This window comes from Klebsiella sp. 4_1_44FAA, assembly GCF_000238715.1.
Classification (GTDB): Bacteria; Pseudomonadota; Gammaproteobacteria; order Enterobacterales; family Enterobacteriaceae; genus Klebsiella; species Klebsiella pneumoniae.
Genome location: NZ_JH414802.1, coordinates 429,809 through 475,085 on the forward strand (window position 1 = coordinate 429,809; position 45,277 = coordinate 475,085).

A 45,277-nucleotide genomic window follows, 5' to 3' on the forward strand; every position below is an offset into this window, starting at 1 on the left:
AGCGGCGGCTGGGGCGTCGGCAATGGCCACGATCCCCCACCCAGCAGCCGGGAGAGCGCCCGCTGGACGGCGGCAAACTGCGTCAGATCGTTTTCCCCCAACGGCAGCGCTTTGCCCAGCTCAAGGGTGCAGGCCAGCGCCGCGAACCGTTCGCAGCTGAAGTGGGTGAAGGTCCCGCCGGGCTGGCGATGAAACACCAGCGCCTCCAGCCCGGCGCCGCCCAGCCAGTGAAGAAAATCCTCCTCCCACGGAGTATCGCGGGCCGGGAGCACGCCGAAGCGCGGATGTAGCGACCCGCGGATCGCGGTATGCAGATCGAGGTGCCAGCGCGGGCCATCGTGGTCGCGATAAAAGCGGGCCACCGCCTGCTCCAGCCGCTGCGCCCGCTGCGTCTCCTCACTGAGCGGAAACTGCCGCCAGCGCTCGCCAAACATGCGGTTCATATCGCTGTGCAGATAGCGCTTATTCGCCCGCAGCGCTGGTGGGTTGCCGACGATCACCAGCAGCCGCCAGCGCAGCGGGAGCGCCTCCCGGACCAGTCGCTGCACCAGCTGGTCGACTATCTCCACCGGCGCCGTTTCGTTGCCATGAATGGCGCAGGAAAGTACCAGCCCGCGCTCGCAGCGCGCATGCGGCGTCAGCTCAAGGATCCCTTCCCCGAGCCAGTGCCAGCGGAAATGGGCCGTCTCGCCGTGAAAGTGATGGGGCAATCGCCCCGCCAGGGTTAATGCCAGAAAATGTTCCACCGCGCCCCCTTATTGCTGAAATGGATAAACCGAACCGAGCTGCAGGATCTGGGTCAACCGATCCAGCGCGTCGCGCCCTTCCCGCAGCAGCTGCGGGTCGGCGAGGTCGGCCTGGGTGAGACGATCGCGATAGTAGCGATCCACCCAGACATTGAGGGTAGCAAACAGCGTATCGTTCATCAGGACGTGCGGATTGACCGCCTGATACTCCTCGGCCGTCAACACCACCCGCAGGCGCAGGCACGCCGGACCGCCGCCGTTGGCCATGCTCTCGCGCAGATCGAACACCCGCAGGTCGGCGATAGGGTTATCCCCGGCCAGCAGCTCATTGAGGTATTCCCAGACGCCGGCATGCTCCTGCGCTTCCTGAGGCAGGATAAGCGCCATGCTGCCATCCGCCCGGCTCACCAGCTGGCTGTTGAACAGATAGGTGGCGACCGCCTCTGCCACCGAGACCCGGCTGGCGGGAACCACCAGCGGCGTAAAACCCGGCACCCGCTGCGCCAGCTGCTGGAGAAGCGCGGTCTGGTCGGCAAAGGCCTGCTCATGGCAGAACAGGACCTGACGGTTGCTCACCGCGATGACGTCGTTATGAAAAACCCCCGTGTCGATCGCCGCCGGATGCTGGCGGGCGAAGAGCAGCTGGCGGGGATTGACCTGATTGAGGCGCGCTACCGCCTGGCTGGCCTCAAGGGTTTGCCGTGCCGGATAGCGACGCGGCGCCTCCTCGCTCCCCCGGCGGCGGCCATAGACAAAGAGCTGGACGCCGGGAGCGCCATACTCGCCGCCGAGACGATTATGGTTCGCCGCCCCTTCGTCGCCAAACCAGGCCGAGGCGGGCAGCGCCGGGTGGATAGAAAATCGTGTGCGGTCGGGGAAAATCGCCTGCAGCAGCGCCTCTGTGGTCGGTGCTTCGCTGGCGCGGTGGAATTTATCCTGCAGATTCGCCACCGTCAGGTGCACCAGGCCATCCAGCGAATCGGCGGAGGGACACACCGTCGCCGCGTTCGCCACCCACATCGCCGAGGCCGAACTCACCGCCGACAGCAGATCCGGCTCCTGCTGCGCCACCCGGGCCACCACCTGCTCATCGCTGCCGCTAAAGCCCAGCTGGCGCAGAAGCGGCACGTTGGGACGCTCCTGCGGCGGGATCACCGCCTGCGGGTAGCCAGCGTCGGCGAGGGCTTTCATTTTTTTCTAGCCCCTGCTTTGCCGCCAGCTGCGGGTTAGACACCTGATAGCGATGCCGGGTGGAAGCCTCATTGCCAAAGGAGAGCCCGGCGTAGTGATGGGTCAGCCCGGGCAGACCGTCAAAGTTGACTTCGCGGGCGGTCATGACGCCTCCCTGGCCAGAAAGTCGAGCCCCGGGCTCAGGCTGGCGGGCAGCGTCAGGGTCGGCGATTCAAGGCTGGCCATCGGCCAGGCGCAATAATCGGCGGCATACCAGGCCCCCGGACGATGGTTACCGGACGCCCCGGTGCCGCCGAACGGCGCGGTACTCGCCGCCCCGGTCAGCGGTTTGTTCCAGTTAACTATCCCTGCCCGCGCCTCAAGCAGCAGTCGATCGAACTTCTCCCGTTCCGGGGAGATTAACCCACAGGAGAGGCCGAAGCGGGTAGCGTTGGCTAAGGCAATCGCCTCCTCGAACGTGTCGTAGCGCCAGACCCCAAGCAGCGGGCCAAACACCTCTTCATCCTCGACATTGGCCACGTCGCTCATGTCGACAATCCCCGGCGTTAGCAGCGACGTCCCGGCCTGCAATAACCGCGGCTCCAGCAGGGTGACCGCGCCAGCGGCGACCCGCTGCAGCCAGGCCTGATGCACTTTCTGCGCGGCTTGTTCAGAGATAAGCCCGCCGAGAAACGGCTGCGGCTCGGCGTCCCACGCCGCCGGGATCAGCCGTTGGCTCACCGTCACCAGCCGGGAGAGGAAGGCATCGCCCGCCTCTCCGCGTCGGACCAGCAGACGTCGGGCGCAGGTGCAGCGCTGGCCAGCGGTAATAAAGGCGGACTGGATGGTCAGATGCACCGCGGCATCCACGTCCCGCGGATCGTCGACGATCAGCGGGTTATTGCCGCCCATCTCCAGCGCGAGGATCTTCTGCGGCTGCCCGGCCAGCTGGCGATGCAGATGAAAACCGGTGGTTGAGCTGCCGGTAAACAGCAGTCCGTCGATATCCGCCTGGCCGCTGAGCGCCTCGCCGGTTTCCCGACCGCCCTGCACCAGGTTGAGCACCCCGGCGGGCAGGCCGGCCTGCTGCCATAGTTTCACCACCGCTTCGCCGCTGCGCGGGGTGAGTTCGCTGGGTTTAAAGACCACGGTATTGCCCGCCAGCAGCGCCGGCACGATGTGCCCGTTCGGCAGATGGCCGGGAAAGTTATAGGGGCCAAACACCGCCAGTACGCCGTGCGGCCGGTGACGCAGCGTGGCGGCGCCGTCGGGCAGGTCGCTGTGCTGTTCGCCGGTGCGGACGTGGTAGGCCTTCACCGAGATCGCCACCTTGTTGATCATCGCCGTCACTTCCCCGGCCGCCTCCCAGCGCGGCTTTCCGGTCTCGGCGCCGATAACCGCCGTCAGCTCCGCCTTACTGGCTTCCAGCAGAGCGGCAAACTTTTCAACGATCGCCTGACGGGCGGCAAACGGCAGCCGCGCCCAGGACGGGAACGCCTGGCGGGCAGCCGCCACCGCCTCGGCAACCTGCCCGGCATCCGCCGCCTCGCCCTGCCAGACAACCTTCAGGTTAACCGGATCCTGTTTACTGAAACCTGGCCCACGGCCGGGCCGCCACTCGCCGTTAATCCACAGACTCATGCAGTTTTCTCCTCAGGGATCAGGCGCACCATGCGCACCTGGTCGCCGGCATGACACTTCAGCATATCCAGTTCGCGGGCGCTGAGGGTCAGGGTGTCGCCATCCGGATCGGCATGCACCAGCAGAGCGCGGAACTGGTGATACTGTTCATTCGCCACCAGGCACAGCGGCCAGTCACCGGGCGAGGTTTCACCTGCCTCGGTGGTCACCAGACGGCTTTTGCGGATCGCCCGCACCCGGTCGATGTCGCACTCCAGAGTCGGGCCGCCGTCGAAAATATCGATGTAGTTCAGGTAGCGGAACCCCTCTTTCTCCAGCACCGTCCGGGCCGGGGCGGTCTGCGGATGAACCTTGCCGATCACCGCCTGTGCCTCAGGGGAAAGGAAATCGATATACAGCGGATGCTTGGGCATCAGGGCGGCAATGAAAGCCTTCTGTCCGGTGCCGCACAGGTAGTCGGCACGGGAAAACTCCATGGCGAAAAAGCGTTTGCCCAGGCTCTCCCAGAACGGCGAGTAGCCCTGCTCGTCAATCACCCCGCGCATCTCGGCGACCACTTTCTCATTGAAGCGCTCGCGAAAAGCGGCCATAAATAAGAAGCGTGATTTCGACAGCAGATAGCCATTGCCCTCTTTGCGCCACTGCGGGTCGAGGAACAGGGTACACAGCTCGCTGCTGCCGGTATGATCGTTGCTGAGAAACAGCGTCGGCAGCGCCTGATAGACGTTGAGCTCCTTCGAGGCATGGACCTGGGTGCCGACCCGGTAGTTATACCAGGGATCGTTGAGCCCCACCGCCACCTCGATCGCGCAGATGCCCACCACCGCGCCGCTTTCGCTCTCCTCCAGCACAAAGACATAGCCCTGCTCGCTTTTCGGTAGCTCGCCGCGCCAGGTCTGCTGCGAGCGGGCGATCCGCGCCGCGAGGGTCGCTTCATCCACCGGCAGCGAGGTCAGCCCGCCGCCGGTCTCCGCTGCCAGCTTCAGCAGCCCGGGCAAATCGCCCGGCTCCACTGGTCGAATAACCATCATGATGAGACTCCTGCCACGAAACGCGCGCAGGCCCGCTCGACGCGATCCAGCCCGCTGTTCACCTCTTCTTCACTAACGTTCAGCGCCGGCGCGAAACGCACCACGTTGGCGCCGGCGATCAGAATCATCACCCCCTCTTCCGCCGCCAGGTTACTGAGGGTTTTCGCCTTCCCGGCCCAGGCGTCGTTTAGCACGCAGCCGAGCAGCAGTCCCAGGCCGCGGATCTCCTTGAACAGGCCATAGCGGGCGTTAATTGCCTGCAGGCGTTCACAAAACCACTGATGGCGCTGTCTGACGCCGGAGAGCACTTCCGGGGTGTTGACGATCGACAGCAGTTCGCCGGCCACCGCCCCGGCCAGCGGGTTACCGCCGTAGGTGGTGCCGTGGGTGCCGACGGTCATCACGCTGGCGCAGGCCTCTGTCGCCAGCAGCGCGCCAATAGGGAAACCACCGCCCAGCGCTTTGGCGGTGGTCAGCACATCGGGCGTCACGCCGTAGTGCATATAGGCATACAGCTCGCCGGTGCGCCCGACCCCGGTCTGCACTTCATCGAAAATCAGCAGGGCGTTGTGCTGGTCGCAAAGCTGACGCAGGCCGCGTAAAAACTCGACGCTGGCCGGCACCACGCCCCCTTCGCCCTGCACCGGCTCGACGATCACCGCGCAGGTCTGCTCATTGATTAAGGCCTTTGCCGACTCGAGATCGTTAAATACGGCATGCTGGATCTGCGGCGGCAGCGGGGCGAAATCCCGGGAATAGGCCGGCTGACCGCCCGCCGAGACGGTGAACAGCGTCCGCCCGTGGAAAGCGTTCTGAAAGGCGACGATGCCACTTTTCTCGCTGCCAAAGCGATCGTGGGCATATTTACGCGCCAGCTTGAGCGCTGCCTCATTGGCCTCGGCGCCGGAATTACAGAAGAAGACCCGGTCGGCGAAGGTAGCATCGATAAGCATTTTGGCCAGACGCAGGATCGGCTCATTGGTGTAGCCGTTGCCGGTATGCCAGAACTTGCCGGCCTGGTCGGTCAGGGCTTGCACCAGACGCGGATGGGCATGCCCCAGCGCGTTCACGGCGATACCGCCGGCAAAATCGATATACTCTTTGCCCTGCTGATCCCACAGCCGTGACCCGGCGCCCCGCACCGGAATAAACGCCGCTGGCGCGTAGACCGGCATCATCCATTCATCAAAGTGGTTACGCGTAATTGACTGAGACATATCGACCTCTTCCGGTAAATTAAAAGTAGCAATAATGTTAATAAATATGAGTTATTACGCTGTAAATGTAGATTGCACGGTTCGTGCCAGCCAGCGATGAAAATGCATAAATCGGATGAGATAACGCAGAATCAATGAGTTACAGCCGAACGCTATTCACATAAAATGCATATTTAGTGAATAAGTATCCGACAAAGGGGGATAAACAGTGATTAAAGAAGATAAATTATGCAATGGTAAGATATAATTCTGTAATTGTGATCCTCTGCGAAATTTATCGTAGCTATTTGCCCTTTTTTGGCGCGGCATGCCCGCAAAAGGGGCACCCACGGCACGCTCATGCGCAGCGATTGGCAGAATGACGCATCCGGTGGCAGCCAGCCTGGCGAATTTCTGCTACCATCCCTGCACTATTCACCTTGCACAGTGGCAGCGACTATGAAATTCGTCTCTTTTAATATCAACGGCCTGCGTGCCCGCCCACACCAACTGGCCGCCATCGTCGAAAAACACCAGCCGGACGTGATTGGCCTGCAGGAAACCAAAGTTCACGACGACATGTTCCCTCTCGAAGAGGTCGCCAGGCTCGGCTATAACGTCTTTTATCACGGGCAGAAAGGCCACTATGGCGTCGCGCTGCTGACCAAAGAGACGCCGATTGCCGTCCGCCGCGGTTTCCCGGACGATGGCGAAGAGGCTCAGCGCCGCATCATTATGGCGGAGATCCCGTCGCCCTTCGGCAACGTCACAGTGATTAACGGCTATTTCCCGCAGGGTGAAAGCCGCGATCATGAAACCAAATTCCCGGCCAAAGCGGCGTTCTATCAGAATCTGCAGAACTATCTGGAGACCGAACTCAACAAAGAGAATCCGGTGCTGATCATGGGCGATATGAACATCAGTCCTACCGATCTGGACATCGGTATCGGTGAAGAGAACCGCAAACGCTGGCTGCGCACCGGCAAATGTTCCTTCCTGCCGGAAGAACGGGAATGGATGGACCGGCTGCTGGGCTGGGGCCTGGTGGATACCTGGCGCCAGGCTAACCCCGACAATCATGAGCATTTCTCGTGGTTTGATTACCGCTCCAAAGGCTTCGACGATAACCGTGGGCTGCGCATCGATCTGCTGCTGGCCAGCCAGCCTCTGGCGCAGCGCTGCGTGGAAACCGGGATCGATTACGAGATCCGCGGGATGGAAAAACCGTCCGACCACGCGCCGGTGTGGGCCACCTTCCGGCCATAATTCACACCCTTCTCTCGCCTCCCGCTGTGCGGGGGGCAGAATTTCCTGAGCAAAATCAACAAAGCGACGGTAAACCATTGTGACGGTCGTCGGAACAGGATACTGTCGCGCGCACTTTTTGATGTCCACTGCGTCCAGACTGTACAGGAGCACCTCTCATGCAAAAGAAGCCGTCATCCGGCCATTGGTAAAGGGCTGGGACTTCTCGCGCTGGTGGCCACGCTGGCCGTTATCAGCCACCGCGTCGGTCTCCACGATCTGCTGACTCATCTGCATCTGCTTCAGGACACCCTCCGCCATCAGGGCGCCTGGGGATACCTGGTCTATGCTGCGCTGTTTATCATTGCCACCCTGTGTCTGATCCCCGGCAGCCTGCTGGTGATCGCCGGCGGGATGCTCTTCGGCCCGCTAACAGGCTCCCTGCTCTCGTTTGCCGCCGCCACCCTCGCCTCTTCGCTGTCGTTTTTAATCGCCCGCTGGCTTGGGCGCGATCTGCTGCAGCGCTATGTGGGCCATACCACCGTCTTTCAGGCGATTGAGCGCGGTATCGCCCGCAGTGGCTGCGATTTCCTGATCCTCACCCGCCTGGTGCCGCTCTTTCCCTACAATATTCAGAATTACGCCTACGGCCTGACGGCGATCCGCTTCTGGCCCTTTACCCTGATCTCGGCCGTGACCACCCTGCCGGGTCTGGTCATCTATTCGGTGATGGCCAGCGAACTGGCCCGCGAGGGGGTGACCCTCGCCTTCGCGCTAAAACTGAGCCTCGCCGGCGGGCTGCTGTTTGCCCTGGTGCAGATAGGCAAACGGTTTGCCCGCGCCCGTCGCGTGGCGGCGTGCAGTGAGGAGGTGCGCCATGACCCAACCTGATCGCCGTCACCTGCGCCGCGCCCGGCTGGCCCTTGCCGTCGTGGTCGCCGCCGCTCTGGCCGCCTGGCTGTGGTTCCCTGGCGGGCGTACCTTTCTGCAGCAGAGTCTGACGGCGTTAGCCTCCCTGGATCCGCAGCAGGTCAGAGGGTTTATCGCCGCCTGGGGGCCGCAGGCCGCGCTGGTCTCATTTGCGCTGATGATCCTCCAGGCGATCGTCGCTCCGCTGCCGGCTTTCCTGATTACCCTGGCGAACGCCGCCCTGTTCGGCGCCTTCTGGGGCGGGGCGCTGTCGTGGTTCAGCGCTATGGTCGGGGCCGGGCTCTGCTTCTGCATCGCCAGAGCGCTGGGGCGCGAAGTGGTGGAGAAACTCACCGGCCGCGCGGTGCTGCGCAGTGCCGACGGCTATTTCACCCGCTTTGGCCCGCAGACGATCCTGGTCTGCCGCCTGCTGCCGTTTGTCCCGTTTGACCCGGTCAGCTATGCCGCCGGACTAACCTCGCTGCGCTTCTGGCCCTTTATGCTGGCCACCGGCGTGGGCCAGCTCCCGGCGACTATCGTTTATTCCTGGGCCGGGAGTCTGCTCACCGGGGGCACCTTCTGGCTGGCCACCGGGCTTTCGCTGCTTTTTGCCCTGGCGGTGGTCATCTCTATCGCCAAAAATATTTACCGTGAACGTCATAAGAGATCGTCGCCATGAGCTTACCCCCGCTGGATTCTGTCCCCCTGATCCTTCGTCCGCAGGCGTGGCTGCACCGCCGGCATTACGGCCAGGTGCTGAGCCCCATTCGCTGGTGGGGTCGGATCCCGTGGCTGTTTTACCTGGTTTCGCTGTTCGTGGGCTATATTGAACGCCGCCGCTCGCCGCTGGATCCGGTGCTGCGCTCGCTGGTCAGCGCCCGCATCGCCCAGCTGTGCCACTGCGAATTCTGTATCGATATCACCAGCATGATCCTCGCGGCGCGGAGCGGTAGCCAGGACAAGCTGCTGGCGGTCGCCGACTGGCGCAGCAGTACGCTGTTCAGCGAAAAAGAGCGCCTGGCGCTGGCCTATGCCGAAGCCGCCACCCAGACGCCGCCGGCGGTGGATGATGCCCTGCGTAGCGCGATGGCCGCGCATTTTGACGCCCGGGCGCTCACCGAGCTGACCGCCCTGATCGGCCTGCAAAATTTATCAGCGCGGTTCAATGCCGCGATGGCGATCCCGGCTCAGGGGTTGTGCCAGATACCCACCTCTTCCTCGCAGAATAAGGAGTAACGATGCGCCGTTTGCGTGATTACAGCCTCTGTCTGTGCCTGCTGCTGCTCTGGCCGCTGGCGGTTAATGCCGACGACAGCTGGCGGCAGATTCAGACGGAAGCCCGCGGACAGACCGTCTGGTTTAACGCCTGGGGCGGCGACCCGGCCGTCAATCGCTATCTGGCGTGGGTCAGCGAAGAGGTCAAACGCTATTACGCAATCGACCTGCGTATTGTGCCTGTCGCCGACGCCGCCGACGCAGTGAAACGCATCCAGACCGAGGCGCAGGCCGGTCGTCGCCAGGGCGGGTCAGTGGATCTGCTGTGGATCAACGGAGAAAACTTTCGCACGCTTAAGCAGGCCGATCTGCTGCTCACCGGCTGGGCCGAATCGCTGCCCAACTGGCGCTATGTCGATCTGCAAAAGCCGGTACGGGAAGATTTTTCTGTCGCCACCGAGGGCGCGGAGTCGCCGTGGGGCAGCGCCCAGCTGACGTTTATCGCCCGCCGCGGGCAAACGCCGCAGCCGCCCACCAGCCCGCAGGCCCTGCTGGCCTTCGCCAGAGCCCATCCGGGCAGCGTAACCTACCCGCGGCCGCCGGACTTCACCGGTACCGCCCTGCTGGAGCAACTGCTGATCGCGCTCACCGACCAGCCAGCCGCCCTGCGCCAGCCGCCGCAGCCAACGACCTTCGCGGCGGTCACCGCCCCGCTGTGGCGCTATCTCGATGCGCTGCACCCGGCCCTGTGGCGGGCGGGCAAGGATTTCCCGGCGTCGCCGGCGCGGATGGACGCCATGCTCAACCAGGGCACCCTCCGCCTGTCGCTGACGTTTAACCCGCTGCACGCCCGGCAGAAAGCCGCCAGCGGCGAATTACCGACGGACAGCTACAGCTTCGGCTTTACCGCGGGGACCCTCGGCAACGTCCATTTCGTTACCATCCCGGCTAACGCCCGCGCTGTCGCTGGCGCCAAAGTAGTGGCCAATTTCCTGCTCTCCCCTGAGGCGCAATTACGCAAGGCCGATGCCGCCGTCTGGGGCGATCCGAGCGTACTGGATCCGCAGCGTCTGCCTGACGGCCAGCGCCAGACGCTGGCGGCAGCCCTGCCGCAGGATCTGCCGCCGGTGCTTGCCGAGCCTCACGCGGCATGGGTTGACGCGCTGGAGCAGGAATGGCTGCGCCGCTACGGTACCCACTGATCCTGCTGGCCTGGGGGGCGATGGCGGCGATCTATCTGCCGCTGCTCCCCGCCGCCGGGGAACTGGTGGGCGCTGCGCGCTCCCCGGCCCACTGGCGGGCGCTGTTCGCCGACCCGCAGCTGGGCCAGGCGCTGGCCGCCACGCTCGTCTCCACGCTGTTGTCCGTCGGCGGCGCGCTGCTGATCGCCCTGACCATCGTCGCCGCCCTCTGGCCTTCGGCCCGCTGGCGGCGGCTGGCTTCCCGTCTGCCGCTGCTGCTGGCGGTGCCCCATCTCGCCCTGGCGACGGCGGCGCTGCTGCTGTTCGCCGAAGGGGGCTGGCTCTGGCAGCAGTTGCCGTTTCTGACGCCGCCGGTCGACCGGTACGGCATTGGGCTTGGCCTGACGATGGCCCTGAAAGAGAGCGCCTATGTGCTGTGGGTGATCTATGGCCTGCTGGGAGAGAAACGCCTCGCCGACCAGGCGACCGCCCTGAAGAGCCTCGGCTACGGCCGCTGGCAGTGCCTGCGCTGGCTGGTGCTGCCCGCCCTGCTGCCCGCCCTCGGCATGGTGCTGCTGGCCACCACCGCCTGGAGCCTGTCGGCGGTAGACGTCGCCCTGGTGCTGGGGCCCGGCAATCCGCCCACCCTCGCCGTGCTGGCGTGGCAATGGTTAAGCCAGGGCGATGAGCTGCAGCAGGCCAAAGGGGCGCTGGCCAGCCTGCTGCTGATGGCGATCCTCGGCGGGCTGGCGCTGGTCGCCTGGGGCGGATGGCGGCTACAGCGCCAGTACCAGCCCGATCTGCACGGTGTTCGTCACCCGCATCCTCATGCCCTGCCCGGCCGCCTGCTGGCGGCGCTGCTGCCGCTGAGCGGTCTGCTGGGCGCGCTATTGCTGGCGGGGCTGGCGCGCTCGGCGCCGCCGCAGATGGATGCTCTGGGCAACAGCCTTGGGCTGGCGCTGGCGGCCTGCGCCCTCGGCGCGGCTGTCTGCCTGCTGTGGCTGGCCTGCGGCCCGGCGCGAGGCGATGGCTGGGTCTGGCTACCGCTGGTCCTGCCGGCCCTGCCGCTGGCCGACGGCCAGTACCGGTTGGCGCTGTATGCCTGGCTTGACGGTGACTGGTGGACCGTCCTGTGGGGCCATCTGCTGTGGGTGGTGCCCTGGATGCTGTTTATTTTGCGCCCGGCCTGGCGCCAGCGCGATCCGCGGCTGACGGTTGTCGCCCGCACGCTCGGCTGGGGATCCACGCGTATTTTCTGGTTGCTGACCCTGCCTTCGCTAACTCGCCCGCTGCTGACCGCCCTGGCGGTGGGCTTCTCAGTGAGCATCGCGCAGTATCTGCCAACGCTATGGCTGGGGGCTGGCCGAATTCCGACGCTCACCAGCCAGGCGGTGGCGCTCAGCAGCGGCGGCGAGGCGCAGACGCTCGCCGCTCAGGCGCTGTGGCAATTACTGCTGCCGGCGGTATGCTTTACCCTAACGGCTCTGCTGGCCTGGCTGGCAGGCCGCTATCGACGAGGACTTCGCTAGTGCTAACCGTAAACCATCTGACTCTGAGCGTGAGACGCCAGCCGCTGCTGCGGGAGGTCGCCTTTTCGGTAGCCCCGGGGGAGGTGCTGACGCTGATGGGCCCCTCCGGTAGCGGGAAATCAACACTGTTTGCCTGGATGATTGGCGCCCTGTCCGGCGATTTTCGCGCCCGAGGCGAACTGTGGCTCAACGAACGGCGTTGCGATACGCTGCCGACAGAGCATCGGCGCATCGGCATTCTGTTTCAGGACCCGTTACTGTTCGACCATTTCAGCGTCGGGCAAAATTTACAGCTGGCGCTGCCGGAGAACGTGCGCGGCGAGGCGCGAAAAACCGCGGTGGAGGAAGCGCTTAGCCGCGCCGGGCTGGCGGGCTTCGCCCCGCGCGATCCGGCCACGCTCTCCGGCGGGCAGCGGGCGCGGGTGAGCCTGCTGCGCGCCCTGCTGGCGCGCCCCGAGGCGCTGCTGCTCGATGAACCCTTCAGCCGCCTGGATGCCAGCCTGCGCGCCGGGTTCCGCCGCTGGGTCTTTGAAGAACTGGCCCGCCAGGCCATTCCGGCGATCCTGGTGACCCACGATCGCGAGGACTGCCCGCCGACGGGGCGCTGCCTGGCGATGGAGCGCTGGCAATGAAGGACAATAGCGTGCAAACCTGCGTTACCGCAAAGAAATCGGCGCCTGGCGAGCGGAGAATACGCCCTCCACTTTTTACCGTCGGGCATTTCGATGAAACGTGTTTCTCAATTGACCGCACTCGCCCTGCTCATGGGGCTTGCTGCTTCCACTACCTGCGCCGCTGAAACCATGCCAGCGCTCACTCTCTTCCACCTGCAACAGCAGCACGGCGTGGCCATCGACACCCGGCTCAGCGCTTATTACAACGGCTGGCCGCAGCGCGCCAACGGCCCGGAAGGCCATGAGCCGCAGGCCCTCAATCTTTCCGCCCGCTGGCTCGGCGCCATGAGCGATGATCAGCTGCGCGCCTGGGCTAAGCAGCACCAGCTCCATTCCGATACCCCCATCGCGCTGTACGGCAGCCCGGAGGATAACGCCAGCGTCGCGGCGCGGCTGAAACAAACGGGTTTCACCCGGCTCAGCACCCTGAGCGATGCGCTGAGCCAGACCGACCGTCTGCAAAAGCTGCCGCACTTTGAACAGCTGGTCTACCCCCAGTGGCTGCACGACCTACAGCAAGGGAAAGCGGTCGCCGCCGCCCCGGCAGGCGATTGGAAAGTGTTTGAAGCCGCCTGGGGAGCGCCGAAGCTCTATCTGCTGAGCCATATCCCTGGCGCGGGCTATATCGATACCAATGAGGTGGAGAGCGAACCGCTGTGGAATAAAGTGTCCGACGCGCAGCTGAAGGCGATGCTGGCGAAGCACGGCATCCGGCATGACACCACGGTGATCCTCTATGGTCGCGACGTCTACGCCGCAGCGCGGGTGGCGCAGATCATGCTGTACGCCGGGGTCAAAGACGTGCGCCTGCTTGACGGCGGCTGGCAGACCTGGTCCGACGCCGGGCTGCCGGTAGAGCGCGGTATGCCGCCGGCGCAGCAGCCGGCGCCTGATTTCGGCGCGCCGATCCCCGGCCAGCCGCAGCTGATGCTGGATACCGAACAAGCCCGCGGGCTGCTGCATCGTCAGGACGCCTCGCTGGTCAGCGTCCGCTCGTGGCCGGAGTTTATCGGCACCACCAGCGGCTACAGCTATATCAAGCCGAAGGGCGACATCGCTGGGGCCCGCTGGGGCCACGCCGGGAGCGACTCCACGCACATGGAGGATTTCCATAACCCGGACGGCACCATGCGCAGCGCCGACGATATCGCTGCCCTGTGGCGCCAGTGGAACATTCTGCCGAGCCAGCAAGTGGCATTCTATTGCGGGACCGGCTGGCGGGCCTCGGAAACCTTTATGTATGCCCGCGCCATGGGCTGGCCGCACGTCGCGGTGTACGACGGCGGCTGGTACGAATGGAGCAGCAACCCGCACAATCCGGTGGCCCGCGGAGAGCGCGGCCCGGAAAGCAGTCAGTAACTCGCCCCGCCTCAGCGCGTCGCCCTTTGTCGGCGACGCGCGATACCCCGTTTACGCTGTGGTCGTTACCCGCTTTAAGGTCTGGTAGCCACTGCAGATGCGCGTCGCCGTCGTCAGCCAGCACAGCGCGCCAAACAGCCACGCCAGCCAGGCGAAATGCGCCGGAAACAGGCAGCCGAGGACAAACAACAGGATGGTCTCCGTCCCCTCCGTCAGTCCCCCGAGATAGTACAGCGATTTATGGGCGTAGCCGGGATTGGCGATCTGGTGCCTGGCCGCCAGGGCGGCAAAAGCGAGAAAGCTGCTGCCGGTGCCGATAAAGGCAAACAGCAGCCAGCCGCCCGCCAGGGCATTGTTCAGCGGATCCGCCAGAATAAAGCCGAACGGCACCAGGGCGTAAAAGAGAAAATCCAGCGCAATATCGAGAAAGCCGCCCGCGTCCGTGAGCCCGCGCCGCCGCGCCAGAGCGCCGTCCAGGCCATCCAGCAGGCGGTTAAGGAGAATGGCCGCCAGCGCCGCGCCATACCACCCCAGCGCCAGAAAGGGCAGAGCCAGCACGCCGATGGCAAAACCGACCAGCGTCAGCCCGTCCGGTGAGATGCCGGGGCGGTCAAGGGCGCCGGCGACAGCGTTTAGCAGGGGTTTAAGGCGCGGATGCAGGTGGCTATCAAGCACGAAGGTCTCCAGCAGGGTTGGCGGTTGTCAGTTACGGTCTATGGCGGTGATAATAGGCCATATTCGTCTTATTAACCTTGATGCTTATGCTAAAAATGATTGATGTTGTCGCCGCCATTATTGAACAGGATGGCCAGATTCTGCTGGCGCAGCGTCCGCCCCACGCCGACCAGCCGGGGATGTGGGAGTTCGCCGGCGGCAAAGTGGAGCCGGGTGAAAGCCAGCCGCAGGCGCTGGCCCGCGAACTGCAGGAGGAGATGGGCATCATCGCCCGCCCGGCTTGCTATATCGCTAGCCATCAGCGGGAGGTCTCCGGCCGCCGGATCCATCTGCACGCCTGGTGGGTGCCGCACTTTCAGGGCACGCCGCTGGCCCACTATCACACTCAGCTGCGCTGGTGCCTTCCCACAGAAGCGCTGGCCCTCGATCTCGCCCCGGCCGATATTCCTCTGCTGCACGCCTTTATCGCCCAGCGCCCCACCCTTTCCGTCCGCTGATCCGCCCGCCGCCTCGTCATCGCTTTTAGTTATGACGAGCGGGCAATTATAAATTTTGTTGTCGGCTCAATTTTTCCTTGCTTGCCTAAGGATTAGCGGTGTTATAGTCGGAAAATCGGTTTTTTCAAGGACCGAATCATAATAAATACATGCAACCACAACCATAAGGGGAACTGATATCTATGGATCAGACGTGCACTCTGGAAGGCTTTCTCACCCGCGTTCAACAGCGCGATCCTCATCAAACCGAATTTGCTCAAGCCGTCCGGGAGGTGATGACCACCCTGTGGCCTTTCCTTGAGGAAAATCCGCGCTATCGTCAGCTTGCTTTGCTGGAACGTCTGGTGGAACCGGAGCGCGTGATCCAGTTCCGCGTGGTGTGGGTGGACGACCGCAATCAGGTCCAGGTCAACCGCGCGTGGCGCGTGCAGTTCAACTCGGCCATCGGCCCGTATAAAGGCGGGATGCGTTTTCACCCGTCGGTTAACCTGTCGATTCTCAAATTCCTTGGCTTCGAGCAGACCTTCAAAAACGCCCTGACCACTCTGCCGATGGGCGGCGGGAAAGGCGGCAGCGATTTCGATCCTAAAGGCAAGAGCGATGGCGAAGTGATGCGTTTCTGCCAGGCGCTGATGACCGAACTCTATCGCCACCTTGGCCCGGATACCGACGTACCGGCGGGCGATATCGGCGTCGGCGGTCGCGAAGTCGGCTTTATGGCCGGAATGATGCGCAAGCTCTCCAACAACAGCGCCTGCGTCTTCACCGGTAAAGGACTCTCCTTTGGCGGCAGCTTGATCCGTCCGGAAGCCACTGGTTACGGCCTGATCTACTTCACCGAAGCGATGCTCAAACGTCACGGCCTCGGCTTCGAAGGCGCTCGCGTGGCGGTTTCCGGCTCCGGCAACGTCGCGCAATACGCCATTGAGAAAGCGATGGAGCTTGGCGCGCGGGTGGTGACGGCCTCCGACTCCAACGGCACCGTCGTTGACGAAGCGGGCTTCACCAAAGAAAAACTGGCCCGCCTGATCGACATTAAAGAGCGTGCCCACGGCCGCGTGGCCGATTACGCCCGCGAATTTGGCCTCACCTATCTTGAAGGCCAGCAGCCGTGGTCAGTGCCGGTGGATATTGCCCTGCCTTGCGCGACCCAGAACGAACTGGACGTCGATGCCGCCCGCCAGCTGATTGCCAATGGCGTCAAGGCCGTGGCGGAAGGCGCCAACATGCCGACCACCATCGCCGCAACCGACCTGTTCCTGGAAGCTGGCGTGCTGTTTGCCCCGGGCAAAGCGGCCAACGCCGGCGGCGTGGCGACTTCCGGTCTGGAGATGGCGCAGAACGCCGCGCGCATGGGCTGGAAAGCGGAAAAAGTGGATGCCCGCCTGCATCACATCATGCTGGATATCCACCACGCTTGCATGCAGTACGGCGGCGAAGCGAAGCAGACCAACTACGTGCGCGGCGCGAATATCGCCGGTTTCGTGAAGGTTGCAGATGCCATGCTGGCCCAGGGCGTGATTTAACCTCCCCTAACTCCATCCCGGCGGCAGCCCGCCGGGATGCGTCTCACGACGTCATCGTGATCACCACTTTCCCCAGATGCTGACCACTGTCCAGACAGGCATGGGCCTCGGCAATCTCCGCCATCGGGTAGCTGGCGTAGATCAGCGGCTTGCATTTCCCTGCCTCTAGCAGCGGCCAGACGTGGCGGCGCAGCGCCTCGGCAATCTGTTGTTTCTCCGCCGCCGTCCGGCCGCGCATGGTCGAGCCGGTGACGGTGGCTCGCTTGAGCATCAGAGTCTGAATATCAACCTCATGAGCGATTCGCCCGCCCATAAAGCCGATGATGACCAGTCGTCCATCCTTTTTCAGTAACCCAAGGTTGCGGTTAAAGTAAGGGCCGCCAACAATATCCAGAATGACGTCCACCCCTTCATCGTTGGTCAGCTGGCCGATTTTCTCGGCAAAATCATCGGTTTTGTAGTTAATCGCCGTAGCATAGGGACGTAGCGCAGCAATTTTTTCGTCCTGGCCGACGGTGGCATAGACGGTCATCCCCAACGCGTGGCACAGCAGGACCGCGGTGGTGCCAATCCCGCTGGCGCCGCCGTGGACCAGAATGCTTTCGCCAGGCTGCAGCTTACCCAGCTGGAAGACATTCGCCCAGACGGTGAAGAAGGTTTCCGGAATGGCGGCCGCTTCGCTAAAACTGAGGCCCGCCGGGATCGGCAACGTCTGGCCTGCCGGCACGGCGCAGTATTCGGCATAGCCGCCGCCGTTGGTCAGCGCGCAAACGCGATCGCCGGGCGTAAACGCTGTGACCTGCGCGCCGACCTTAACAACCACGCCCGCCACCTCGAGGCCGGGCACGGGGGTGACGCCCTCAGGCATGGGATACAGACCCTGGCGCTGCAGAATATCCGGCCGGTTGACGCCCGCCGCCTTCACCTCAATGAGCACCTCATGCTCCCCGATGGTGGGAATCTCCCCTTCGCGGATCTGCAATACCTCCGGGCCGCCCGGTTGGCTGATAGCAATATATTTCACGGGTCCTCCTTATCGCCTGTGAGAGAAATGGGGCATCGGCATCAGGAAAAGCGCAGCGGGCATCCCCTGCTCAGGGGCCCCGCGTCCAGGCTCTTCCCGGCTGTTTAGTGTAGACCATTGGCCTGACTGGCGGAGAAGCGGTGGCCGCGGGATAACGCATCCTCGCGACCACCGGCGGGTTACTGCGGCGGCGGCGCGGTATCGTCTGCCGCTTTTTTGCCTTTCGGCTTCCCTTTACCTTTGCTGAACGACTTCTTCGCCCCGCCCGGCGCCACCAGGCCGCGGAACTGACGCACCGGCGTGCTGCGCGCCTGATCGATCAGTTGATACAGCGTCCCTACCAGCGGCTGCATAAAGTCCTGATAGCGGCACTGTTTCTCGCTGATCTGCGTCAACACCGACTCCCAGTGGGCGGTCATGTCCGGTCGCCCGGCCATCTCCGGCAGGGAATGAATGAGCGCCCTGCCGGCCTCCGAAGAGTGGATATAGCGCCCCTTTTTGCTCAGGAAACCACGCTTGAACAGCAGCTCGATAATCCCTGCGCGGGTCGCTTCCGTGCCGAGGCCGTCGGTGGCGCGGAGGATCTTCTTCAGATCTTTATCCTGCACGAAGCGGGCAATCCCGGTCATCGCCGACAGCAGAGTGGCGTCGGTAAAGTGGCGCGGCGGCTGGGTCTGACGCTCCACCACCTCGCCCCTCTCGCACAGCAGTTCATCGCCTTTGGCCACCACCGGCAGCGGCGTGCCGTCGTTCTCTTCATCGCGCTCTTTGCTGCCAAGCAGCGTCCGCCAGCCCGCCTCGGCCAGAAAACGCGCCTTGGCGACAAACTTGCCGTTGGCGATCTCAAGATCAATCTGGCATTTGCGGAACACTGCGTCAGGGCAGAACTGCATCAGATACTGGCGGGCGATCAGGGTGTACACCTTCGCTTCGTTATCGGTGAGCTTCACCTGGCTGCTGCGGGCGGTTGGGATAATCGCATGGTGCGCGTCGACCTTTTTATCATCCCAGCAGCGGTTGCGGATCTCCGGATCCACTACGGGCTGCGGCAGCAGGTCCGCCGCATGGACGGCAATCGCATTCAACACCGCATGGCGGCCAGCGAAGTGCTCTTCCGGCAGATAGCGGCTGTCCGAACGCGGATAGGTGATGAGTTTGTGGGTTTCGTACAGCTTCTGGCAGATATCCAGCACGTTCTGCGCGCTGAAGCCGAAACGTTTGGCCGCCTCAATCTGCAGCGCCGACAGCGAGAACGGCAGCGGCGCGGGTTCGGAATCGCGCTTATCGTTATAGCCGGTCACGATTGCCGGCTGGCCTTCGATGCGCTTAACCACATGCTCGGCCAGCGGACGATGCAGCAGGCGCCCTTCTTCATCCTGGTAAGGTTCGCAGGCTTCGCTCGGCACCCAGGTGGCGACAAAACGCTCCTCCTGCGGCGTGACGATATGCGCCTTCACGTCGAAGAAATCTTTGGCGACGAAATTTTCAATCTCTTCATCGCGACGGACCACCAGGCCAAGTACCGGGGTCTGCACCCGCCCCACCGAGAGCACCCCCTGATAGCCGGCGTTGCGCCCCAGCAGGGTGTAGGCGCGGGTCATATTGATGCCGTACAGCCAGTCGGCGCGGGCCCGCGCCAGCGCCGACACGCAGAGCGGCACGAACTCGCTGTTGGCGCGCAGACGGTTGATCGCCCGCTCCACCGCCTGCGGGTTGAGATCGTTAATCAGACAGCGCTGCACCTGCTGACGCTTCTCCGGCGCCAGCTGCAGGTAGTCGAGTACTTCGTCCACCAGCAGCTGCCCTTCTCTGTCCGGGTCGCCGGCGTGGATAACCTCCTCGGCGTCGCCGAGCAGGCGCTTGATGACATTCAGCTGTTTGGTGACCGAGGGCTTTGGCTGCAGCTGCCATTTCTCCGGCACAATCGGCAGATCGTTGAGATTCCACCGGGCATAGCGGCTGTCGTAGATGTCCGGCTGCGCCTGCTCCAGCAGGTGGCCGATACACCAGGTGACCACCTGCCCGTTGCCGCACTCAATATAGCCATCGCCTTTGCGGTGCGGTTTAGGCAACACATCGGCGATAGCCCGACCGAGACTCGGTTTTTCTGCAATAAACAACCGCATCGAATCAACGGATCTCGATCATGGGTCGCCCGCCGCGGGCGGTCACCAGCTCGCCGATGGCGGCCAGCTTAATGCCGAACTCCGCCGCGGCGGCCTGAACTTCCGCCTCCGCCTCCGGGGTCACCGCCAGCAGCAGACCGCCGGAGGTCTGCGGATCGCACAGCAGATCCCGCCACTCCGTCGGCATCTCGCCCATGAGATGGCCGTAGCTGGCAAAGTTGCGCCCGGTGCCGCCCGGCACCGCGCCGGCGGCGATATAGTCCTCCACCCCCGGCAGTTTCGGGATATCGGCATAGCGCAGCTGCGCCTGCACGCCGGCCCCGCGGCACACCTCGCTGAGGTGGCCGAGCAGGCCAAAGCCGGTGACGTCGGTCATCGCCTTCACCCCGTCGATGGCGGCAAACGCGGCGCCGGCGAGGTTCATCTGGCACATGGTCTCCGTCGCTAACCCTTGATGCTCTGGCTTGAGCAGCGATTTTTTCTCTGCAGTGGTCAGTACGCCGATCCCCAGCGGTTTGGTGAGATACAGTTTGCAACCCGCCTGGGCGGTGCTGTTTTTCTTGATGCGCTCGGTGGGCACCACGCCGGTGACCGCCAGACCGAAGATCGGCTCCGGGGCGTCAATGGAGTGGCCGCCCGCCAGCGCGATCCCCGCCTGCTGGCAGGCAAAGCGCCCGCCCTCCACCACTTCGCGAGCGATTTCCGGCGCCAGGGTGTTGATCGGCCAGCCGAGGATGGCAATCGCCATAATCGGTTTCCCGCCCATAGCGAAAATATCGCTGATGGCGTTGGTGGCGGCGATGCGGCCAAAGTCGAACGGGTTATCGACAATCGGCATAAAGAAATCGGTGGTGCTGACGATCGAGGTGCCATTACCGAGATCGTAAACGGCGGCATCATCGCTGGTTTCGTTGCCGACAAGCAGGTTTGGGTCGACAAACTTCGCCTGCTCGCTATGCAGGATAGTTTCCAGCACTTTCGGGGAAATTTTACAACCACAACCGGCTCCGTGGCTGTATTGCGTTAAACGAATGGCTTGCTCGCTCATGGACATCTCCTGTCATTGCAATCCCGCTATGTTAGCGCCCAAACGCCAGGGTGGTAAGTACGACAGTCTGAAATCGCGTATGGTTGCTCATTAAGCAGACAAAAAGCCGTTTTTGCGAGACGCGACAATTTTTTCCCGACCATTTTCACTTTTACTTAAAGATGACAGAAATGTGACAGCACAGGACTGTCTTCTCTGGAATGATTATGACGTAAGGAAATTCTAATGAAAAAGCGTGTTCTTGCCCTTTGCCTGGCCAGTTTCTTCTCCGTTAACGCCTTTGCTCTGGTTCCCCCCGGGAACGATGTCACCACCAAGCCCGATCTCTACTATCTGACCAATGCCCAGGCCATCGACAGCCTGGCGCTGTTGCCACCACCGCCGGCGGTGGGCAGTATCGCATTTTTAAACGATCAGGCGATGTATGAGCAAGGACGTCTGCTGCGCAATACCGAGCGCGGGAAGCTGGCGGCAGAGGATGCCAACCTCAGCGCGGGCGGCGTGGCCAACGCCTTCTCCAGCGCCTTTGGTTCGCCGATTACCGAGAAAGACGCGCCGCAGCTTCACAAACTGCTGACCAATATGATTGAAGACGCCGGCGACCTGGCGACCCGCAGCGCGAAAGAGAAATACATGCGCATTCGCCCGTTTGCGTTCTATGGCGTCTCCACCTGCAACACCACCGAACAGGACAAGCTGGCGAAAAACGGCTCTTACCCCTCCGGGCATACTTCTATCGGCTGGGCCACCGCCCTGGTGCTGGCGGAGATCAACCCGCAGCGGCAAAACGAAATTTTGAAGCGCGGCTATGAGCTCGGCGAGAGCCGGGTGATCTGCGGCTATCACTGGCAGAGCGATGTCGATGCGGCGCGCATCGTCGGCTCCGCGGTGGTCGCTACGCTGCACACCAACCCGGCCTTCCAGCAGCAGTTGCAGAAAGCCAAAGACGAATTCGCGAAAAGGCAGAAGTAACGTCATCGCCGTTGCATTCCCGGATGCGGCGCCTGGCGCGCCTTGTCCGGGCTACAAAAACCGCGATTGATTCGAATGGTAGGGGTTGTAGGCCGGGTCAGGCGCGAGCCGCCACCCGGCATAGATGCGGCTCCGAGCCTGCTGCCATCGCCCGGCGGCGCTGCGCTTGCGCGGCCAGCCGGACGGTTCCCTCTCCCTCCGGGAGAGGGCCAGGGTGAGGGGAAGCACTGCAGTGTGGTTGTTTATGTTATCTGTGGCTTCAGCGTAGTTTGCACTCCCGGTTAATCGTCTGCGTTATGTCACTCATGGCGCCGGGAGCGCACAGGGGGCGGCCAGTCGCCGCCGCCCCCTGTACCCCCGGGCTCCGGCCAGCAAAATCGCCGCTGCGCGGTCCCTTCGACTTATCCCTGCAGGCTTCGGGTCGGGCCGAGGCAGCATCTCTGCAAAACACGGCCCTCAGCCCGCATGGATGCGGGCTGCCCCGGCCTGCCGGGAACGTCTCAGCGATTTTGAGGCCGTCAGCACCGGCAGTTTCAGCAAGAAAAGTGAATAAATTAACGACAGGTCGTACGAACGTAGGCCGGGTAAGGCGCAGCCGCCACCCGGCCAAAATCGGCTCTGTGCCCGCTGTCCTTGCCCGGCGGCGCTGCGCTTGCGCGGGCCTACAGACAGTCAGAGCCGGATGCGTTGGCCGGGTAAGGCATAAGCCGCCACCCGGCATAACACACGCGGACTCAGAATCGCGTCACAAACGGCGCGGTATCCGGCAGGGCAATGGTGGTTGAGGCTTTTAGCTGCGGCGTCCCCAGATAGAGGAAGCCGACAATTTTATCCTGTTCGCGGCACTCGAAGCCGGCCCGCACCACCGGACTCTCGGTCAATGCTCCGCTGCGCCAGATACCGTTGAATCCCTGAGCCAGGGCCGCCATCTGCATCGCCATCACCGCGCAGCCAGCGGACATCTCCTGCTCCCAGCGCGGCACCTTAGGGTGGTCTTCACAGCGCGCGACCACGGTAATAATCAGCGGCGCGCGGAACGGCGCATTGCGGGCTTTCTCAATTCCCTTCTCATCCTGGCCGGCCTCTCTGGCCCCTTTTTCCAGCAACTGGCTGAAGCGCTCGCGGCCGTCATCGGCGATAATAAAGAAGCGCCACGGCTGCAGGGTGCCATGATCCGGGGCGCGCAGCCCGGCGCGCAGAATGTTTTCCAGCTGTTCGCCCGCCGGGGCAGGTTCCGCCAGGCGGGAAGCGCTCCGGCGATTAAGCAGTAGATCGAGAGCATCCATCTGTATAACTCCTGTGATGTCATTTTTCATAAAATTAACATGCACAAGGATTTTGTTACAGCGCGGTCGGTGATTCCTGCTGACAACCGACGGCTCACTCTTTAGGATAGCCAGACGCGGCGGCCCCTGCGGCCTGCCCTTTTTAGATAACGTTAGGGAGAAGACATGCGAACCCTTTGGCGACTGATTGCCAGCTTTTTTAAATGGACGTGGCGGATACTCAACTTTATTCGCAAACTGGCCCTCAATGCGATCTTCCTGGTGCTGGTGCTGGTGTGTATCGGCATCTGGAGCCAGTTCAGCAGCACCACCAGCGAACATGCCGCGCGCGGCGCGCTGTTGCTGGATATTACCGGCGTGGTGGTGGATAAACCATCCGCCAGCAGCAAGCTCGGCGTGATTGGCCGCCAGCTGTTTGGCGCCAGCTCGGACCGTCTGCAGGAGAATTCCCTGTTCGATATCGTGCAGACCATTCGCCAGGCGAAGGATGACCGCAATATCACCGGTATTGTGCTGGATCTGAAAAACTTCGTCGGCGGCGACCAGCCATCCATGCAGTACATCGGCAAAGCGCTGCGCGAATTCCGCGATAGCGGCAAACCGGTGTATGCCGTTGGCAGCAGCTACAGCCAGGGCCAGTACTACCTGGCGAGCTTCGCCAACAAAATCTGGCTCTCGCCGCAGGGCGAGGTAGACCTGCACGGCTTCGCTACCAACGGGCTATATTACAAATCGCTGCTGGATAAGCTGAAGGTCTCCACCCATGTCTTCCGCGTCGGCACCTATAAATCCGCCGTCGAGCCATTCATCCGCGATGATATGTCCCCTGCCGCCCGCGAAGCGGATAGCCGCTGGATTGGCGAACTGTGGCAGAACTACCTCAACACCATTGCCGCCAACCGCCAGATCACCGCCCAGCAGCTCTTCCCGGGCGCCCAGGGCATTATCGATGGCCTGCGTAAGGTGGGCGGCGATACGGCGAAATATGCGCTGGACAATAAGCTGGTGGATGAGCTGGCGACCTCCACGGAAGTGGAAAAGGCGCTGACCAAACAGTTTGGCTGGAGCAAAGCGGATAACAATTACCGGGCGATCAGCTATTACGACTACAACGTGAAGACGCCGTCTGACCAGGGTTCCGCCATCGCGGTAATCTTCGCCAACGGCGCCATCATGGACGGTGAAGAGACCCCGGGCAACGTCGGCGGCGACACCACCGCAGCGCAAATTCGCGATGCGCGCCTCGATCCGAAAATTAAGGCCATCGTTCTGCGCGTAAACAGCCCGGGCGGCAGCGTAACCGCTTCGGAAATCATTCGTGAAGAGCTGGCGGCAGCCAAAGCCGCCGGTAAACCGGTAGTGGTCTCGATGGGCGGCATGGCGGCGTCCGGCGGCTACTGGATCTCCACCCCAGCGGATTACATCGTGGCGAACCCAAGCACCCTCACCGGCTCCATTGGCATCTTTGGGGTGATCAACACCGTGGAAAATACCCTCGGGTCGATTGGCGTCCACACCGACGGCGTCGCCACGTCGCCGCTGGCGGATGTCTCCAGCACCAAAGCGCTGCCGCCGGAAGTGCAGCAGCTGATGCAGTTGAGCATTGAGAATGGCTATCAGCGCTTTATCACCCTGGTGGCTAACGCCCGTAAGAGCACGCCGGAGAAAATCGACCAGATCGCCCAGGGCCACGTCTGGACCGGGGAAGATGCCAAAGCCAACGGCTTGGTCGACAGCCTCGGCGACTTCGACGACGCGGTGGCCAAAGCCGCCGAGCTGGCGAAGCTGAAAACCTGGCACCTCAACTACTATCAGGAAGAGCCGACCTTCTTCTCGATGGTGCTGGATAGCCTGACCGGCTCGGTACGCGCCTCGCTGCCGGCGGCCATTCAGGCCTGGCTGCCTGCGCCGGTCGCCGCAGCGGCCGAGACGGTGAAAGCGGAGAGCGACAAGCTGGCGGCGTTTAACGACCCGCAGAATCGCTATGCCTTCTGCCTGACCTGCGCTAACATCCGTTAATACGCAGCGGCTGCCCCGTCTCCCGGGGCAGCCTTTTTCCCTCTCCTGCCAACACTGCCACAAAGCCCGCGACCGACGCTGTATTTTTTCCTGCGTCTCTTTATACTGCGCCTGTCTACGACCAACCTAAGCGATGCTATGCAAAAAAAATCGATTTACGTTGCCTACACCGGTGGGACCATCGGTATGCAGCGCTCTGAACACGGCTATGTACCCGTTTCCGGCCATCTGCAGCGTCAGCTGGCGCTGATGCCGGAGTTCCATCGTCCGGAGATGCCGGACTTCACGATCCATGAATACCATCCGCTGATGGATTCATCCGATATGACCCCCGAGGACTGGCAGCACATCGCCGACGATATCCGCAGCCATTATGAGGAGTATGATGGCTTTGTGATCCTCCACGGAACCGACACCATGGCGTTTACCGCCTCGGCGCTGTCGTTCATGCTGGAAAACCTTGGCAAGCCGGTCATTGTGACAGGGTCACAAATTCCGCTGGCCGAGCTGCGTTCCGATGGTCAGATTAACCTGCTCAACGCCCTGTACGTCGCCGCCAACTATCCGATTAACGAAGTGGCACTGTTCTTCAACAATCGACTGTTCCGCGGCAACCGCACCACCAAAGCCCATGCCGACGGCTTCGACGCTTTCGCCTCGCCAAACCTTGCCCCGCTGCTGGAGGCCGGGATCCATATTCGCCGTCTCGGAACTCCGCCGGCGCCGCAGGGCAGCGGAGAGCTTATCGTGCACCCCATCACTCCGCAGCCGATTGGCGTGGTGACGATTTACCCCGGCATCTCCGCCGACGTGGTGCGTAATTTTCTGCGCCAACCGGTGAAAGCGCTGATCCTCCGCTCCTATGGCGTCGGCAATGCCCCACAGAATGGCGAGTTTATTCAGGTGCTGGCGGAAGCCAGCCAGCGCGGTATTGTAGTGGTCAATCTGACGCAGTGCATGTCCGGAAAGGTGAACATGGGCGGCTATGCCACCGGCAACGCCCTCGCCCAGGCGGGGGTCATCAGTGGTTTCGATATGACGGTGGAAGCGACGCTGACCAAGCTACACTATCTGCTTAGCCAGCAGCTGGACGTTGACGCCATTCGCGCGGCGATGCAGCAAAATCTGCGTGGCGAACTCACCCCCGACGAGGCTTAAGGAGGACGTATGGCACATCGAGCGCTGTTACTGGTTGATTTGCAGAACGACTTTTGCGCCGGCGGCGCGCTGGCGGTTCCAGAAGGCGACAGTACCGTCGAGGTAGCCAATGCGCTTATCGACTGGAGCCTGGCGCGCGGCGAGCCCATCGTCGCCAGCCAGGACTGGCATCCGGCGGATCACGGCAGTTTCGCCAGCCAGCACCAGGTGGAACCCTACACCGAGGGCGAGCTGGACGGCCTGGCGCAAACTTTCTGGCCGGATCACTGCGTGCAGCACAGCGAAGGCGCGGCGCTGCATCCGCTGCTCAAGCAGCAGGCGATCGCCGCTGTGTTCCACAAAGGGCAAAACCGGATCATCGACAGCTATAGCGCTTTCTTTGACAACGGTCACCGGCAGAAAACCGAACTGGACGGCTGGCTGCGTGGTCAGGGGATCGTGGAGCTGACCGTTCTCGGCCTCGCCACCGATTACTGCGTTAAGTTCACCGTGCTGGATGCCCTGGCGCTGGGCTACGCGGTCAACGTCATCACCGACGGCTGTCGCGGCGTAAATCTGCAGCCACAGGACAGCAGCCAGGCGTTTATGGAGATGGCCGCCGCGGGCGCCACGCTCTATACCCTCGACGACTGGCGGGAAACTCAGGCCTGATCCCTCCCCCCCGGCGCCCCCGCGCCGGGTCTTCTTCTGCCGCCTCGCTATTGTCCATAAATTGAACTCTCTCGCAGTTTCAACAGGTTATTGCTGCTAGTCTGGCAAGGCTGTTTTTTCGCCACGCCATTTCCGTGGCGTGGTTATTTTTATGTCAAAGAGGAACCACTATGAAACGTTTGCCCTTGCTGGCAGCTTTGCCCTTGCTTTGCGCTTCCGCGCTCTCTGCCCAACCGCTGATGTCCGTCGGCTATTTTAACGGCGGCGGCGACGTCACCGCCGGGCCGGGCGGTGATATCGATAAGCTGGACGTCCGGCAGATCACCCATCTCAACTACTCGTTTGGCCTTATCTATAACGATGAAAAAGACGAGACCAATGCGGCCCTGAAGGATCCTGCTCATCTGCACGAGATCTGGCTGTCGCCGAAGGTGCAGGCGGATCTGCAAAAGCTCCCCGCCCTGCGTAAACAGAATCCGGACCTCAAAGTCCTGCTGTCGGTCGGCGGCTGGGGCGCGCGTGGTTTCTCCGGCGCGGCGGCGACCGCAGAAAGTCGCGCCGTCTTTATTCGTTCCGCGCAGAAAATCATCCAGCAATATGGTCTGGACGGCATTGACCTCGACTGGGAGTTTCCGGTCAACGGCGCCTGGGGACTGGTGGCCAGCCAGCCGGCTGACCGCGACAACTTCACTGCCCTGCTGAAATCGCTGCGTGAGGCAGTCGGTGAGCAAAAGCTGGTGACTATCGCCGTGGGCGCCAATGCCGAGAGCCCGAAAAGCTGGGTGGACGTCAAAGCGGTGGCCCCGGTGCTGAACTACATCAACCTGATGACCTACGACATGGCCTACGGCACGCAGTACTTCAACTCGAATCTGTATGACTCCAGCCACTGGCCGACGGTCGCCGCAGCGGATAAATACAGCGCCGATTTTGTGGTCAACAATTACCTGGCCGCCGGGCTTAAACCCAGCCAGATGAACCTCGGGATTGGTTTTTATGGCCGGGTACCGAAACGGGCGGTCGAGCCGGGGATTGACTGGACGAAAGCGGATGCGCAAAACAATCCGGTCACCCAGCCCTATTTTGGGCCACAACAGATCGCGCTGTTTGCCTCGCTGGGCTATGACCTGAGCAAAGACACCTACGTGAAATACAATGATATCGTGGGCAAACTGCTCAACGATCCGCAAAAGCGTTTTACCGAGCACTGGGACGATGAGGCGAAGGTTCCGTGGCTGTCGGTGCAGTCCGCAGAGGGCAAGCCGCTGTTCGCCCTCTCCTATGAGAACCCGCGCTCGGTAGCCATTAAGGCGGACTATATCAAGGCGAAGGGCCTCGCCGGGGCCATGTTCTGGGAATATGGCGCCGATGACCAGAATCAGCTGGCCCGTCAGCTGGCGGAATCGCTGGGGATCAAACACTAATCATGGCTGTTCCGCCGCATCGTCGGCACCGGGAGGCGTGACGCAGGCAGCATCGCCTGCAATGCAGGTATATCGCGCCGCCCGGGATAGGTTATGATGCCTGTTATCCGCTGCGCCAGGGGTTGGCGCAGCTTAACCGTTTGACAGGAGGCAGGGGGCCATGGCCTATATCCCCAAAAATTACGCACGTCTGGAAGTGGGTTACCGCGAAAAGGCGCTCAAGCTTTTTCCCTGGGTGTGCGGACGCTGCTCACGGGAGTTTGTCTACTCCAATCTGCGCGAGCTGACGGTGCACCACATCGATCACGACCACTCCAATAACCCGGAAGATGGCAGCAACTGGGAGATGTTGTGCCTGTACTGTCACGATCACGAACATTCCAAGTACACCGAAGCCGATCAGTATGGCTCCACGGTGGTGGCAGGAGAAGATGCGCAAAAGAGCGTCGGCGAGGCCACCTACAACCCGTTTGCCGATCTGAAAGCGATGATGAACAAAAAGTAAGCGAAGCGGCTGACCGCCGGACGCGGTCATTCGACATGACGCCATCCGGCGCGCGGTTACCCGACGCCGGAATGTCTCACCGCCGGCCGGCGGTTTATTGCAGTTTAACGGTGGCGATCGGCTTCGGCACGATGCCAAAATCCTCTTTCAGCTGCTGTTTGCTCTTCATTACCATCTGCCCGCTGGTGTCGATGGTCATGTGCTGGGCGTCGGTGTTATACCGGGCCTGCCAGAGCATCACCAGCTGCAGGCTATTTTCCTTCTGCTCCGGCGTCAGCGCGACGCCATCCGGCCATTTTCCCAGCTCTACCGCCGTCGCCAGACGCTGATACACTTCCGGCGTCATACTGTCGATAATTTGCTCAATATCCATCTTCCGCTCACCTCCGCCTGGAATAATTTGCTGAATCGTTTCTTCAACCCTTGATTTGCTCGCCATTTTGCTCATCGGTGAAGCTCAGCGATGCCGAGTTGACACAATAGCGCTCGCCGGTCGGCTGCGGACCATCCGGAAACACGTGGCCGAGATGGGCATCACAGTTTCCGCAACGGATCTCAATGCGCTGCATGCCGTGCGAATTGTCGGTCAGATAGCGAATGGCCTCCGCGCTTACCGGCTCGTAGAAGCTCGGCCAGCCGCAGCCGGAGTCGTATTTAGTCTGGGAGTTAAACAGCGGCGCATCGCACACCAGGCAGTGGTACACGCCATTTTTCTTGTTGTGCAACAGCCGTCCGGTGAAAGGCGGTTCGGTGCCATGATGCTGCGTCACGTAAAACTGCATTTCGCTCAAGCCATTTTTCAGCTCTTCCGGGGTGGGTTTATTCGCCATGGGCTTACATCTCGCTTTGCAATGGACTACTTTCGCTCCAATTCTAACAAAACATTAACAATGAAGCGTACACTTTTGTTCTAAACTTATCCGGTGCCCACAGGCAGCCAGATAATTGTGACTTAAATCACGTTTTTATCTTAAATGCCCTTTAAAATTCCGCGCGCAGCCCCCATATGGAATTGGGCTCAAAGGGAAAGTGAGGCAAATCAATCGCGCAAAGGTCTGCTCAGGATTGATTTGTCGCAATGATTGACACGATTCCGCTTGACGCTGCGTAAGGTTTTTGTAATTTTACAGGCAACCTTTTATTCACTAACAAATAGCTGGTGGAATATATGACTATCAAAGTAGGTATCAACGGTTTTGGCCGTATCGGTCGCATTGTTTTCCGTGCTGCTCAGAAACGTTCTGACATCGAGATCGTTGCAATCAACGACCTGTTAGACGCAGAGTACATGGCTTACATGCTGAAGTATGACTCCACTCACGGTCGTTTCGACGGTACCGTTGAAGTGAAAGACGGTCATCTGGTCGTTAACGGTAAAAAAATCCGTGTTACCGCTGAACGTGACCCGGCTAACCTGAAGTGGGACGAAGTTGGTGTTGACGTTGTTGCTGAAGCAACCGGTATCTTCCTGACCGACGAAACCGCTCGTAAACACATCACCGCTGGCGCGAAAAAAGTCGTTCTGACTGGCCCGTCCAAAGACAACACTCCGATGTTCGTTCGCGGCGCTAACTTCGACGCTTACGCTGGCCAGGACATCGTTTCCAACGCTTCCTGCACCACCAACTGCCTGGCGCCGCTGGCTAAAGTTATCAACGACAACTTCGGTATCGTTGAAGGCCTGATGACCACCGTCCACGCTACCACCGCTACTCAGAAAACCGTTGATGGCCCGTCTCACAAAGACTGGCGCGGCGGCCGCGGCGCAGCTCAGAACATCATCCCGTCCTCTACCGGCGCTGCTAAAGCAGTAGGTAAAGTACTGCCAGAACTGAACGGCAAACTGACCGGTATGGCGTTCCGCGTTCCAACTCCGAACGTATCTGTTGTTGACCTGACCGTTCGTCTGGAAAAAGCAGCGTCCTACGAAGAAATCAAGAAAGCCATCAAAGCCGCTTCTGAAGGCGCTATGAAAGGCGTTCTGGGTTACACCGAAGACGACGTTGTTTCTACCGACTTCAACGGCGAAGTTTGCACTTCCGTGTTCGATGCTAAAGCGGGTATCGCACTGAACGACAACTTCGTGAAACTGGTTTCCTGGTACGACAACGAAACCGGCTACTCCAACAAAGTTCTGGATCTGATTGCCCACATCTCCAAATAAGTTGAGATGAAAAAGTAATCTGTAAGAGCGACTTCGGTCGCTCTTTTTTTTGTCTGCAGAGATAGGATTGCACAATGATAAATAAAATTTTTGCTCTCCCGGTGAATGAAACCATTTCTCCCGTGATCTCCCGTCGCCAGCTGGACGACCTGGAGCTGATTGTCATCGACCATCCGCAGGTGAAAGCCTCTGTGGCGCTGCAGGGGGCGCACCTGCTCTCCTGGAAACCCGCCGGTGAAGAAGAAGTTCTGTGGCTGAGCAACAACACCCCGTTTAAACAGGGCGTCGCCCTGCGCGGCGGCGTGCCGATTTGCTGGCCCTGGTTTGGTCCTTCTGCGCAGCAAGGTCTGCCGTCGCACGGCTTTGCCCGCAATCTGCCATGGACCCTGGAAGGTCATGACGAAGACGACAGCGGCGTAATGTTGACCTTTGCGCTCCAGCACAGCGCTGAAACCATGAAGCTCTGGCCGCACGAGTTCACCCTCTATGCCCGCTTTAAGCTGGGCAAGACCTGTGAAATCGAGCTGGAAGCCCACGGTGAATTCGAGACCACCTCTGCCCTGCACAGCTATTTCAACGTCGGCGATATCGCGGCGGTGAAGGTGAGCGGTCTTGGCGAGCGCTATATCGATAAAGTGAACAATGCCGAAGAAGGCGTTCTGAGCAACGGCGTGCAGACCTTCCCTGACCGCACCGATCGCGTCTATCTCAACGCCGACAGCTGCAGCGTGATCCATGACGACGCGCTAAACCGCACTATCGACGTGGTGCATCATCATCAGCACAATGTGGTGGCCTGGAACCCGGGCCCGGCGCTGTCCGTCAGCATGGGCGATATGCCGGACGATGGCTACAAAACCTTCGTTTGCGTCGAAACCTGCTGCGTAACCCAGCCGCAGAAAGCCAGCGAAGAGACGCCCTCTCGCCTGGCGCAAACCATCAGCGTGAAAAAACGCTAATAGCAAAAGCCCCGTTGGTAACGGGGCTTTTGTTTTTCTTTGCCGTGAACGATGGGTTAAACCATATCCAGCCGGGTTTTTCGCTGCGGCGGCGGATAGAGGCGGTCCAGCTGCGCGAGCTCTTCCCCACTAAGGACGATGTCGAGCGCTGCGGCATTCTGCACCACATGCTCAATACTGGCCGCTTTCGGGATCGCCAGCACTCCCGGATGACGAATCACCCAGGCGAGCAGCAGTTGCGCTACCGTAATCCCCCGCGCGTTAGCCATATTAATGATATCGCTATGCTGAAAAAGTCCATCGCGTAAGCGCCCCGCCTGCGCCAGCGGGCAGTAGGCCATCACCGGCAGACTGTGCTGCTGGCACCAGGGCAGGAGATCGTATTCAATGCCCCGCGATGCGAGATGGTAGAGCACCTGGTTGGTTGCACAGTGCTCGCCATCCGCCGTCCGCCACAGCGCCTGCATATCCTCGGTGTCCAGATTAGAGACGCCCCAGCGGCGGATCTTGCCCTCAGCCACCAGCTTCTCCATCGCCTCAACCGTCTCCTGCAGCGGGATATCCCCGCGCCAGTGCAGGAGATACATGTCCAGATAGTCGGTCTGCAGCCGGCGCAGGCTGTTTTCACAGGCGCGGTGCATCGCCGCTTTGCCGGCATGCCAGGGATAGACTTTGGAGACCAGCACTACCCGGTCGCGCAGACCGCGGATCGCCTGGCCCACCACTTCCTCCGCCCCGCCGTCGGCGTACATTTCCGCCGTATCGATCACCGTCAGTCCATGGTCGATGCCCGCCCGCAGTGCAGCCACTTCCTGCTGACGCTGCGCCGCATGTTCGCCCATATACCAGGTGCCCAGCCCGATGGCCGGCACTGCCGCCTGCTCGCCGAAGCGTACTGTTTTTTTCACCATCTTCTCCTCCTTAACCGTATGCACCACCATAAAGCAAAACAGGGCGCAAGGCCCTGTTTTGATGCATGAAGCGCACTGTAAGAATGCACAATCAGAAGGTGTAGGTGATCCCGGTGGAGATCAGACCGCTCCAGGATTTATCCACCATCGGACTGTCGGTAATTTCATCCGACAGACGCGTGTAGCGCGCCACGCCGTAAACGCTCCAGTCACCGAGGAAGCGATAGTTAGCCGACAGTTCCAGATATGGGTTCCAGCTACTGTCCGGGTCATAGCTGCGCATGCCGCTGCGGCGCGACTCGTGCCGGGAGACACCATAGTAGTATTCGTTCTGATTGTCGCTGTTCCACTCCACGCCAATACCCGGCGTCAGCGTCAGGTTACCGTTGGTGTAACGGTACAGCCAGGCGAGATCCCAGTTAATACCGTTGCTGTTATCCAGCGTATCGCCGGCAATCGTCGTGCGCAGGAAGCCATAGGGCGTGTTGTGGACATAAGAAAGACCGGCCATCACGGTCGATTTACGTTTATCCAGTCGACGCATCTGCTCGCTGTCGCTGTCGCCCGGCTTGAAGTACATTGGCGACCAGTAGGCCGTAATCGACAGTTTATCGTTGGTGTCATTCCACAGGTAGTAACCCCCGCCCAGACCGTGGAACCAGAAGTTTTCGCTCTCATAACTAATGACCGGCACCGGATAGACATCCGCATCATATTGCTTATACGGATGCTCAACGACCCCTACGCCAGCCCCAAGAGTGAACTTCCCGTCGGCATGCGCCGCGCTGGCGGACGTCGCTATCAGCACGCCGAGTGCCAGAAGTTTGATTTTAGTCACAATCCATATTCCCGTTGTCAAATAATCAGCCCGTGCAGTGTACCGTCGTAGGTCTCATGCCTCAAATTCTTTACCCGATATGACACAAATCGTTCACTTTGCCACCCTTCTCTTACCATCCGGTGACAGCCCGATGACAACTTTGCGTCCCAACGAATCAAAAAGCGCCATGTTCAGGATGAGTTATTGATATGTCATTGAAATTGATTTTCTGCGCCATGCAAGATTTCTAAATGCATCTACGCTTAAATTTAGAAGGTGTAATTGCCGGGCACATTCACGCTACCCCACCCGCAACCTGGCATAAGGGTTGCTGGATACCAGGAGAGCGATGTTCAGCTTATGTCTTCCGGGGGCCCCCACTATTCATATGAACGGCTCTCAACCTGTGCTAAAAAACGAAAGGACGGCATGCCATGAATATATTCGATCACTATCGCCAGCGCTACGAAGCTGCCAAGGACGAAGAGTTCACACTGCAGGAGTTTCTTACCATCTGCCGGCAAGATCGCAGTGCCTATGCCAATGCGGCAGAACGTCTGTTGATGGCCATTGGTGAACCCGTCATGGTTGATACGGCTCTCGAGCCGCGGCTATCCCGTCTCTTTTCAAACCGGGTTATCGCACGCTATCCGGCATTTGAAGAGTTTTACGGTATGGAAGACGCCATTGAGCAGATCGTTTCCTACCTCAAGCATGCCGCCCAGGGGCTGGAAGAGAAGAAACAGATCCTCTATCTGCTGGGGCCGGTGGGCGGTGGTAAATCGTCGCTGGCTGAACGGCTGAAAGCGCTGATGCAGCGCGTGCCCATCTATGTGCTGAGCGCCAACGGCGAACGCAGTCCGGTCAACGATCACCCGCTGTGCCTGTTCAATCCGCAGGAAGATGCGCAGATCCTCCAGAAAGAGTATGGCATCCCGACCCGCTATCTCGGCACCATTATGTCGCCGTGGGCGGCCAAGCGCCTGCACGAGTTTGGCGGCGATATCACTAAATTCCGCGTGGTTAAAGTCTGGCCATCGATTCTCGAGCAGGTTGCCATCGCCAAAACCGAACCGGGTGATGAAAACAACCAGGATATTTCAGCGCTGGTCGGTAAGGTGGATATCCGTAAGCTGGAACACTATGCGCAGAACGACCCGGACGCCTACGGCTACTCCGGTGCGCTGTGCCGCGCCAACCAGGGGGATTATGGAGTTCGTCGAGATGTTTAAAGCGCCGATTAAGGTGCTGCATCCGCTGCTGACCGCCACCCAGGAAGGTAACTATAACGGCACCGAAGGGATCTCCGCCCTGCCGTTTAACGGGATCATCCTTGCTCACTCCAACGAATCGGAATGGGTGACCTTCCGTAATAACAAGAACAATGAGGCCTTCCTCGACCGCGTCTATATCGTCAAGGTGCCTTATTGCCTGCGTATCTCCGAAGAGATCCGCATCTATGAAAAACTGCTCAACAACAGTGAGCTGACCCATGCGCCATGCGCCCCGGGCACCCTGGAAACGCTGGCGCGCTTTTCGATTCTGTCGCGCCTGAAAGAGCCGGAAAACTCGAGCATCTACTCGAAGATGCGGGTCTATGACGGCGAAAGTCTGAAAGATACCGACCCGAAAGCGAAGTCCTATCAGGAGTATCGCGATTACGCCGGGGTTGATGAAGGGATGAACGGGCTCTCCACCCGCTTTGCCTTTAAGATCCTGTCTCGGGTATTTAACTTCGACCACGTCGAGGTGGCCGCTAACCCGGTGCATCTGTTCTATGTGCTGGAGCAGCAGATTGAGCGCGAACAGTTCCCACAGGAGCAGGCCGAGCGCTATCTGGAATTCCTCAAAGGCTATCTGATCCCGAAATACGCCGAGTTTATCGGCAAAGAGATCCAGACCGCTTATCTGGAATCCTACTCCGAGTATGGGCAGAACATTTTCGATCGCTATGTCACCTACGCTGACTTCTGGATCCAGGATCAGGAATACCGCGATCCGGACACCGGTCAGCTGTTTGACCGTGAATCGTTGAATGCCGAGCTGGAGAAAATTGAGAAGCCAGCCGGGATTAGCAACCCGAAAGACTTCCGTAACGAAATCGTCAACTTTGTGCTGCGCGCCAGAGCCAACAACAGCGGACGTAATCCGAACTGGACCAGCTATGAGAAACTGCGCACGGTTATTGAGAAGAAAATGTTCTCCAATACCGAAGAGCTGTTGCCGGTCATTTCGTTTAATGCCAAAACCTCAACCGATGAGCAGAAAAAACACGACGACTTTGTCGACCGCATGATGGAGAAAGGCTACACCCGCAAACAGGTTCGCCTGCTGTGCGAGTGGTACCTGCGGGTTCGTAAATCGTCCTGATGCGTCCAACCCGGCGGCACGCCGCCGGGTCAACTGCAGCTGAATGATGATAAGTAAAGTTGGCTAATGCAGTACAGGAGGGCATATGACCTGGTTCATAGACCGACGCCTGAACGGGAAAAACAAAAGCGCCGTCAACCGCCAGCGCTTTTTGCGCCGTTATAAGGCGCAGATTAAACAGTCGATCTCCGAGGCCATCAACAAGCGCTCGGTGACCGATATTGAGAGCGGAGAATCCGTCTCGATCCCGACGGACGATATCAACGAGCCGATGTTTCATCAGGGTCGCGGCGGCCTGCGCAACCGCGTCCACCCGGGCAACGACCATTTTGTGCAAAACGACCGCATTGAGCGCCCGCAGGGCGGTGGCGGCGGCGGCGGTAGCGGTCAGGGGCAAGCCAGCGCCGATGGTGAAGGAAAGGATGAGTTTGTCTTCCAGATCTCGAAAGATGAATACCTGGATCTGTTATTTGAAGATCTGGCCCTGCCGAACCTGAAGAAAAACCAGCACCGGCAGCTGAACGAGTTTAAAACCCATCGCGCGGGTTTTACCTCCAATGGGGTGCCAGCCAACATCAGCGTGGTACGTTCACTGCAGAACTCGCTGGCCCGCCGTACGGCGATGACCGCCGGCAAGCGTCGTGAACTGCGCGCCCTGGAGGAGGATCTGGAAGCCATCAGCCGCAGCGAACCGGTGCAGCTGCTGGAGGAGGAGCGCCTGCGCAAAGAGATTGCCGAACTGCGGGCTAAAATCGAGCGGGTGCCGTTTATCGACACCTTTGACTTACGCTACAAAAATTACGAAAAACGGCCGGAGCCTTCCAGCCAGGCGGTGATGTTCTGCCTGATGGACGTCTCAGGCTCGATGGACCAGGCCACCAAAGACATGGCCAAGCGCTTTTATATCCTGCTGTATCTGTTCCTCAGCCGGACTTATAAAAACGTCGACGTGGTCTATATCCGCCACCATACCCAGGCAAAAGAGGTGGATGAGCACGAATTCTTCTATTCTCAGGAAACCGGCGGCACCATTGTCTCCAGCGCCCTGAAGCTGATGGATGAAGTAGTGCAGGCCCGCTATGATCCGGCGCAGTGGAACATCTACGCCGCCCAGGCGTCGGATGGCGACAACTGGGCCGATGACTCCCCGCTGTGCCACGAACTGCTGGCGAAGAAAATTCTGCCGGTGGTGCGTTATTACAGCTATATCGAAATTACCCGCCGGGCGCATCAGACCCTGTGGCGCGAGTATGAACACCTGCAGGCGACCTTTGATAATTTCGCCATGCAGCATATTCGCGACCAGGAGGATATCTACCCGGTATTCCGCGAACTGTTTCATAAGCAGTCATCTAAAAGTGAAGCTTAATTAAATAATCAGCCAGTGAGTCGAGTGACTTGCTGGCTGTTTTCCTCAGACACAAGGCCCGGTGGCACATCCATACATCATGTAAAACGGAAACAACGGGGCCAGGGCAACGGCGCCAAGCGAGCTAATCGTTTTGGTCTTATCATTGATTGATACCACAACGGGGTGCGCTAACTGGTAGGCGGCGGCCAGATCTGACGCGTCCGATGCAGTCCAAAATCCTGTCGCTTTAAACAACACCCCGAGGCGATCGTTATCAATTTGCACCGCATGATACTGATTCACCAGCTCGCTATGCTGCCCGGCATCCAGTTTGCGCTGATCCATCACCACCAGATATTCCGCCGTCACCTCATGTTGTTCCACGACAAAGTTAACCCGCACGCCGGAAGCCTGTTGGTGAAAGCGTTCATAAAAGGTCTTATAACGCTGATATTCCTGAGGCACACCGTCACGGACAAAGCGGTAACTGTATTTCGCTGAGCTGGCGACAATACCGGACTCTGTGGGTTTCATCGCCACAATGGTATCCCGAGGCGGCAAGTTTGGCGTGCTGGTACATCCTGCGAGTATCGCCACTACCAGCGATAAGACATATTTCATCATTTTCAGCCGTTCCTGTTCGCGATTTTCTCTATGACATCTGGCGTTTTTTTAACACTCCAGGTACAAATCCCTAACCCTGTGTATCATAACTGCCTAATCTGCTTCAAACATTCGCGCGATCGTCAGCGTTGAACTGTTTCTACTCTCAGGAGCCTGCTATGACCCCTTTTTATCAATTGACGGCTACCCGCCTGCGCGGCCAGCCCCTCTCCATGGCTGACTATGCTGGCAAGGTGGTTCTGGTGGTGAATACGGCCAGCCATTGTGGCTTCACACCGCAATACGCTGGCCTGGAAGCGCTCTACAAAAAGTACGCGGCTCAGGGGCTGGTAGTGCTTGGTTTCCCGTGCAACCAGTTTGGTAAGCAGGAACCCGGCGGTGCGGATGAAATCGAGCAGACTTGTCACGTTAACTACGGCGTGAGCTTCCCGATGTTTGAGAAAGTGGACGTCAACGGCCCCGCCGCACACCCGCTGTTTCGTTATCTGAAACAAGCGTTGCCCGGCGTGCTCGGCGGACGGATCAAGTGGAATTTCACCAAGTTCCTCATCGGTCGCGACGGCACACCCCTCACGCGTTTTGCGCCGTTCACGACGCTGGAGAAAATGGAAGCCTCCATTGTCGCGGCCCTCACGCGCTGAGTGTTCCCATCATGCCACGTTCACCCAGCGGCGGCTGGCTGCCCATACAAGGTAGACGTCGCTCTCGCGCAGCCAGCAACCGCCTGCTGCTGGCCAATCTTCCACCTGCCCGGTCATCAGCCTACAGCGGCGACACGGCCTCGACTTCATGCTGAAACACATAGGGGTCGGAGAGGAGTTCGAATGCGTCGTCGTCCGGATAGGTGACCGCGACGTGATAGTCTTCGCCAGCGAAGGCTTTGACCGCCGCGAGATCCTGCCAGTAGGTGGCAAGAAAGAAATGCGCCCATTCGCCCTGGTTTTCCTGGCGCACCAGCGCCCCCCGGTTGCCGGCGATGCTCTGAGCGTGTTCCACACCGGTCCGCTCGAGGTGGCGGGCAAACCCCTCAGCATGTTGCAATGGCACACAACCGTGCCAGGTCCTGACAATCATTTGCGTTCTCCTGTGGTGATAAACGTCTCACCCTAACATCGACAGGCATTTCTGGGGGAGCGCAACAATGCCGCGCTGGCCACAACACAAAATTATTTTGCCGGACGGGGATATCCTCTCACTCTGCAGTATTTTCGACTGCGGAGCAGCATTGGGCCGAATATTGCGCGGCGAGTATCACTGTTAGCTGGCGCGGAAAAATCGTGACTCGTCAGCCTCGGGCAGTCTTATCGATACATGCCCAAGCCGCGCCCCATCAGGGCATCGCCAGCCGATCTTGATGGTCCGCAAAGAGAGCGATGAGATGGTCGGCGAGAACCCGCACGCGTCTGGATCCGGCCAGGTCAGAATGCATCACCAGCCAGAGGGTCTGATCCGCGCCGATCTCCGGCTGCAGGCACTGCAGGCCGCTGGCCCGCGCCATAAAGTGCGGCAGGACGCCCAATCCGAGGCCCGCGGATACTGCGGAAACCTGGGCCACGAGCGTATTGGCTTCGACTTTACACGGCCGGCCGCGCAGGGTGCGCGTGATCCATTGGGCGGCCGGCAGGTGCTGGTGAGTTTCCGGCCACCCCACAAAGTCCGCCTCGCTCAGCGACAGGCCGTCCGCCCCGGCCAGACAGTCGGCGGCGCCATAGACGCCAAACCCCACCGTCCCCAGCCGCTTTAACGTCAGATGCCCGGCCTCAGGCTTGACCATGCGGATCGCCAGATCGGCATCCCGACGGTGCAGGTTCACCGGCTGCACGCCGCTCAGCACCTCCACCCGCAGCTCGGGATAATGGTCCAGGAGCCCTTTCAGGGAGGGCAGAATAAAATGCGTGGCCAGGTTATCCGAGGTGGCCAGACGGACAACCCCGGCGACATGCCCCTGCAGTTGCGCCGCTTCGCCGAACGCCAGGCCAGCGTATTCCAGCGCCTCCGCCCGCGCGAGCAGAGCTTCGCCATCGTCGGTCAGGCGGTAGCCGCTCTGATGGCGGCTGAAGAGCGGAACGTTCAACGCCTGCTCCAGCCGATCCAGCCGGCGGGAGACCGTGGCAATCCCCATGTTCATCTTGTCGGCGGCGCCGCTCAGCGTTCCCGCCCGGGCGATGGCGAGGAATATGCGAGCATCATCCCAGTGGAATTCTGCGGTCATCTATTTTCCATGTATGGAAAACGGCTCTCCGTTTTCCGCTCTTTTTTATCAGTTTCGCAGGGATGATACTGCACGCCATTCGCGGAGACAACCAGGCCATCCGATCGCCTGCTCTCTCCTCACCTGAACGTCCGTGCACCGCGCGGAACGCTCCTTTCCTAAGGATACGCCTGATATGAAAGAGATTGCTTTACCCCTCCACCCGGCGCCGGCGCGCGTCTGGATTGCCGTCGTTGCGCTCGGGATCTGCGCCTTTTCGATCGTCACCAGTGAACTGGCGCCGGTGGGCATGCTCAGCGCCCTGGCGGCGGATTTTCACCAGACGGAATCCGGCGTGGGCCTCGCCGTCACCGCCTATGGCTGGGTAGGCGCCCTGGCGGCTCTGCTTTCCGGCGCAATGCCGACGCGTATTTCCCGCAAGGCGCTGCTGGTCGGGCTGATGCTGATCCTCGCGCTTTCCTGCCTCGCCGCAACCCGGTCTTATTCGATGTTCGCCCTGATGAGCGCCCGCATGATTGGCGCCCTGGCGCATGGCGCCTTCTGGGCCTTAATTGGCATTGTCGCCGCGCAGCTGGTGCCGCCGCACCGGCTGGGGCTGGCCACGGCGATCATTTTTGGCGGCGTGTCAGCGGCAAGCGTAGTGGGGGTGCCGCTGGCGAGCTTTATCGCCACCCTGGCGGGCTGGCGACTCGCGTTTATGTCGATGGCCTTGCTGTCACTAGCCGCCGCTGCGGTGCTGTGCTCGACGCTGCCCCCGCTGGCCGCCCCTGCCCCCGTCAGGCTGCGTGTATATCGCGATATCTTCCGCAATCCGCTGCTCGGTGGCCTGTATGGCGCCACGGCCTGCATCATTACCGCTCACTTTGCCGCCTTCACCTACATTGAACCACTGCTGATAAATCTGCAGGGAGTCCCGGCGACCGCTCTCTCCGGCCTGCTGCTGCTGTCAGGGGGTTCCGGGCTGCTGGGTAACGTTATCGCGGGTAAGCTTATCGATCGTCATCTGAAGGGGCTGATTTTCGCTGCGCTGCTGCTGAGCGGGGGCGCGCTGGCGCTCCTTGGCGCCGCCCGTCTTGCGCCACTGCCGTTCTGTTTTAGCGGGCTACTGTTAGCCCTGTGGGGCGCCGGCATCGCGATTGTGTTCGTCGGCTTACAGACCTGGCTGCTGCGCAGCGCGGGCGCGGTCGCCCAGCCGGCGTCAGCCATTTATGTGGCCATTTTTAATGCCGCCATCGGCACCGGGGCGTTTGTCGGCGGCCAGCTGATCGCCTCAGCTGGCCTGTCGGGAATGGTGTGGCTGGCGGCGGGGATCATGGTGGGCAGTACGCTGCTGATCGCCCTGCTGAAAGCGCCTCTGCCCGGTCAGGTCAGTGCGGCGACGGCAGGCGCTTAGATTTGCGCCAGCCCGCCGTCGACATAGATCTCCGCGGCGTTAATAAAGCTCGACTCATCCGACGCTAAAAATACCACCGTCCGGCCAATCTCCTCCGGCTCGCCCAGCCGCCCGAGCGGTACGCCGGCCGCCAGAGCATCGAACAAGCCCTGGCGGTCCGCCTCCGCCACCAGCCCTCCCAGACCCGGGGTACGTACCGGCCCCGGGCTGACCACATTGATGCGGATCCCGCGGTCGCTAACCTCCAGCGCCCAGGAGCGCGCCAGGCTGCGTACCGCGGCCTTACTGGCGCTATAGATGCTGAAGTTAGCCGTCCCTTTTACCGCCGCCGTAGAGCCGGTCAAAATCACCGAGGCGCCGTCGGTGAGCAGCGGCAGCGCTTTTTGCACGGTGAACACCACCCCGCGCACGTTGGTGGCGAAAATTCGGTCGACGTGCGCTTCGGTGATGGCGCTCAGCGGCAGCATGTCTCCGCCGCCGGCATTGGCGAACAGCACATCCAGCCGGCCGGACTCTTCGGCAATGGTCGCAAATACCGCGTCAAGGTCGCTTAACACGGCGGCGTCGGCGCGGATCCCGCGGGCGGCGGGCCCGATGAATCTTACCGCCGCATCCAGCTCCTCCTGACGGCGGCCGGTGATGTACACCTTCGCGCCCTGCTCCGCCAGCGCTTTCGCCGACGCCAGGCCAATCCCGGCGCTGCCGCCGGTGACTAACGCCACTTTATCCGCAAGTTTTTTGCTCATGGTGCATTTCCTTGGTTAGAGTATAAACAGGCCAGGCTCGCGAACGCGCCCCGCCGGGTATGGAAAGCACTGTAATCGTCCCGGCGAGGCGGAAAAATGGCCTAATCTGAAAAACACTCTTCCCCTCGGTGGATAATGACCTCCAGTAACCAGGATAAAGCGAATAATGGACCGGTTTTCAGCTCTCAAAGCCTTCACCCGCGTTGTCGAAGCCGGCAGCTTTACCCGCGCCGCGGACTCGCTGAATATGCCCAACGCCACCCTCAGCAAAACCATTCAGCAACTGGAAGCGCATCTTGGGGTTTCCCTCCTGCAGCGCACCACGCGGCGTATTACCGTGACGCCGGAAGGACGGGAGTACTATGAAAAAGCCCGCTGTCTGCTGGAAGACCTGGAAGAGATCGACGCGTCTTTCAATACCGCCCGCAATAAGCCGAAGGGCCATCTACGGATCGCCATCGGCGGGTCGACCGCGTGCGATGTGCTGATCCCGCTGCTGGCGGACTTTATGACCTCCTGGCCGGATATCCGTATCGATTTGCAGGTGGCCGATAAGCCCGCGGACCTCATCAGCGGCAATATTGACTGCGCCATCCGCGGCGGTCCGATGGAAGACTCGACGCTGATCGCCCGTAAAATCGGCGAGGCGACGCTGGTCACCTGCGCCACCCCGGGCTATCTTCAGCGCTACGGCACCCCCGCCTCGCCGGATGAACTACATCATGGCCACCGGCTCATCAGCTATCTGTCGCCGGCCAGCGGCAGAGCGTTTCCGTTTCGCTTTACGCGTCACGGCGTCAGCACCGAGCTGAAGACAGAGCCCCATCTCGGCATCAATGAGAGCAACGCGCATATTGCCGCCGGCGAGGCCGGCTTAGGCATTGTGCAGACCTTTACCTATTCGCTGAAACCGGCGCTGGCGAGCGGCGAACTGGTGGAGATCCTCAGCGCCTGGCGCCCGGCCCCCTATCCTTTTCACGTTGTCTATGCCCGGCACCGGCACGTCCCGCCCCGGCTCCGCGTCTTTATTGACTGGCTGGCGGCGGTTTTTCCGGCCGCGGTGCAGGGATAGCGCGCGTTATCTGACGCGGAGCAGGTCGCCGTATCGCGTGGTGTAGCGCGGCGAGAGCATCTCTCGCTTCATCTGCCACTGCTGCTGGATCCCCTGGCCGGCAAAATAGAGCGCCCCCCTGCCGTTTTTCGCATTCAGCTGATCGAGAACCTGCATCAGTCTGGCGCTGTTGTGCCGCGGAGCAAGCTCGTCGAACAGATTCAGCTGGGCGACGCCCTGGCTGTAGAAATCGCCGAGCATCACGCCGGCCTTCTGATAGCGATGCCCCGCTTTCCAGATGGCATCCAGACAGCTCGTCGCCGCGGCGATAATATCCCGGGAGTCCTGGGTCGGCGTCAGCAGCTTTAGCGAGGCGCTGTTGCCGTAATAGGGTTCATTCAGCGCGAAGGGGCTGGTTTTGACAAAGGCGGAGACGAACCGGCAGTACTGATGCTCACTGCGCAGCTTTTCTGCTGCCCGCGCGGCATAGCTGCAGATCGCCTGGCGCATATCCTCATAGGCCGTAATCCGATCCCCGAACGAGCGGCTGCAGATAATTTCCTGCTTAGCGGGGGCAAATTCCTCCAGCGCCAGGCAAGGCTCGCCGCGCAGCTCCCGTACCGTTCGTTCGAGCACCACCGTGAAGTGCTTGCGGATAAAGCGGATATCGCTCTCCGCCAGCTGGAGTACCGTGCCGATCCCCATCGCTTCAAGCTTTTTGCCGATCCGCCGCCCGATGCCCCAGACCTCGCTCACCGGCAGCAGCGCCATCAGCTTTCGCTGCCGCTGCGGGCAGGACAAGTCCACTACCCCGCCCGTCTGCCGCGGCCACTGCTTCGCCGCGTGGTTGGCCAGCTTCGCCAGGGTTTTGGTCTGGGCGATGCCAACGCCCAGCGTCAGATGGGTACGCTGCAGCACCGTGGCGCGGATTTCGCGGCCAAAATCGGTCAGATCTCTGCAATGACGCACACCGCTGACATCGCAAAAGGCCTCATCGATACTGTAAATTTCGCAGCGCGGGGTGAGCTCTTCTAGGGTGGCCATGACCCGGCTGGACATGTCGGCATACAGCTCATAATTACTGCTAAACGCCACGACGCCGTGGCGAAGAAACGCAGCCTTCTGCTTAAAGTAGGGTTCGCCCATTTTCACAAACGGCTTCGCCTCCGCCGAGCGGGCGATCACGCAGCCGTCGTTGTTCGACAGCACCACCACCGGCCGCCCCTTCAGGTCTGGCCGGAAGGCGGTCTGACAGCTGGCATAGAAGGCGTTCACATCACAATGCGCGAACATGATCAGCCCGCCGCCTTGATGATGTAGGTTACGACGCCGAAAATATCGAGCGTCTCCTCGCGGCCGACCACGATGGGCGAATAGGCCGGGTTCATCGGGTTAAGCTGCACCCGCGGCAGAAGCTGCAGCTTCTTTACCGTAAACTCGCCGCCGACGGCGGCAATCACGATATCGCCATGCTCCGCTTTACGCGCGCTGTCCACCACCAGCAAATCGCCTTCGTCAATGCCGGCATCGATCATGCTGTCGCCAGCGGCTTTGACAAAATAGGTCGCGCTGGGATGCTGCACCAGCAGCTCGTTGAGGTCGATTCGCTTCTCAACATAGTCCTGAGCCGGGCTGGGAAAGCCGCACTGCACCAGGTCGGCAAAAAAAGGGAAAGGAGACAATCTGACGTAGCTCAACCGGCGTGTAAACGTTCATTTTTTCAACCCACCACACAATGTCGCGGTAGGGATACCCGTTACCGGATACCCCCCGCACAGATCCCGGCGTGCGCGATTTACGCACCGGGCTCCTGCCTCGGGTGTCTGGCGGTGAACCGCTCCACAGGCCATGGATGAAGAACCCGAACCC

General features: G+C 60.9%; 40 protein-coding genes and 4 pseudogenes. 24 read left to right on the plus strand and 20 right to left on the minus strand.

Annotated elements, in window-relative coordinates; genetic code table 11:
* The 5 genes and pseudogenes from astE to HMPREF1024_RS08470 form a co-directional block, all read right to left on the minus strand.
* Positions 1-746, minus strand: a pseudogene (gene astE / locus HMPREF1024_RS08490) (succinylglutamate desuccinylase); the annotation flags it as partial.
* Between the two features lie 9 nt (positions 747-755).
* A pseudogene (astB, locus tag HMPREF1024_RS08485) lies at positions 756-2,082 on the minus strand (N-succinylarginine dihydrolase).
* Positions 2,079-3,557 carry a succinylglutamate-semialdehyde dehydrogenase gene (gene astD / locus HMPREF1024_RS08480; RefSeq protein WP_009309116.1) on the minus strand — a complete coding sequence of 493 codons (1,479 nt, stop codon included), beginning with the start codon at positions 3,555-3,557 and terminating at the stop codon, positions 2,079-2,081. The pseudogene astB and the gene astD overlap by 4 nt, the downstream one beginning before the upstream one ends.
* Positions 3,554-4,588: an arginine N-succinyltransferase gene (astA, locus tag HMPREF1024_RS08475; protein ID WP_004183681.1), complete on the minus strand. Its 1,035-nt coding sequence runs from the start codon at positions 4,586-4,588 to the stop codon at positions 3,554-3,556. Before astA ends, astD begins: the two co-directional genes overlap by 4 nt.
* Positions 4,585-5,805, minus strand: a complete 1,221-nt coding sequence (locus HMPREF1024_RS08470; protein WP_009309117.1) for an aspartate aminotransferase family protein — start codon at positions 5,803-5,805, stop codon at positions 4,585-4,587. Before HMPREF1024_RS08470 ends, astA begins: the two co-directional genes overlap by 4 nt.
* A 438-nt stretch (positions 5,806-6,243) precedes the next feature.
* Here HMPREF1024_RS08470 and xthA point away from each other — a divergent pair, with 438 nt between their 5' ends.
* The 8 genes from xthA (at position 6,244) to HMPREF1024_RS08430 (ending at position 13,896) form a co-directional block, all read left to right on the plus strand.
* Entirely contained in the window at positions 6,244-7,050 is an 807-nt protein-coding gene (gene xthA, locus HMPREF1024_RS08465) for an exodeoxyribonuclease III (RefSeq protein ID WP_002901486.1), read from the plus strand.
* A gap of 213 nt (positions 7,051-7,263) precedes the next feature.
* Positions 7,264-7,920: a TVP38/TMEM64 family protein gene (locus tag HMPREF1024_RS08460; RefSeq protein WP_004140389.1), complete on the plus strand. Its 657-nt coding sequence runs from the start codon at positions 7,264-7,266 to the stop codon at positions 7,918-7,920.
* A complete protein-coding gene (locus HMPREF1024_RS08455) occupies positions 7,907-8,617 on the plus strand; it encodes a TVP38/TMEM64 family protein (protein ID WP_004151923.1) in 711 nt (236 codons plus the stop codon). Before HMPREF1024_RS08460 ends, HMPREF1024_RS08455 begins: the two co-directional genes overlap by 14 nt.
* Positions 8,614-9,174, plus strand: a complete 561-nt coding sequence (locus HMPREF1024_RS08450; RefSeq protein WP_004209923.1) for a carboxymuconolactone decarboxylase family protein — start codon at positions 8,614-8,616, stop codon at positions 9,172-9,174. Before HMPREF1024_RS08455 ends, HMPREF1024_RS08450 begins: the two co-directional genes overlap by 4 nt.
* Before the next feature lie 2 nt (positions 9,175-9,176).
* Positions 9,177-10,355: an ABC transporter substrate-binding protein gene (locus HMPREF1024_RS08445; protein WP_009309118.1), complete on the plus strand. Its 1,179-nt coding sequence runs from the start codon at positions 9,177-9,179 to the stop codon at positions 10,353-10,355.
* On the plus strand, positions 10,328-11,863 hold the full coding sequence (locus HMPREF1024_RS08440) for an ABC transporter permease subunit (protein WP_009309119.1): 1,536 nt from the start codon (positions 10,328-10,330) through the stop codon (positions 11,861-11,863). Before HMPREF1024_RS08445 ends, HMPREF1024_RS08440 begins: the two co-directional genes overlap by 28 nt.
* On the plus strand, positions 11,863-12,495 hold the full coding sequence (locus tag HMPREF1024_RS08435) for an ATP-binding cassette domain-containing protein (protein ID WP_004176522.1): 633 nt from the start codon (positions 11,863-11,865) through the stop codon (positions 12,493-12,495). The genes HMPREF1024_RS08440 and HMPREF1024_RS08435 overlap by 1 nt, the downstream gene beginning before the upstream one ends.
* Before the next feature lie 93 nt (positions 12,496-12,588).
* Positions 12,589-13,896 carry a sulfurtransferase gene (locus HMPREF1024_RS08430; RefSeq protein ID WP_009309120.1) on the plus strand — a complete coding sequence of 436 codons (1,308 nt, stop codon included), beginning with the start codon at positions 12,589-12,591 and terminating at the stop codon, positions 13,894-13,896.
* A gap of 51 nt (positions 13,897-13,947) precedes the next feature.
* Here HMPREF1024_RS08430 and HMPREF1024_RS08425 read toward each other — a convergent pair whose 3' ends face one another.
* A complete protein-coding gene (locus tag HMPREF1024_RS08425; RefSeq protein ID WP_002901398.1) occupies positions 13,948-14,571 on the minus strand; it encodes a CDP-alcohol phosphatidyltransferase family protein in 624 nt (207 codons plus the stop codon).
* Between the two features lie 86 nt (positions 14,572-14,657).
* Here HMPREF1024_RS08425 and HMPREF1024_RS08420 point away from each other — a divergent pair, with 86 nt between their 5' ends.
* Positions 14,658-15,068 (plus strand): pyrimidine (deoxy)nucleoside triphosphate diphosphatase, encoded by a 411-nt coding sequence (locus HMPREF1024_RS08420; protein ID WP_004176525.1) that lies wholly within the window; start codon positions 14,658-14,660, stop codon positions 15,066-15,068.
* A 182-nt stretch (positions 15,069-15,250) separates the two neighbouring features.
* Positions 15,251-16,594, plus strand: a complete 1,344-nt coding sequence (gene gdhA / locus HMPREF1024_RS08415) for an NADP-specific glutamate dehydrogenase (RefSeq protein ID WP_009309121.1) — start codon at positions 15,251-15,253, stop codon at positions 16,592-16,594.
* A gap of 43 nt (positions 16,595-16,637) precedes the next feature.
* On the opposite strand, the gene HMPREF1024_RS08410 is transcribed toward gdhA, so the two are convergent.
* From HMPREF1024_RS08410 to selD, 3 genes are all read right to left on the minus strand, one after another.
* Positions 16,638-17,618, minus strand: coding sequence for an NAD(P)H-quinone oxidoreductase (locus HMPREF1024_RS08410; RefSeq protein WP_004140406.1), 981 nt, complete (start codon positions 17,616-17,618; stop codon positions 16,638-16,640).
* Positions 17,619-17,797: 179 nt separating this feature from the next.
* Complete coding sequence (locus HMPREF1024_RS08405) at positions 17,798-19,744, minus strand: DNA topoisomerase III (protein ID WP_004148065.1); 1,947 nt, start codon at positions 19,742-19,744, stop codon at positions 17,798-17,800.
* A 4-nt stretch (positions 19,745-19,748) separates the two neighbouring features.
* Complete coding sequence (selD, locus tag HMPREF1024_RS08400) at positions 19,749-20,792, minus strand: selenide, water dikinase SelD (protein WP_004176528.1); 1,044 nt, start codon at positions 20,790-20,792, stop codon at positions 19,749-19,751.
* Positions 20,793-21,017: 225 nt separating this feature from the next.
* Between selD and phoC the strand changes: the two genes are divergently transcribed.
* The gene (gene phoC / locus HMPREF1024_RS08395) at positions 21,018-21,764 is read left to right on the plus strand and encodes an acid phosphatase PhoC (protein WP_002901387.1); all 747 of its coding nucleotides are present in this window, start codon (positions 21,018-21,020) and stop codon (positions 21,762-21,764) included.
* Between the two features lie 734 nt (positions 21,765-22,498).
* Here the strand turns inward: phoC and HMPREF1024_RS08390 are convergent.
* Entirely contained in the window at positions 22,499-23,050 is a 552-nt protein-coding gene (locus HMPREF1024_RS08390) for an NAD(P)H nitroreductase (protein ID WP_004176531.1), read from the minus strand.
* A gap of 165 nt (positions 23,051-23,215) precedes the next feature.
* Between HMPREF1024_RS08390 and sppA the strand changes: the two genes are divergently transcribed.
* The 5 genes from sppA to yajD all read left to right on the plus strand — a co-directional run bounded on the left by sppA (position 23,216) and on the right by yajD (position 28,807).
* Complete coding sequence (gene sppA, locus HMPREF1024_RS08385; RefSeq protein ID WP_004140411.1) at positions 23,216-25,069, plus strand: signal peptide peptidase SppA; 1,854 nt, start codon at positions 23,216-23,218, stop codon at positions 25,067-25,069.
* 138 nt (positions 25,070-25,207) lie between these two features.
* Positions 25,208-26,227, plus strand: coding sequence for an asparaginase (ansA, locus tag HMPREF1024_RS08380; RefSeq protein ID WP_004176535.1), 1,020 nt, complete (start codon positions 25,208-25,210; stop codon positions 26,225-26,227).
* 9 nt (positions 26,228-26,236) lie between these two features.
* Positions 26,237-26,878, plus strand: a complete 642-nt coding sequence (pncA, locus tag HMPREF1024_RS08375; protein WP_004140413.1) for a bifunctional nicotinamidase/pyrazinamidase — start codon at positions 26,237-26,239, stop codon at positions 26,876-26,878.
* Positions 26,879-27,048: 170 nt separating this feature from the next.
* Positions 27,049-28,302: a glycoside hydrolase family 18 protein gene (locus tag HMPREF1024_RS08370; RefSeq protein ID WP_002901255.1), complete on the plus strand. Its 1,254-nt coding sequence runs from the start codon at positions 27,049-27,051 to the stop codon at positions 28,300-28,302.
* Positions 28,303-28,462: 160 nt separating this feature from the next.
* The gene (gene yajD, locus HMPREF1024_RS08365; protein WP_002901254.1) at positions 28,463-28,807 is read left to right on the plus strand and encodes an HNH nuclease YajD; all 345 of its coding nucleotides are present in this window, start codon (positions 28,463-28,465) and stop codon (positions 28,805-28,807) included.
* Positions 28,808-28,901: 94 nt separating this feature from the next.
* On the opposite strand, the gene HMPREF1024_RS08360 is transcribed toward yajD, so the two are convergent.
* A complete protein-coding gene (locus HMPREF1024_RS08360) occupies positions 28,902-29,180 on the minus strand; it encodes a YeaC family protein (protein WP_002901249.1) in 279 nt (92 codons plus the stop codon).
* Between the two features lie 43 nt (positions 29,181-29,223).
* A complete protein-coding gene (gene msrB / locus HMPREF1024_RS08355; protein WP_002901246.1) occupies positions 29,224-29,637 on the minus strand; it encodes a peptide-methionine (R)-S-oxide reductase MsrB in 414 nt (137 codons plus the stop codon).
* Between the two features lie 338 nt (positions 29,638-29,975).
* Between msrB and gapA the strand changes: the two genes are divergently transcribed.
* Together gapA and HMPREF1024_RS08345 are read left to right on the plus strand one after the other, a co-directional pair.
* Positions 29,976-30,971 (plus strand): glyceraldehyde-3-phosphate dehydrogenase, encoded by a 996-nt coding sequence (gene gapA / locus HMPREF1024_RS08350; protein ID WP_002901243.1) that lies wholly within the window; start codon positions 29,976-29,978, stop codon positions 30,969-30,971.
* A 74-nt stretch (positions 30,972-31,045) separates the two neighbouring features.
* Positions 31,046-31,930 (plus strand): D-hexose-6-phosphate mutarotase, encoded by an 885-nt coding sequence (locus HMPREF1024_RS08345; RefSeq protein ID WP_002901240.1) that lies wholly within the window; start codon positions 31,046-31,048, stop codon positions 31,928-31,930.
* 56 nt (positions 31,931-31,986) lie between these two features.
* Here HMPREF1024_RS08345 and HMPREF1024_RS08340 read toward each other — a convergent pair whose 3' ends face one another.
* Both HMPREF1024_RS08340 and HMPREF1024_RS08335 read right to left on the minus strand, forming a co-directional pair.
* Positions 31,987-32,841, minus strand: coding sequence for an aldo/keto reductase (locus HMPREF1024_RS08340; protein WP_004176538.1), 855 nt, complete (start codon positions 32,839-32,841; stop codon positions 31,987-31,989).
* Between the two features lie 91 nt (positions 32,842-32,932).
* Positions 32,933-33,679, minus strand: coding sequence for a MipA/OmpV family protein (locus HMPREF1024_RS08335; RefSeq protein WP_002901236.1), 747 nt, complete (start codon positions 33,677-33,679; stop codon positions 32,933-32,935).
* Between the two features lie 416 nt (positions 33,680-34,095).
* Here HMPREF1024_RS08335 and yeaG point away from each other — a divergent pair.
* Positions 34,096-36,031: pseudogene (gene yeaG, locus HMPREF1024_RS0127005) on the plus strand (protein kinase YeaG).
* Positions 36,032-36,116: 85 nt separating this feature from the next.
* Complete coding sequence (locus tag HMPREF1024_RS08330; RefSeq protein ID WP_004152363.1) at positions 36,117-37,400, plus strand: YeaH/YhbH family protein; 1,284 nt, start codon at positions 36,117-36,119, stop codon at positions 37,398-37,400.
* A 45-nt stretch (positions 37,401-37,445) separates the two neighbouring features.
* Here HMPREF1024_RS08330 and HMPREF1024_RS08325 read toward each other — a convergent pair whose 3' ends face one another.
* Complete coding sequence (locus tag HMPREF1024_RS08325) at positions 37,446-38,006, minus strand: hypothetical protein (protein WP_009309124.1); 561 nt, start codon at positions 38,004-38,006, stop codon at positions 37,446-37,448.
* A 158-nt stretch (positions 38,007-38,164) separates the two neighbouring features.
* Between HMPREF1024_RS08325 and HMPREF1024_RS08320 the strand changes: the two genes are divergently transcribed.
* A complete protein-coding gene (locus tag HMPREF1024_RS08320) occupies positions 38,165-38,647 on the plus strand; it encodes a glutathione peroxidase (protein ID WP_009309125.1) in 483 nt (160 codons plus the stop codon).
* Positions 38,648-38,768: 121 nt separating this feature from the next.
* Here the strand turns inward: HMPREF1024_RS08320 and HMPREF1024_RS08315 are convergent, their stop codons facing one another.
* Positions 38,769-39,080: a hypothetical protein gene (locus tag HMPREF1024_RS08315; RefSeq protein WP_002901229.1), complete on the minus strand. Its 312-nt coding sequence runs from the start codon at positions 39,078-39,080 to the stop codon at positions 38,769-38,771.
* Positions 39,081-39,147: 67 nt separating this feature from the next.
* Here HMPREF1024_RS08315 and HMPREF1024_RS31385 point away from each other — a divergent pair, with 67 nt between their 5' ends.
* Positions 39,148-39,267 (plus strand): hypothetical protein, encoded by a 120-nt coding sequence (locus HMPREF1024_RS31385; RefSeq protein WP_004140436.1) that lies wholly within the window; start codon positions 39,148-39,150, stop codon positions 39,265-39,267.
* Positions 39,268-39,336: 69 nt separating this feature from the next.
* On the opposite strand, the gene HMPREF1024_RS08310 is transcribed toward HMPREF1024_RS31385, so the two are convergent.
* The gene (locus HMPREF1024_RS08310; RefSeq protein WP_009309126.1) at positions 39,337-40,218 is read right to left on the minus strand and encodes a LysR family transcriptional regulator; all 882 of its coding nucleotides are present in this window, start codon (positions 40,216-40,218) and stop codon (positions 39,337-39,339) included.
* A gap of 175 nt (positions 40,219-40,393) precedes the next feature.
* On the opposite strand from HMPREF1024_RS08310, the gene HMPREF1024_RS08305 reads away from it, so the two are divergent.
* Complete coding sequence (locus HMPREF1024_RS08305; RefSeq protein WP_009309127.1) at positions 40,394-41,611, plus strand: MFS transporter; 1,218 nt, start codon at positions 40,394-40,396, stop codon at positions 41,609-41,611.
* Here HMPREF1024_RS08305 and HMPREF1024_RS08300 read toward each other — a convergent pair.
* On the minus strand, positions 41,608-42,357 hold the full coding sequence (locus tag HMPREF1024_RS08300; protein WP_004176542.1) for an SDR family oxidoreductase: 750 nt from the start codon (positions 42,355-42,357) through the stop codon (positions 41,608-41,610). The two genes, HMPREF1024_RS08305 and HMPREF1024_RS08300, sit on opposite strands and share 4 nt — an antisense overlap.
* Before the next feature lie 166 nt (positions 42,358-42,523).
* Between HMPREF1024_RS08300 and HMPREF1024_RS08295 the strand changes: the two genes are divergently transcribed.
* Complete coding sequence (locus tag HMPREF1024_RS08295; RefSeq protein ID WP_004140447.1) at positions 42,524-43,429, plus strand: LysR family transcriptional regulator; 906 nt, start codon at positions 42,524-42,526, stop codon at positions 43,427-43,429.
* A 6-nt stretch (positions 43,430-43,435) separates the two neighbouring features.
* Here the strand turns inward: HMPREF1024_RS08295 and HMPREF1024_RS08290 are convergent, their stop codons facing one another.
* Together HMPREF1024_RS08290 and HMPREF1024_RS08285 are read right to left on the minus strand one after the other, a co-directional pair.
* On the minus strand, positions 43,436-44,701 hold the full coding sequence (locus HMPREF1024_RS08290) for a Y-family DNA polymerase (protein WP_009309128.1): 1,266 nt from the start codon (positions 44,699-44,701) through the stop codon (positions 43,436-43,438).
* A gap of 2 nt (positions 44,702-44,703) precedes the next feature.
* Positions 44,704-45,124 (minus strand): annotated as a pseudogene (locus HMPREF1024_RS08285) (translesion error-prone DNA polymerase V autoproteolytic subunit).
* Between the last annotated feature and the right edge of the window lie 153 nt (positions 45,125-45,277).

Excerpts from the sequence above, each read along its gene's own strand:
- astD (WP_009309116.1), bottom strand. The coding sequence starts at position 3,557 with ATGAGTCTGTGGATTAACGGCGAGTGGCGGCCCGGCCGTGGGCCAGGT.
- astA (WP_004183681.1), bottom strand. The coding sequence starts at position 4,588 with ATGATGGTTATTCGACCAGTGGAGCCGGGCGATTTGCCCGGGCTGCTG.
- HMPREF1024_RS08470 (WP_009309117.1), bottom strand. The coding sequence starts at position 5,805 with ATGTCTCAGTCAATTACGCGTAACCACTTTGATGAATGGATGATGCCG.
- xthA (WP_002901486.1), top strand. The coding sequence starts at position 6,244 with ATGAAATTCGTCTCTTTTAATATCAACGGCCTGCGTGCCCGCCCACAC.
- HMPREF1024_RS08455 (WP_004151923.1), top strand. The coding sequence starts at position 7,907 with ATGACCCAACCTGATCGCCGTCACCTGCGCCGCGCCCGGCTGGCCCTT.
- HMPREF1024_RS08450 (WP_004209923.1), top strand. The coding sequence starts at position 8,614 with ATGAGCTTACCCCCGCTGGATTCTGTCCCCCTGATCCTTCGTCCGCAG.
- HMPREF1024_RS08445 (WP_009309118.1), top strand. The coding sequence starts at position 9,177 with ATGCGCCGTTTGCGTGATTACAGCCTCTGTCTGTGCCTGCTGCTGCTC.
- HMPREF1024_RS08440 (WP_009309119.1), top strand. The coding sequence starts at position 10,328 with ATGGCTGCGCCGCTACGGTACCCACTGATCCTGCTGGCCTGGGGGGCG.
- HMPREF1024_RS08430 (WP_009309120.1), top strand. The coding sequence starts at position 12,589 with ATGAAACGTGTTTCTCAATTGACCGCACTCGCCCTGCTCATGGGGCTT.
- HMPREF1024_RS08420 (WP_004176525.1), top strand. The coding sequence starts at position 14,658 with ATGCTAAAAATGATTGATGTTGTCGCCGCCATTATTGAACAGGATGGC.
- gdhA (WP_009309121.1), top strand. The coding sequence starts at position 15,251 with ATGGATCAGACGTGCACTCTGGAAGGCTTTCTCACCCGCGTTCAACAG.
- HMPREF1024_RS08405 (WP_004148065.1), bottom strand. The coding sequence starts at position 19,744 with ATGCGGTTGTTTATTGCAGAAAAACCGAGTCTCGGTCGGGCTATCGCC.
- selD (WP_004176528.1), bottom strand. The coding sequence starts at position 20,792 with ATGAGCGAGCAAGCCATTCGTTTAACGCAATACAGCCACGGAGCCGGT.
- phoC (WP_002901387.1), top strand. The coding sequence starts at position 21,018 with ATGAAAAAGCGTGTTCTTGCCCTTTGCCTGGCCAGTTTCTTCTCCGTT.
- HMPREF1024_RS08390 (WP_004176531.1), bottom strand. The coding sequence starts at position 23,050 with ATGGATGCTCTCGATCTACTGCTTAATCGCCGGAGCGCTTCCCGCCTG.
- sppA (WP_004140411.1), top strand. The coding sequence starts at position 23,216 with ATGCGAACCCTTTGGCGACTGATTGCCAGCTTTTTTAAATGGACGTGG.
- ansA (WP_004176535.1), top strand. The coding sequence starts at position 25,208 with ATGCAAAAAAAATCGATTTACGTTGCCTACACCGGTGGGACCATCGGT.
- pncA (WP_004140413.1), top strand. The coding sequence starts at position 26,237 with ATGGCACATCGAGCGCTGTTACTGGTTGATTTGCAGAACGACTTTTGC.
- HMPREF1024_RS08370 (WP_002901255.1), top strand. The coding sequence starts at position 27,049 with ATGAAACGTTTGCCCTTGCTGGCAGCTTTGCCCTTGCTTTGCGCTTCC.
- yajD (WP_002901254.1), top strand. The coding sequence starts at position 28,463 with ATGGCCTATATCCCCAAAAATTACGCACGTCTGGAAGTGGGTTACCGC.
- HMPREF1024_RS08360 (WP_002901249.1), bottom strand. The coding sequence starts at position 29,180 with ATGGATATTGAGCAAATTATCGACAGTATGACGCCGGAAGTGTATCAG.
- msrB (WP_002901246.1), bottom strand. The coding sequence starts at position 29,637 with ATGGCGAATAAACCCACCCCGGAAGAGCTGAAAAATGGCTTGAGCGAA.
- gapA (WP_002901243.1), top strand. The coding sequence starts at position 29,976 with ATGACTATCAAAGTAGGTATCAACGGTTTTGGCCGTATCGGTCGCATT.
- HMPREF1024_RS08345 (WP_002901240.1), top strand. The coding sequence starts at position 31,046 with ATGATAAATAAAATTTTTGCTCTCCCGGTGAATGAAACCATTTCTCCC.
- HMPREF1024_RS08340 (WP_004176538.1), bottom strand. The coding sequence starts at position 32,841 with ATGGTGAAAAAAACAGTACGCTTCGGCGAGCAGGCGGCAGTGCCGGCC.
- HMPREF1024_RS08330 (WP_004152363.1), top strand. The coding sequence starts at position 36,117 with ATGACCTGGTTCATAGACCGACGCCTGAACGGGAAAAACAAAAGCGCC.
- HMPREF1024_RS08325 (WP_009309124.1), bottom strand. The coding sequence starts at position 38,006 with ATGATGAAATATGTCTTATCGCTGGTAGTGGCGATACTCGCAGGATGT.
- HMPREF1024_RS08320 (WP_009309125.1), top strand. The coding sequence starts at position 38,165 with ATGACCCCTTTTTATCAATTGACGGCTACCCGCCTGCGCGGCCAGCCC.
- HMPREF1024_RS08315 (WP_002901229.1), bottom strand. The coding sequence starts at position 39,080 with ATGATTGTCAGGACCTGGCACGGTTGTGTGCCATTGCAACATGCTGAG.
- HMPREF1024_RS31385 (WP_004140436.1), top strand. The coding sequence starts at position 39,148 with ATGCCGCGCTGGCCACAACACAAAATTATTTTGCCGGACGGGGATATC.
- HMPREF1024_RS08310 (WP_009309126.1), bottom strand. The coding sequence starts at position 40,218 with ATGACCGCAGAATTCCACTGGGATGATGCTCGCATATTCCTCGCCATC.
- HMPREF1024_RS08305 (WP_009309127.1), top strand. The coding sequence starts at position 40,394 with ATGAAAGAGATTGCTTTACCCCTCCACCCGGCGCCGGCGCGCGTCTGG.
- HMPREF1024_RS08300 (WP_004176542.1), bottom strand. The coding sequence starts at position 42,357 with ATGAGCAAAAAACTTGCGGATAAAGTGGCGTTAGTCACCGGCGGCAGC.
- HMPREF1024_RS08295 (WP_004140447.1), top strand. The coding sequence starts at position 42,524 with ATGGACCGGTTTTCAGCTCTCAAAGCCTTCACCCGCGTTGTCGAAGCC.
- HMPREF1024_RS08290 (WP_009309128.1), bottom strand. The coding sequence starts at position 44,701 with ATGTTCGCGCATTGTGATGTGAACGCCTTCTATGCCAGCTGTCAGACC.